Source organism: Paraburkholderia phymatum (genome assembly GCF_038900715.1).
In the GTDB taxonomy this organism is placed as follows: domain Bacteria; phylum Pseudomonadota; class Gammaproteobacteria; order Burkholderiales; family Burkholderiaceae; genus Paraburkholderia; species Paraburkholderia phymatum_A.
The window spans coordinates 56,597-114,267 of sequence record NZ_JAYMRZ010000027.1 but is presented as its reverse complement, the minus strand read 5'-3'; the positions used below and the strand labels follow the sequence as shown (position 1 = coordinate 114,267).

The 57,671-nt window shown below is 59.1% G+C and carries 46 protein-coding genes and 1 pseudogene (2 of these 47 running past the window's edge); 25 read left to right on the top strand and 22 right to left on the bottom strand.

The window, feature by feature from the left end; translation table 11 throughout:
- The 4 genes from VSR68_RS35410 to VSR68_RS35395 form a co-directional block, all read left to right on the top strand.
- On the top strand, positions 1 to 24 hold the end of the coding sequence (locus VSR68_RS35410; protein ID WP_342944208.1) for an NAD(P)-dependent alcohol dehydrogenase. Its footprint begins 984 nt before the window's first position; 24 of the gene's 1,008 nt are visible here — the last part of the coding sequence; the start codon falls outside the window, past its left edge; its stop codon occupies positions 22 to 24.
- A 197-nt stretch (positions 25 to 221) separates the two neighbouring features.
- On the top strand, positions 222 to 1,454 hold the full coding sequence (locus VSR68_RS35405; RefSeq protein ID WP_342944207.1) for a cytochrome P450: 1,233 nt from the start codon (positions 222 to 224) through the stop codon (positions 1,452 to 1,454).
- Between the two features lie 20 nt (positions 1,455 to 1,474).
- A complete protein-coding gene (locus VSR68_RS35400) occupies positions 1,475 to 1,792 on the top strand; it encodes a 2Fe-2S iron-sulfur cluster-binding protein (RefSeq protein WP_342944206.1) in 318 nt (105 codons plus the stop codon).
- A 103-nt stretch (positions 1,793 to 1,895) separates the two neighbouring features.
- The gene (locus VSR68_RS35395; protein ID WP_342944205.1) at positions 1,896 to 3,143 is read left to right on the top strand and encodes a cytochrome P450; all 1,248 of its coding nucleotides are present in this window, start codon (positions 1,896 to 1,898) and stop codon (positions 3,141 to 3,143) included.
- 137 nt (positions 3,144 to 3,280) lie between these two features.
- Here the strand turns inward: VSR68_RS35395 and VSR68_RS35390 are convergent, their stop codons facing one another.
- Positions 3,281 to 3,802 (bottom strand): hemerythrin domain-containing protein, encoded by a 522-nt coding sequence (locus VSR68_RS35390; RefSeq protein ID WP_342944204.1) that lies wholly within the window; start codon positions 3,800 to 3,802, stop codon positions 3,281 to 3,283.
- 611 nt (positions 3,803 to 4,413) lie between these two features.
- On the opposite strand from VSR68_RS35390, the gene folE2 reads away from it, so the two are divergent.
- From folE2 to VSR68_RS35370, 4 genes are all read left to right on the top strand, one after another.
- Positions 4,414 to 5,223 carry a GTP cyclohydrolase FolE2 gene (gene folE2 / locus VSR68_RS35385; protein ID WP_342944203.1) on the top strand — a complete coding sequence of 270 codons (810 nt, stop codon included), beginning with the start codon at positions 4,414 to 4,416 and terminating at the stop codon, positions 5,221 to 5,223.
- A gap of 7 nt (positions 5,224 to 5,230) precedes the next feature.
- Positions 5,231 to 5,551 (top strand): ArsR/SmtB family transcription factor, encoded by a 321-nt coding sequence (locus VSR68_RS35380; protein ID WP_342944202.1) that lies wholly within the window; start codon positions 5,231 to 5,233, stop codon positions 5,549 to 5,551.
- A 515-nt stretch (positions 5,552 to 6,066) separates the two neighbouring features.
- On the top strand, positions 6,067 to 7,260 hold the full coding sequence (locus tag VSR68_RS35375) for an amidohydrolase family protein (RefSeq protein WP_342944201.1): 1,194 nt from the start codon (positions 6,067 to 6,069) through the stop codon (positions 7,258 to 7,260).
- Between the two features lie 126 nt (positions 7,261 to 7,386).
- On the top strand, positions 7,387 to 8,151 hold the full coding sequence (locus VSR68_RS35370) for an SDR family oxidoreductase (protein WP_342944200.1): 765 nt from the start codon (positions 7,387 to 7,389) through the stop codon (positions 8,149 to 8,151).
- A gap of 57 nt (positions 8,152 to 8,208) precedes the next feature.
- Here the strand turns inward: VSR68_RS35370 and VSR68_RS35365 are convergent, their stop codons facing one another.
- From VSR68_RS35365 to VSR68_RS35335, 7 genes are all read right to left on the bottom strand, one after another.
- Positions 8,209 to 8,886 carry a TetR family transcriptional regulator gene (locus tag VSR68_RS35365; RefSeq protein ID WP_342944199.1) on the bottom strand — a complete coding sequence of 226 codons (678 nt, stop codon included), beginning with the start codon at positions 8,884 to 8,886 and terminating at the stop codon, positions 8,209 to 8,211.
- Positions 8,887 to 9,010: 124 nt separating this feature from the next.
- Complete coding sequence (locus VSR68_RS35360; RefSeq protein WP_342944198.1) at positions 9,011 to 9,865, bottom strand: MaoC/PaaZ C-terminal domain-containing protein; 855 nt, start codon at positions 9,863 to 9,865, stop codon at positions 9,011 to 9,013.
- Between the two features lie 20 nt (positions 9,866 to 9,885).
- Entirely contained in the window at positions 9,886 to 10,605 is a 720-nt protein-coding gene (locus tag VSR68_RS35355) for an SDR family NAD(P)-dependent oxidoreductase (RefSeq protein WP_342944197.1), read from the bottom strand.
- A 151-nt stretch (positions 10,606 to 10,756) separates the two neighbouring features.
- Positions 10,757 to 12,424: a DUF1302 domain-containing protein gene (locus tag VSR68_RS35350; RefSeq protein ID WP_342944196.1), complete on the bottom strand. Its 1,668-nt coding sequence runs from the start codon at positions 12,422 to 12,424 to the stop codon at positions 10,757 to 10,759.
- Positions 12,425 to 12,800: 376 nt separating this feature from the next.
- Positions 12,801 to 15,275, bottom strand: a complete 2,475-nt coding sequence (locus tag VSR68_RS35345) for an efflux RND transporter permease subunit (protein ID WP_342944195.1) — start codon at positions 15,273 to 15,275, stop codon at positions 12,801 to 12,803.
- 44 nt (positions 15,276 to 15,319) lie between these two features.
- Positions 15,320 to 16,390 (bottom strand): WD40/YVTN/BNR-like repeat-containing protein, encoded by a 1,071-nt coding sequence (locus VSR68_RS35340; RefSeq protein WP_342944194.1) that lies wholly within the window; start codon positions 16,388 to 16,390, stop codon positions 15,320 to 15,322.
- A 20-nt stretch (positions 16,391 to 16,410) separates the two neighbouring features.
- The gene (locus VSR68_RS35335) at positions 16,411 to 17,790 is read right to left on the bottom strand and encodes a DUF1329 domain-containing protein (protein ID WP_342944193.1); all 1,380 of its coding nucleotides are present in this window, start codon (positions 17,788 to 17,790) and stop codon (positions 16,411 to 16,413) included.
- Positions 17,791 to 18,682: 892 nt separating this feature from the next.
- Here VSR68_RS35335 and VSR68_RS35330 point away from each other — a divergent pair.
- Positions 18,683 to 19,456: a 2-oxo acid dehydrogenase subunit E2 gene (locus tag VSR68_RS35330; protein WP_342944192.1), complete on the top strand. Its 774-nt coding sequence runs from the start codon at positions 18,683 to 18,685 to the stop codon at positions 19,454 to 19,456.
- Positions 19,457 to 19,670: 214 nt separating this feature from the next.
- Here VSR68_RS35330 and VSR68_RS35325 read toward each other — a convergent pair whose 3' ends face one another.
- The gene (locus VSR68_RS35325; protein WP_342944191.1) at positions 19,671 to 21,245 is read right to left on the bottom strand and encodes an AMP-binding protein; all 1,575 of its coding nucleotides are present in this window, start codon (positions 21,243 to 21,245) and stop codon (positions 19,671 to 19,673) included.
- Positions 21,246 to 21,610: 365 nt separating this feature from the next.
- Between VSR68_RS35325 and VSR68_RS35320 the strand changes: the two genes are divergently transcribed.
- The 7 genes and pseudogenes from VSR68_RS35320 to VSR68_RS35290 all read left to right on the top strand — a co-directional run bounded on the left by VSR68_RS35320 (position 21,611) and on the right by VSR68_RS35290 (position 30,250).
- On the top strand, positions 21,611 to 22,459 hold the full coding sequence (locus VSR68_RS35320) for a metal-dependent hydrolase (RefSeq protein WP_342944190.1): 849 nt from the start codon (positions 21,611 to 21,613) through the stop codon (positions 22,457 to 22,459).
- Between the two features lie 782 nt (positions 22,460 to 23,241).
- A complete protein-coding gene (locus VSR68_RS35315; RefSeq protein ID WP_342944189.1) occupies positions 23,242 to 24,033 on the top strand; it encodes an enoyl-CoA hydratase-related protein in 792 nt (263 codons plus the stop codon).
- Between the two features lie 92 nt (positions 24,034 to 24,125).
- A pseudogene (locus tag VSR68_RS35310) lies at positions 24,126 to 24,476 on the top strand (acyl-CoA dehydrogenase family protein); the annotation flags it as partial.
- Between the two features lie 18 nt (positions 24,477 to 24,494).
- Positions 24,495 to 25,331, top strand: coding sequence for an acyl-CoA dehydrogenase family protein (locus VSR68_RS35305; RefSeq protein ID WP_342944221.1), 837 nt, complete (start codon positions 24,495 to 24,497; stop codon positions 25,329 to 25,331).
- Between the two features lie 2 nt (positions 25,332 to 25,333).
- The gene (locus VSR68_RS35300; RefSeq protein ID WP_342944188.1) at positions 25,334 to 26,464 is read left to right on the top strand and encodes an acyl-CoA dehydrogenase; all 1,131 of its coding nucleotides are present in this window, start codon (positions 25,334 to 25,336) and stop codon (positions 26,462 to 26,464) included.
- Positions 26,465 to 26,477: 13 nt separating this feature from the next.
- The gene (locus VSR68_RS35295) at positions 26,478 to 28,037 is read left to right on the top strand and encodes a class I adenylate-forming enzyme family protein (protein ID WP_342944187.1); all 1,560 of its coding nucleotides are present in this window, start codon (positions 26,478 to 26,480) and stop codon (positions 28,035 to 28,037) included.
- Complete coding sequence (locus VSR68_RS35290; protein ID WP_342944186.1) at positions 28,034 to 30,250, top strand: acyl-CoA dehydrogenase; 2,217 nt, start codon at positions 28,034 to 28,036, stop codon at positions 30,248 to 30,250. The genes VSR68_RS35295 and VSR68_RS35290 overlap by 4 nt, the downstream gene beginning before the upstream one ends.
- A 175-nt stretch (positions 30,251 to 30,425) precedes the next feature.
- On the opposite strand, the gene VSR68_RS35285 is transcribed toward VSR68_RS35290, so the two are convergent.
- From VSR68_RS35285 to cysD (VSR68_RS35275), 3 genes are all read right to left on the bottom strand, one after another.
- Positions 30,426 to 30,944 (bottom strand): VOC family protein, encoded by a 519-nt coding sequence (locus VSR68_RS35285; protein WP_342944185.1) that lies wholly within the window; start codon positions 30,942 to 30,944, stop codon positions 30,426 to 30,428.
- Positions 30,945 to 31,141: 197 nt separating this feature from the next.
- A complete protein-coding gene (cysC, locus tag VSR68_RS35280) occupies positions 31,142 to 33,043 on the bottom strand; it encodes an adenylyl-sulfate kinase (RefSeq protein ID WP_342944184.1) in 1,902 nt (633 codons plus the stop codon).
- Positions 33,043 to 33,945 (bottom strand): sulfate adenylyltransferase subunit CysD, encoded by a 903-nt coding sequence (gene cysD / locus VSR68_RS35275; RefSeq protein ID WP_342944220.1) that lies wholly within the window; start codon positions 33,943 to 33,945, stop codon positions 33,043 to 33,045. The genes cysC and cysD (VSR68_RS35275) overlap by 1 nt, the downstream gene beginning before the upstream one ends.
- Positions 33,946 to 35,071: 1,126 nt before the next feature.
- Here cysD (VSR68_RS35275) and cysQ point away from each other — a divergent pair.
- From cysQ to shc, 8 genes are all read left to right on the top strand, one after another.
- Complete coding sequence (gene cysQ / locus VSR68_RS35270) at positions 35,072 to 35,842, top strand: 3'(2'),5'-bisphosphate nucleotidase CysQ (RefSeq protein WP_342944183.1); 771 nt, start codon at positions 35,072 to 35,074, stop codon at positions 35,840 to 35,842.
- A gap of 16 nt (positions 35,843 to 35,858) precedes the next feature.
- Positions 35,859 to 36,755: a sulfate adenylyltransferase subunit CysD gene (gene cysD, locus VSR68_RS35265; RefSeq protein WP_342944182.1), complete on the top strand. Its 897-nt coding sequence runs from the start codon at positions 35,859 to 35,861 to the stop codon at positions 36,753 to 36,755.
- A complete protein-coding gene (gene cysN, locus VSR68_RS35260) occupies positions 36,755 to 38,680 on the top strand; it encodes a sulfate adenylyltransferase subunit CysN (protein ID WP_342944181.1) in 1,926 nt (641 codons plus the stop codon). Before cysD (VSR68_RS35265) ends, cysN begins: the two co-directional genes overlap by 1 nt.
- Before the next feature lie 128 nt (positions 38,681 to 38,808).
- Positions 38,809 to 39,582, top strand: a complete 774-nt coding sequence (locus VSR68_RS35255; RefSeq protein WP_342944180.1) for an SDR family oxidoreductase — start codon at positions 38,809 to 38,811, stop codon at positions 39,580 to 39,582.
- Between the two features lie 9 nt (positions 39,583 to 39,591).
- The gene (locus tag VSR68_RS35250) at positions 39,592 to 40,602 is read left to right on the top strand and encodes a zinc-dependent alcohol dehydrogenase (protein ID WP_342944179.1); all 1,011 of its coding nucleotides are present in this window, start codon (positions 39,592 to 39,594) and stop codon (positions 40,600 to 40,602) included.
- Positions 40,599 to 41,906, top strand: coding sequence for a sulfotransferase family protein (locus VSR68_RS35245; RefSeq protein WP_342944178.1), 1,308 nt, complete (start codon positions 40,599 to 40,601; stop codon positions 41,904 to 41,906). The genes VSR68_RS35250 and VSR68_RS35245 overlap by 4 nt, the downstream gene beginning before the upstream one ends.
- 17 nt (positions 41,907 to 41,923) lie before the next feature.
- Complete coding sequence (locus tag VSR68_RS35240) at positions 41,924 to 43,183, top strand: MBL fold metallo-hydrolase (protein WP_342944177.1); 1,260 nt, start codon at positions 41,924 to 41,926, stop codon at positions 43,181 to 43,183.
- A gap of 82 nt (positions 43,184 to 43,265) precedes the next feature.
- Positions 43,266 to 45,296 (top strand): squalene--hopene cyclase, encoded by a 2,031-nt coding sequence (gene shc, locus VSR68_RS35235; RefSeq protein WP_342944176.1) that lies wholly within the window; start codon positions 43,266 to 43,268, stop codon positions 45,294 to 45,296.
- Between the two features lie 107 nt (positions 45,297 to 45,403).
- Here shc and VSR68_RS35230 read toward each other — a convergent pair whose 3' ends face one another.
- The 10 genes from VSR68_RS35230 to VSR68_RS35185 all read right to left on the bottom strand — a co-directional run bounded on the left by VSR68_RS35230 (position 45,404) and on the right by VSR68_RS35185 (position 57,468).
- Positions 45,404 to 46,201, bottom strand: a complete 798-nt coding sequence (locus VSR68_RS35230; RefSeq protein ID WP_342944175.1) for a crotonase/enoyl-CoA hydratase family protein — start codon at positions 46,199 to 46,201, stop codon at positions 45,404 to 45,406.
- A 27-nt stretch (positions 46,202 to 46,228) separates the two neighbouring features.
- A complete protein-coding gene (locus VSR68_RS35225; protein ID WP_342944174.1) occupies positions 46,229 to 47,233 on the bottom strand; it encodes an acyl-CoA dehydrogenase family protein in 1,005 nt (334 codons plus the stop codon).
- 10 nt (positions 47,234 to 47,243) lie between these two features.
- Positions 47,244 to 48,395 (bottom strand): acyl-CoA dehydrogenase family protein, encoded by a 1,152-nt coding sequence (locus tag VSR68_RS35220; RefSeq protein ID WP_342944173.1) that lies wholly within the window; start codon positions 48,393 to 48,395, stop codon positions 47,244 to 47,246.
- A complete protein-coding gene (locus VSR68_RS35215) occupies positions 48,392 to 49,660 on the bottom strand; it encodes an acetyl-CoA hydrolase/transferase family protein (RefSeq protein ID WP_342944172.1) in 1,269 nt (422 codons plus the stop codon). Before VSR68_RS35215 ends, VSR68_RS35220 begins: the two co-directional genes overlap by 4 nt.
- A 6-nt stretch (positions 49,661 to 49,666) precedes the next feature.
- Positions 49,667 to 50,863 carry a thiolase family protein gene (locus VSR68_RS35210; protein WP_342944171.1) on the bottom strand — a complete coding sequence of 399 codons (1,197 nt, stop codon included), beginning with the start codon at positions 50,861 to 50,863 and terminating at the stop codon, positions 49,667 to 49,669.
- A gap of 175 nt (positions 50,864 to 51,038) precedes the next feature.
- Positions 51,039 to 52,223, bottom strand: a complete 1,185-nt coding sequence (locus VSR68_RS35205) for an acetyl-CoA C-acyltransferase (RefSeq protein WP_342944170.1) — start codon at positions 52,221 to 52,223, stop codon at positions 51,039 to 51,041.
- Between the two features lie 22 nt (positions 52,224 to 52,245).
- Positions 52,246 to 53,445, bottom strand: a complete 1,200-nt coding sequence (locus VSR68_RS35200) for an acyl-CoA dehydrogenase family protein (RefSeq protein ID WP_342944169.1) — start codon at positions 53,443 to 53,445, stop codon at positions 52,246 to 52,248.
- Positions 53,438 to 54,556 carry an acyl-CoA dehydrogenase family protein gene (locus tag VSR68_RS35195; protein WP_342944168.1) on the bottom strand — a complete coding sequence of 373 codons (1,119 nt, stop codon included), beginning with the start codon at positions 54,554 to 54,556 and terminating at the stop codon, positions 53,438 to 53,440. The genes VSR68_RS35200 and VSR68_RS35195 overlap by 8 nt, the downstream gene beginning before the upstream one ends.
- A 3-nt stretch (positions 54,557 to 54,559) precedes the next feature.
- Entirely contained in the window at positions 54,560 to 55,333 is a 774-nt protein-coding gene (locus VSR68_RS35190; RefSeq protein ID WP_342944167.1) for an SDR family NAD(P)-dependent oxidoreductase, read from the bottom strand.
- A 98-nt stretch (positions 55,334 to 55,431) separates the two neighbouring features.
- Positions 55,432 to 57,468, bottom strand: a complete 2,037-nt coding sequence (locus VSR68_RS35185; RefSeq protein WP_342944166.1) for an FAD-dependent oxidoreductase — start codon at positions 57,466 to 57,468, stop codon at positions 55,432 to 55,434.
- A gap of 168 nt (positions 57,469 to 57,636) precedes the next feature.
- Between VSR68_RS35185 and VSR68_RS35180 the strand changes: the two genes are divergently transcribed.
- Positions 57,637 to 57,671, top strand: the 5' end (the start) of a protein-coding gene (locus VSR68_RS35180) for a TetR/AcrR family transcriptional regulator (RefSeq protein WP_342944165.1). Its footprint extends 778 nt past the window's final position; 35 of the gene's 813 nt are visible here — the first part of the coding sequence; it begins with the start codon at positions 57,637 to 57,639; its stop codon lies off the right edge, out of view.

Here is a 57,671-nt window from a genome sequence, read left to right as displayed (position 1 = left end):
AAAATTACGATCCGCCACGCATAACGGTGCAATCTGGCGCACCCGAGACCTTAGGCAGCCAGCATTCCTAGCGGTTGCCTGTCGTTGACAACCACAGCACTCGGGGCATAAACTGATTGATAGTCAGTTATAGAAAAAGCGCACCCGCCTACTTACTACCGGTACCGCTGGTGCATGCGCCAGCAATGAACGGCCGGCATATTCACGGCAAAGGAGACAAAATGGTCAAGACTTCTGGCCCGGTCACGCTGGAAACGCTGCCTCGTCATGTCTCCAAGGAGTTGGTGCGCCCTTTCCCGTTTCCTTTGGGGCGCGCAACGACCGATAACCCATATCGAACGCTCATCCCGGAACTGATTGACGGCCCGGCAGCTTTCTACACGCTTGACGGCTACCACGGCATGGGACCGCTATGGGTGTTTCGTCGCCTCCAGGACATCGAGGCGATCTACCTCGATACCGAGCATTTCTCGAACCGGGACTTCGCCCCGTTCGCGGAACTCGAAGGGGGCAACTGGAACCTCGTGCCAGCCGAGAGCGACCCGCCACTGCATACGTTCCATCGTTCCATGATGAATCCGCTGTTCACGCCCAAACGCATGGCGGCAGTCGACGCAAGCATACGCAAGATGGCGCGCGACGTCATCGAAGATTTCAAGGACAAGGGCGAGTGCGACTTCGTTCGCGACATGGCATTGCGCTACCCGATCGCGGTGTTCCTAGGGCTGATGGATCTTCCGATGAGCCGAATCGACCAATTCCTCGATTGGGAGTTCAAGCTCATTCACCCGAAGAGTATCGCCGAAGCGCGTGAGGCGACAATCGCTGTAGTGGCCTTTCTGCGCGAGCTAATCGGGCAACGGCGTCTGCAACCGGGAGACGATCTGGTGAGCTATGCGATCTCCGCCGATGTACAGGGTCGTGGACTGGATGAAAACGAGTTGCTGGGCTTTTGCTTCAACCTTTTTATTGGCGGCCTTGACACCGTCTCCACCAACCTCGGTTGGCAGGTACGGCATCTCGCCGAACACCCGAAACACCAAGCTGCGCTCCGGCAAAACCCGGCGCAGATTCCGGACGCCATCGAGGAGCTGCTGCGCGCGTATGCCGCAGTGACCACCAACCGCCGTTGCATCAAGGAAACGACTATCAACGGCATCAAGCTGATGCCCGGCGACATGATCGCCCTGCCGACCCCGCTGGCAAACAACGACCCGGAAGCATTCGACGAGCCGCAGACAGTGAAGCTGGATCGCAAACCTCGTCACCTGAGCTTTGGCGGCGGCGTGCATCGCTGCCTGGGTGCCGCGCTCGCCCGCCGAGAACTCGTCATTGGGCTGACGGAACTGCTCGCCGCACTGCCGCCGTTCCGTGTTGCGGACGGTGCCGTTATCACCTCTCACATCGCCTTTATCATCCAGTTGGAAAACCTGCCGCTGGTTTGGAGCCACTGACACCGCATATTGGAGTTTTCATGATTCAAGTTACCTTCATCCACAAACAGAACGCCTATACGGTGCAGGGCGAGCAGGGCCAATCCGTGATGCAACTTGCGCTGGCTCAGCAAGTGCCGGGCATCCTTGCCGATTGCGGTGGATGCCTCACCTGCGGCACCTGCCAGGCATATATCGAGGCGCCATGGTCCGAAAGGCTTCCTGCGCCCTCCGAGGACGAGGCAATGATGATCGACGGCCTTCTCAATACGGCGCCGACGAGCCGGCTTGCCTGCCAAATCGTACTACGCTCCGAGCTTGATGGATTGGTCGTGCATCTCCCGGACTCGCAACTCTGACAGCTCTGCGGAAAACGTCGGACACCGCCGCCATCGAACATCGGTGCGTGATCAGCGGTGAGCCACAGCTTGATCATTGAGCCTTTGTCTATCACGGAACCCTATGAGCACACTGCCGCGTATCCAGGACTTTGACGATCCGAGCTACAACCCGTTTGAAGCGTTCGACGGCGCTCAGGGGCTCGACATCGCCGACGTCTACGGCCCCATCAGTCAATGGCAGCGGCAGGCGCTGGTCCATCCTATCGAGTACAAGTGCCTCTTTGGATTGCCGCCCGATGTCACTACAGCGGACATGCGGCATTTCACCGTGTTCGGCTACGATCTGGCCCAATACGTCTACAGCCACCCGGAAATTTTCAGCAATAAGATTTTCGAACGGATGCTGGGCCCCGGCTTCGGTCGCACCGTTACGACGATGGATGCGCCTGAACATACGCAATTCCGTCGCATTTTCCAACGCGCATTCATGCCCGGCGTGGTCGCGCAATGGGGGGATTCATTCGTGCAGCCCGTGGTCGATGATCTGATGAAGCCGTTCGTCGACAAAGGCAAGGCTGACTTGGTCGTAGATTTCACCTCTCTCTTTCCGTTCCACATCATCTACCGGCAGTTGGGGCTTCCCAGTGACGACATACGAGTCTTCCACAAGCTCGCGGTAGCGCTAACCGTAGCCGGCGTCGATGTCGCTAGAGCGATGGAAGCCAGTGCCAAGCTTGGCGCCTATTACGAAGCGCTGACAGAAGCACGCTATGCTCAACCGGGGGGCGATCTCGTCAGCGCGCTGACACAGGTAGAGGTAGACGGTGAGCGCCTGCCGAAGGATGTGCTGATCTCGTTTATGCGTCAGTTGATCAACGCTGCGGGAGATACCACCTATCGCGGCACCAGCAATCTTCTCGTCGGGTTGCTGACCCATCCCGACCAGCTAGATGCCTTGCGCCGCGACCGGTCGCTCCTGCCCGCCGCCATCGAGGAGGGGCTACGCTGGGAAGGCCCGGTGATGATCGGCTTCCGAACGACTACCCGCGACACCGAACTCGGCGGCATGGCAATTCCCAAAGGGGCGGCGATCCATGTAGTCAACGGGTCCGCCAGTCGCGACTCGAGCCGATATGAGGATCCTGAAAAATTCGATATCTTTCGCAAGCCCGGCGCCCGTCATATGACATTCGCGTACGGCGCCCATGTCTGCATCGGCCAACACCTGGCCCGACTTGAAATGACGCGAGCGCTCAATGCGCTGCTCGATAGCCTACCGAACTTGCGTCTGGACCCCGGCATGCCGCCGCCACAAATTCGTGGCTGCAACATGCGGCATCCACAGCATCTCCATGTCCGCTTCGATTGACGCATGATGGGAGCCAAGCATGCTCGACGACGCCCGCACATCCGAGAGCGAAGGCATTAGCCAAATGCTTGCAACACTTTGCGGAGCGCGACGCCCAGTTGCAATATCGAAAACATAACCCGGAGAAGCCCGATTTTTTAGCCTCCTTCCTCGCTACGCGCCGAACCCGGGCTGATTGATGGCAGTTGTCGCCGCAGGACAACTGGTATGCCGCCAAAAGTTCGTTTGCTGATCCAGTGCGACAATGCTGCGTCCATATAGGTTGCATGGCCCGGGAACCAATCGGCTAGCGCCAGGGCGACGCTTGCCACCCTTGAATGCGCCCCCCCCTTCGCGATGAATTGAAGGGCGGCTCGCAGGGAGCGAAGAACAGCCTCGTGTTCGTCCATGTGGCATTGAGCCGCCGGAAACTCCGTCGTGCGCATCCATTGAGCCTCTTGGTCGAAATGCTGCTCACAATGCGTGACCATATCTTGCAATCGCCCAAAGAACTCGGTTTCGGAGGCATCGCGCAGAGCCACAACGCAACAGACAAAGTCCCGATGTGTGTCATCCATCGCTGGATACCCGAGGAGGAACTCGTCCGACCACGCTAGCTCGCCGTGCGTGGAATGCCCTTCCCGCGAGATTTCGACCGGAATTCGTTTCGATACGGCCATGATTTAGGTACCCAAAAAGTAGAAAAAGTATCGCAGGCAGACGACCGTTCTTCAAGTGCCAGCCGCAACTCCCGCCGCTGATGCGCGACAGCCATGCGCCACCGCGGCCAGAGCGGTGATACGGTGCCTGCTGGAATTTTCGCCGCTGCACGGATGGCTCCCCCAAGACACCCTTCGCGCTGCGGCATAACGTGAAGGTGTCCTGGCCCGGTCCAGAACGGGCCAAGCGGAGACTCACGAGAACCGGGCCTCCCAATAACGAACACATTGTCAGTTTATCGTGCGAATGCTAGACTCGCTCCAGATCGGGCTATATCGATCCGCTCGACTGTCCGCCTGATATGAGTGTTACGGAATGCTCTGGTGCCGTCAACGACGCAGCTTTTCCGGGAGATCTACTAGTGCGACCCCGTGCGCCTCACTGGACCACTGGCAACGTCGTGCGCAACAAGCTCGCAGGACAGCAGCTTGGCGAGTTCACCTCACTGAAGAGCAACCTGCCGCTGCCAAACGGCCCGTAAGGCACGAAAACGCAACTGAAGGGGGCGCGATATCTGTTGTCATCGCCGTCCTGCGAACCGTCGGTATATTCGGAGCAGTGAGAGTCTCAGATGGATCAGAAAGTCAACCAAGACGTTATCCCCGACGTACAGAGTGCGCCCGATTCCCGCGAGATCGCAATCGATCGGGTCGGGGTCAAGTCGGTTCGACACCCAATTAAAGTTAAGGACAAGACCAGCGGTGTCCAGCATACGATCGCGACGTTCAACATGTACGTTCACCTGCCCCACCACTTCAAGGGTACGCACATGTCTCGCTTCATCGAGATATTGAACAGCGTCGAAAGAGAAATCTCGGTTGACTCATTCGGTTCGATGTTGGACGAAATGGTCGGCCGCTTGGAGGCCGCCACAGGACATATCGAAACGAGCTTTGCCTATTTTGTAGAAAAGATGGCACCGATCTCGGGGGTGAGGTCCCTGCTTGACTACGATGTCACCTTCACATGCGAGCTTCGCGACGGTGTCTTTGTTCACCAAACGCGCGTCGTAGTACCCGTCACGAGCCTATGCCCATGCTCCAAGGAGATATCCCGATACGGTGCGCACAATCAGCGTTCTCATATCACAATGACCGTGGAGACGAACGACATTGTATGGATCGAGGATCTGGTGGATATCGCAGAAAAGCAGGCTTCTTGCGAGATCTTCGGCCTACTCAAAAGGCCGGACGAAAAGTTCGTTACGGAGCGTGCGTACGAAAACCCTAGGTTTGTCGAGGATCTAGTGCGGGATGTCGCGCAAGTCCTGAACGATGACCCTCGCATCGAGGCGTACACCGTCGAGTCGGAAAACTTCGAATCGATTCACAATCATTCTGCTTATGCCCGCATCGAATGCGATAAACGCCTCAAGTCCTGAATAGACCATGCGGTCCGCCCGGCTGTCACATCTCGACATCGACGCGATTCACAAAGCGCTAGCGAACCCGGTCCGCCGTCAAATTCTCGCGTGGCTCCGCGAACCTTCGGCTCATTTCTCGGCTCAGGAGCTACCACTGACTTGCGGCGTTTCTGCCGGAATGATCAATGCGCGCTGTGCCTTGTCGCAGTCCACCGTATCGGCACACCTTGCCGCGTTGCATCGCGCGGGTCTTGTCTCGTCAGTGCGGATCGGACAATGGGTGTTTTTTAAACGAGAAGAGACAGCAATCCAGAAATTCATCGAACGAATGAAATCAGAGCTCTGACGCGAAGAAGGGCATGCACCATCGCAGATGGCGGCCGGTGCGGCCATCGCCGGCAACGTGGAGGAGCCGCCCCCATTGGCGCTCTCCTGGTTCGCATAGCAACCCGTCAGTCAGCACGGTACGAGCATCTCGGTTGTCGGCCAGTTCCTCGCCTCTCTCCTCGAGGACTTGGGTCGTCTGATACATCGGAAATCGCCAAGACGTTCCGCCAACGCGATCGACGCCGTTCGCGCGATATACGATGAAAAAGTTCTGCCCAGCGAGTCTTGTGCCGATGACAGGGGGCAACGGTGCCTGAGCACACTCGAGTGTCCAGTATCGCGATCTTTCAAGCTGGGACAAAGTGAGGTGGGGACCTTCTGACCCAACGCTTGCGCACGGCGAGACCGTTCACAGGCGCATCGGAAATTCAAGAAATTCTAATCTGCATTCAGCCTTGGCAACCCACCACGCAACTGATACTCTGTCAGTTATCAGATCGCTACAGTTACCCGCCTCTACCGGAAGCCACTCACATGCAAACCACACTGCCCTACCCCGTCTTCGATTGCGACAATCATTTCTACGAGCCACCCGAAGCTCTGCTCAGGCATCTGCCGAAGGAGTATGAGCAGCTGATCCAATACGTCCAAGTGAACGGCCGCACCAAGCTGGCGATCGACGGAAAGATCTCCGATTACATCCCGAATCCCACGTTCGAAGTGGTTGCCGCACCGGGTTGCCATGTCGACTACTATCGGGGAAACAACCCAGAGGGCAAATCGTTCCGGGAATTCAATGTGGTGGAGAAAGGTATTCCCGAGTACGCCTACAAAACGCCGCGACGCTACGAAATGCTGCAGGAGCACGGCCTGGTAGGTGCCATGGTGTATCCAACGCTCGCTTCCGTGATCGAGGGTCATATGGGACACAACCCTGCGTTCTGCCACGCCGCCATCCACTCGCTCAACCAGTGGATAAAGGAAGAGTGGGGATTCGGGCAGGACGGTAAATTCTATGGCATGCCAGTCATCACGATGATGAAACCGGATCTGGCGCTCGAGGAAGCGCAGTGGATCATCGACAATGGCGCGCGCACCGTTCTCATCCGGCCGACCTACGTGCCGGACGGTCACGGCTCTCGCTCGATGGGCTCGCCCGAGTTTGATTCGGTCTGGGCGCTGCTGGCCAAGCATCAGATCTTCGTCACCTTCCACATCTCGGATAACGGCTACAACGACGTTTACGCCCGCCACCGTATCGGTGGCCGTTCCGAGTTTCTGCCGTTTGACAAGCAGGACCCACTTGAGATCGTGATGGACGTGAATGCCACTGCAGTGCAGCATCATCTTGCATCGCTGATCTGCCATGGCGTGTTCGACCGACATCCGACACTCAAGGTCGGCTACGTCGAATGCGGCGCCTACTGGTTGTTCCCGCTGATCGAGCGGATGCATCACGTGTACAAGATGCAACCGAAGATGTTCAAGCAAGACCCGCTGGAGACCATCCGCGAACACGTATACATTCACCCCAACTATGAAGACGACATCAAGCGGCTAGCCGAACTCATCGGGGTGGAAAATGTGCTGTTCGGTAGCGACTGGCCCCATCCTGAAGGCTACGCCGTACCGCTTGATTGGCTGAACGACATCGAGGCGTTCTCAGAAACGGATAAGGCCAAGATCATGGGCGGGAACATCATGAGACTGTTGCGACTGGCCGCGTGACGTGTCACCGGAGGCACTGCGGGTCTATGCGGTGCCGGCATCCAATCGATGCATCACCGAGCGCATAGGCTTGGTCCGTTTTCAAATTTCTAATGCATCACATCCATCGCAAAGGATTTCGAGCACATGAGCAATTTCAACGCGAACCTAACAGGTCAAGTGGCTATCGTAACCGGGGCTGGTGGCGGCCTTGGTAGCGTCTTCTGCGAGGCACTCGCGAAAGCGGGCGCCCATGTCGTGGCAGCGGATTACAACGGTACTGCTGCTGAGGCAACCGCATCCCGCCTCAAAGAGCAGGGCTTTCCGATTTGCAGCTTCAAAGTGGATGTCACATCCCCCGAAGAAACGGAGGCCCTGGCTGCATTCGCACGCGAGGCATTCGAACGCGTCGATATCCTGGTCAATACCGCGGCGTTCATGGAGCCGGTGCTGCAACCGCTGCTGCAGTACCCGATGGACCTGTGGCGCCGCACGCTGGATGTCAATCTCACCGGCCCGCTCAATTGCATCCGCGCCGTTGCGCCAATCATGTCCGCGCGCACCTACGGCCGGATTATAAACATCAGCTCTGGTGGCGCCTACTCCGCTGCTCACGCTTATGGTGTATCGAAACTCGCGCTACAGGGCCTGACCAGTTGGCTCGCCACCGAACTCGGCTCCAGCGGTATCACGGTCAACGCGATTGCGCCGGGGGCACTGAACACTGCACAGGGCGATAAAGCGCGCCCGCCGCAGTATGTCGAAATGCTTCGCGCCGTTACGCCGCTTAAGCCTCTCGGCGAACCGGACGACTTGATTGGCGCGCTGTTGTTCCTCGCTTCGGATGCCTCGTCGTGGACAACGGGGCAAACCGTGCGGGTGGACGGCGGCTGGATCAAGAGCGTGCTCTGACACGGAGCACAAACGCAGTGAGCGCCCCCACGCTCGAAGCGTCGGGGCGGTTCTGGATCAAGCGTGGCTCAGGTGAGCCGCGACGTCTTGCCTCAAGGCATGCCATGCGGTCAGGCATGCATGGCTGTGGCGCAGGACATCGAGCCAAGTCTCCACAATGCGCTCCGCGTCCCGGTCCAACTCGATAACTGATGAATCAAGAAGCGACTCTCGCAGCACCCCCGCCCACAACGCCTGAAGCAGTGTCGATGCGTATTCGACGTCCAGTGCCGAGGGTAACTGGCCCTTCAACATTGCTTCGTGCAAAGCTACCTTCAGCCGCGCCCTCAGTTCGACTGCGGCAGTTCGACAGCGCAACAGCATCGCGCCGGAATCGTCCGTAAGCTCGCATTTCGTGAAGATCACGTTAAGCACACGCCATGTGCGCGGATTGCACGCGGCATCGCGTAGCGAGGCAATCAAGACTGCTCGCATGCGGCCCAGCGGATCCGACTCGCATACGCGCTCGATCGAAGCGACAAAGCTTTCGGTTGGCAGCATGATGCGCTCAACCATCGAGGAAAAAAGGTCGCTCTTGTTTTCGAAGTGCCAATAGATGGCACCGCGCGAAACGTGAGCGCTGCTAGCGACTTGCGCCAACGTCGTGGCAGCGACGCCTCGCTCGAGAAACACGTGTTCCGCGGCGTCGAGTATCTGATTGCGCGTTTCCCAGGACGCCTCCTTTGTTCGCCTCATATTTACCGGTGCCCGCAGTTGGCTTCCCCGCGTCGGTAGGCCCGCGTCGATAGGGACGTGGCGACTCACCGCCGATTGGTTTCAATAGCTATGATTTGAGAGAAAATCCGGCGAGGTCGAGCCGTTAGACCTCGAAGGCCAGATGGCAGTGATGCAAGATCGGCGTGTCTCGTTCGATAGCATGCATGCGAAACGCCGCCTGCCCCTCGCCTGTATGCCATAACTCGACGCGCATCGTCTCGTCCGTCAGCATGGCCCCTGCATAGCGGACAGATAGGCGCCGCAGGCGCATTCCCTGATTGCCACATGCGAGCTTGAGCACTGCCCTCCCCGCAAGTCCGAACGCACACATGCCGCGCAAGATACGTTGCGTTGGCGCGGCACCGAGCACGCTCGCGGTAACATCAAATTCGCTGGACAATGCGAACAACGGCGCCTCGGCGGTGGGCGTGACGAGTTCGATCGTTTCATCTGGCGGGCAATCGCCGGGGACAGGGCGCGGACGCGGCGCACCTTCACCGCTCCCGCCGAACCCACCATCGCCGCGCAATACCGTGAGAACGTCGACGCTGACGATCGCTACCCCACATTCATCCCTGAGCAATTGCTGCTCATGCACCAAAGCACCCTTGCCTACCCCTCGATCGAATATTTCAACCACGCGACGCTCTACGATCACGGTCCCTTCTAGCGGCAAAGGGCGATGCATGGTAATTGCCTCTTCGGCATGAACGATCTGTTTCCAGTTCAGGCCCGCGCGAGGATCGCGCTGCCAAAACTCACCGTCCGCCAGTGCCACCGCAACCATCGGCAAGGCCTCTGTGCAGCCTTCGCCGATGTAGCGCATATCTTCGGCCTGCAAGGGGCCGGGCAGCCCCGCGCCAAACCCCATGGCAAAGCGCATCAGTTCCTCGCAGGTGTATTGGCGCACATAGGGTTCGAAGGGCCAGTTTTTGACAGTTCGATAGTCGAGGGCCATGGTTCAGGGACACTCCACGTCTAGATTCCACATGCTGTATAGCCGCCGTCAACCGGCATCACAATGCCGGTTACGAAAGAAGCCGCAGGTGAACAGAGGAAAGTGACGACCGCGGCAATCTCCTCGGGTTCGCCCCAACGGCCCATCGGAGTCCGCGCAAGCACGCGCGCGTTGCGCTCCTTATCTCCCCGCATGCTCTTTGTCATCGGCGTATTGATCCAGCCCGGCGCAACCCCGTTGACGCGAATGTTATCTTTCGCCCAAGCAAGAGCCAGGCTGCGGCTGAACTGCGCAACACCTCCCTTGCTCGCGGCGTAGGCCGGCGCGGTCGGAGAACCGAGAAAGCTCATGATCGAGCCGAAATTTACGATACTTCCACCACGAGCCAGCAACGCCGGCTTCGCGGCATAACAGGCTCGCATCGTTCCGGAGAGGTTGATATCGAGGGTCGCGAGAAAGCCCTCTTCCGTAAACTCGCTTGCGCCGCGGCCAATCCCAGCCGCATTCACGAGCGCATCTATCTGAGCAAAACGTCGAAAGAAGGCTTCTACGGCAGCAGCGTCCCTTACGTCAAGCACATCGAGCTCGACGCTAGCAAACCCCGGATCGGATCGGCACGCGTCAAGCTCCCCCGCCAATACCCCCGTGGCGGCGACCCGGAATCCGGCAGCGCATAAAGCCCTTGCACACGCTGCCCCAATCCCGCTCGTACCGCCAATCACAACTGCCATCTTCTGCATAGCCTCCTCTCTCCTTCTCTCTCGTGATTCGATCGATGGGCAGTCGCGTCGAAGCGCGGCTTTCGGGCCCTCTTGCGAATACGCCGGTGGCGGTGATTCGTTGTCTGTTTCCAATGTCCGGCAACCGTCGCCACCTCAAAGCAATCGCGCTCTAGAACGTGGTCTTAAATGATGCGAAAACGACCGCATGGCCGTTCAAGACTGACGGACCGTCCGTCGAGTTAAACAGCGGATTCGCGACGTTAGATGCATTGGTCGAATAGCGGGCGTACGAATCGGAAAACAACAAGGAGAAAATATAGCGATTGCGCAGCGTTGCCTTTACTCCGATCGAGCCCGTAATCACACCTTGGTTGCCACCGCCCAACGCTGCCCCGTTACCGTAAATCTGGTAGCCGACAACGATCGGCAGATTAACATCCCAACCCGGGAAAACTTGATCCCATTCTGGAGTAAACGCCACGGTCGTTGCGACAGAGTCACGCGTCGAGCATCCATCCCACTTAGATTTTCCAGCAGGGCAGGCGTAGCCAACCCCGAAATACAGGTTGGGATTCGCCGTAACGCTCATAAGATGGCTATAGGTGAGCTCAGCCGTGAACGTGCCGCTCTCGAACAACGGAGTGTGTGGCAATAGCCAGATACCATTTACAAGCGCATGCATCGTATTGCCGCGTGCCCCTTCAGCCTGATTGTAGGACGCATCTCCTGTCGTCAATACCACATACCCCGGTACCGAGTTCAATGCCGCATTTTTTCGGAATGACAGTTCCGATCCAACACTCACTGGCCCCAAATTCTTTGTAAGACTTAGACCGAAGAGCTGCGTGTATCGTGCGTAGTTGAGGCGCTCGGTTGCTGCACCTGTGAGTACGTTAACTTGCGTGAATGACCACGGCAGCATTTCGTTGAACCGCCGATAGTAAAGGCCAACTGTCCCACTCAGCCAATCTGGGCTCCAGCGAGTATTAATGCCGAATTGCCCGCTGTCTCTCGGCTCAAGGTCCGATCCCCATGGCACGCCAGGGCTTGCAAAATCGGCACGCGTTGCATCGGCTGTTGCAAAGTATGTCCCACCCGGGACCAAACGATATGGCCTCCAATCAAAATAATACTGTGCGGCGACGGACAAATGTTCATTAACCTGAAGTTGAGCCGATATCTGATTGAGAGGCAGGAAAAGTTCTTTCGCCTCAGCTCCCGGGTCTGTCGCGGCTTTAATGGTATCGATCGGGCCCTGTGAGTATGCAATGCTGTTAGTAGTCGAATAAATCGACTCACCCCAATACACGTTGTGTTGGCCGACCTTCAGATTGAGCGTAGTTCCACCGAGATCAAACTTGCCGAATACGAACGCATCGAGCAATTCTCCAGACGGTCCAAGGATGTATCGCGACGCATAGCTGTTGTACTTGTTGTTTCGATAGTTTCCTGAGCCCGGCAGGTTCGGGTTGGGGTAAGTGTGATCAGTGTACGCAGGATCGTACCAGGCGGACGCGCTTACGCGAAAACCGTAGCGCTCCTTATACTTCATATCGAATTCAGAAAGAAAATCGAACCGACTCGTCACGACGTTACCGGGAGTGAAACGACCTTCCGTTTCATCAAAACCTCCGTTGTTATAAAACGGCATGCTTCGATATCCGGCATCAACACCGCCCGTATACGAAATCGTATTATCCCAACGAAGATCGATATCCGGGTTTCCTGTGTCGATCGAAAAAGCGTGCGCACCGCCGCTCGCGCCCAACATGCAAAGCACCACACCAGCCAGCGCCGGTATCGAACAGCCCCGTCGCATTCCTATTTCCTTTTCCATCGCGTCTCCTTTTAATAAAATTATGATAAACCTTATTTCGCCCGGTCCCGCACGGATAACAGGAATAGGATCGACCCAGCACATTCAATTCAGTCGCTCTATAAATCAACTCCTTCAAACACCAACACCAACGATAAACATACTCATCGATCATGTTAATTTGATCACCTATCGTCCGTCACAAGAAGCGATTTGGCAATTTCATTAGTATTCCGAACTAACTCTGCCTGCACTCCGTTCTCGATAAGCACAGTTCCTAAAACTATTTTTTCGCGCCGGTTCGTGCGTTGAACGTTCTCAGCGAAGGCGCGACGTTCGATTCAAGCCGGGAAAATCCCGCAGGACTTCGTGCGCGACGTCACTGCCTTTCCGACGACTATTGCCCCCTCGACGCCGGGCTGAGTTCGCGTAAAGGAGGCGCGACAACGCTGTGAAACTCCTGCGAAGCGGGCGGGGCCTTGTCGACCGCTCCACCTAAGAGAAAGTGCGAGAGTGCAGGAATCAACACCAGAGCACCGATCATGTTCCAGAGGAACATGAATGTGAGCAGCAAGCCCATATCCGCTTGGAACTTGATCGGGGACCATGCCCACGTGACGACGCCAGCTGCCATTGTCATGCCGACCAGACCAACAATGCGTCCCGTAAAGTCCAACGACTGCCCATACGCCGACGCCAATCTCTCGCCCCGCCGCTGCAATGCTAGCTGGATGCTGAGTAAGTACAATGCATAATCCACTCCCACGCCGACACCGACGGCTATGACTGGCAGTGTGGCCACCTTGATACCGATGCCTAGCACCACCATCAGCGCCTCGCAAAGCAGCGACGTAATGAGTAACGGAATCAATGCAACCACTACGGCACGCCAACTTCGGAATGTGATAAAGCAGAGCAACGTCACAGCTCCATAAAGCACGAAGTGCATTGTCCAGAAGCTGTGCCGAACCACGATGTTCGTTGTCGCCTCGATCCCTGCGCTGCCGGCGGCAAGCTGGAATTCACGTTGAGGCACGGAATGGACGGCGGAGAACGCCTGCACAGTCTTCACTATCCGATCGAGCGTTCGGGCCTTATGGTCCGACAGATACGCGATGATGGGCGTAACCGCACAGGTCCTGTCTGCGAGCTCGGGTCTGTCACTCGTGAAGCTATTGAATGCTTGTGACAGATTGCTGCTATTTCTGGGAATGGCGAACCATTTAGGATTGCCCTCGAACATCCCTGCTGTTGCAAGACGAATTCCATCAGGAGTGGAAAACGTTTTTAGAACCCCTGGCAGCTGCGCAAGCTCCCCCTCCAGACGGTCCGCTTCTATTAGAGTCGCATAGCGGATGCACTCGCCGGGCGGCGTCTTCAACATCACGACAAATTGATCGCTCGATAGACCGTAGTTCGCATTGATGTATGCATCGTCGAGATTGTAGCGAGAATCAGGACGCAACTCTGGAGCCCCCTGGTCTAGATCGCCAAACTGAATGCCCTCCCGCACGACTAGCGAGCCGCCGACCGCTAGCGCGGCAAAGCAAATCGCCACGATCGCCCGGCGCCGCTCTGTGAAACGAATCAGTTGCATCCGGATAGCAGCACCCATTCCCCGCTTGGCGCCGGGGCTCCCCGCATCGCGAAGACTGCGCAGCGCCGCCCTTTTGCTTACGCCGATATAGGACAGCATTACCGGGATCAATACCAGCTTAGTAAAGATGAGCACGGTGACGCCGATACTCGTCGTGAGCGCCATGTCCCGGATCACCGGGATATCGATGATGATCATCACCGCAAAGCCAACCACGTTAGTCAACAACGCGGTGAGTCCCGCGAGAAAGAGGCGACGGAACGTATATCGCGCCGCCACGTATTTGTGGGTTCCGCGACCGACGTCCTGCATGATGCCGTTCATCTTTTGCGCCCCGTGCGATAGGCCAATCGCGTACACGAGGAAGGGCACGAGAATCAGGTACGGATCCAGCACATATCCCAACAGTTGCATCAGGCCGAGGAGCCATATCACACCCAGTTGCGCCGCAACCACAAGTAGCACGGTGCTGCGTACACATCGCGTATAGAGAAAAACGAATAGTGCTGCGATCAGCGCTGACGTAAAGAAAAACCAGACTATTGTATGAAGACCGTCGATAAGGTCGCCAACGAGCTTCGCAAAACCGACGATATGCACCCGAACGTTATCCGTGGCTTGCGCTCGCACTTTGGTCTCAAGCTCGTGCGAAAACTCTGCATAGTCGAGCGGTTTCATTGTCACCGGGTTCCAGTCCATGAGCGGAACCACGATCATCGACGACTTCAGGTCGCTGGATACGTAGCTCCCCACAATTCCGGCGCGCGCAATATTACTGCGCAGTTTGTTCATCGCGGCAGGCGAGCCATCCCATGGATCGGGCATGACCGGCCCACCGCGATAACCTTCTTCAGTAACTTCTGTCCAACGCAGACTCGTGGTCCATAGCCCGCGCATCCAAGCGCGATCGACTCCCGGAAGCAAATAGACTGCATCGTTGATTTTCTGCAGGGTTCGGAGATAGTCCTTGTCGAAGATAGTTCCATGCATAGCTTCGACCGCGATTCGTACGCTATTTCCGGTGCTAGGAAGTGCCTCCCGGTTTTTGAAGTAATTGACGATATAAGGATGCGACTTCGGAATCATCTTCTCGAAGCTCGCGTTGACTTGGAGCCTCGTTGCGTGCCATCCCAAAAATGCCGTGATCAGTGCGCTGAGCACGAGGAACGCCAGGCGATGATTGAAGATGATGCGTTCAAGCCAACTGCCGCTGGCACGGTCGAAATCGTCCACCTCGCGAATTATCGGCATTTCGTGAGTCAGTCCAACAGCCATGTTCATTCTCTCGATCGAAACGGCAGGCGACGGGGCCGGCCCAGCTATTCGAGGCCGGCGAGCTGCAGCCCGTCGGAACCCACCACCACCACCACGGAAGAAGCGCCGACTTGGACAATGTCCTGGAAAAGGGAGCGCGAGCGCACCGCGACCGGCCTGAAATGCCGACCATCGTCCGCGCTTATCAGGATCTGTCCGTCCTGAGTGACAAGCGCGATGCGCCCATCAGACAGAACCGTCCCGCCATCGATCGTAGACCGTACGCCGGTATCGATACGCTGCCACGTTGCACCGGCGTCTGCGGTCCGGTAGGCGGTACCCTGGAGGCCGTACGCTACCACTGTATTGCCCTGCCCCACCAGCCCGAAGAAGCTGCCCCCGTACCCCGTGCTAGTCGGCACGAACCGTTGCTTGTTGCGATCCAGGCGGAACACGGTACCGTGTTCCGATGCCAAGTAGATATTGCCGCCAATCCCTCGGACGGCGTTCAGGTGCAAGAGATCGTCGCTGTCGACCCGCTCCATCCACGACTCCCAAGTTTTCCCGCCGTCATGAGTTGACAGGAGCGTGCCGAACGAACCAGCCACGAAACCGTTTCGCTCGTCCTCGAACCATACGCCGAGCAGCGCCTGCTCCGGCCCGTCCTGATAGTTCAGGTCGACACCGTTTAGGTAGGCTCTCGCTCGTGAATCGCCCGCTGCAGCTTTAGCCGAGAAATGCGCCTTCAGAAGCTTGGCGGCAATACGGCCATCGAGCTGCTTGACCCATGTCTTGCCACCATCTTCAGAATGCAGAACCACGCCTCCATGCCCTACTGCCCAACCGATTTCAGGCGTCACGAACTGCACCGCCACCAGTTCCTCGCTTACCGGCACGCGTGCCTGACTCCAGTGCTTGCCCTCATCATCGGAGTAGATCACCAGGCCACGGATGCCGACCGCCACCAAGCGGTTGCCCGCACGCGTAACCGCCGCGAGCTGCATGCGGGCGCCGAGGGCCGTCGCCGGAGCGGCCAAATCTAGCGGGTCCTTGAAAGACGGCACGCTCGGCGCCGCAGCGCCTGCGGCACCCGCAAAGGCCAGTGCGGCAAGCGTCAAAATGGCGATGCGATTCAACCTCTGCCTCCCCGCTTGATTCAACGCAATCCCGAACCAGCCATTTCTTCCGGCGCAAAGTGGTTCGAGCCGAATGGCTTGACCTTATAGAAGCCGGTCTGCTTGAAGTCCGGATTACCCTGTTGCGACCCGCTAGCCCAGGCGCCCTTGTTGAAGTCATACAGGATATAGTTACCGTTCCACGGCGACGGCTTTTCATATTCCTGCCACAGTGGCAATTGCATGTAGTGGTACACCTTGCCCGCCTGGTCCAGCCCGTAGTACGCAAGAATGTTCCAGCTATCCTCGTCGATATAGAAAACTTTTCGCTTTTCTACGTGCCGCTGGCCGGGCTTGAGATCAGCCTGTACAACCCAAACGCGATGCAGTTCCCAGCGGGCGTAGTCGGGATTTTCGAAGTTCTTCGTGCCGAGCTGCTCTGCAGTTGCCATCTCCGTGCGATACGCGTTGTACTGCACATACATGTCCTTCCGACCCATCAATTTGAAGTCGTATTTATCCATCTCACCGTAGAAGCCGTTGATCTCGTCATAGAGCAGCATGCCTCCCGAATTCGATGACACAGTGTCGTACTTGAACTCCGGAGCCAAGCGTACGCGGCGCTGCCCCGGTATATAGCTCCACGCGATGTTGTCTTTGATGTCCGGACGCATGTAAAGCGCCATGAGGCTCGCAGTACCGACTTCCGCCGCAGGTTGCGTGTTGGTGGATTTCAGAATCCAATAATACTGGTCACTCTTGAGCGCAGCCGACTTCTCGTCCCAGTACGGCAGGTACTCTTCGGTCTTCTCCACGTTCAAGACAGTGCGATTGCCGGCCGAGTCGACCAGTAGAAAAGAAAGGTCTCCTTGGATCCATGGGTACGTATACTTCATGTTGGCGTTCCACATCGCCTCGTAACCGTCTTTCGGAATCGGGAACGGCACCTGGGCGTGCGCCCCCTCAAGGCCGAGACCACCCGACACCGTCTTCGGATTCATCACGTTCTTGATCGTGTTTTCGTATACCCAGTCGGGCATGCACGCAGAACGATGGGTCGGGTATACATCCATGCGGTAATTCGGATAACGCTTGAACAGTACCTTGACGCCCTCATCGAGCTCGTCGCCATATTTCTCCATATTCTGCGCGGTGATACTAAAAAGCGGCTTCTCGTTTGCGTATGGATCGACATACGGGAAACCACCGATGCCATTGCGCGGTTTGTAGCCCGCAGGCGGCGTACAAATTCCACCGTCCCACGCGGGAATCGTGCCATTTGCATTGCCGGCCTTGATTGCCCCAACCGGTGTCAGCGTTTTGCCCAATTGCGCAGCCTCTTCCTGCGTGGGCGACGCGATGGCGGCACCCGCTACTGCCGCTGCCAGTGCGGTTGCAGCGATGAATACCCCAAATTTCATTTTCCTGTCTCCTGTTAGCCGATACTAGATCGACGAAATTTTATGATCATCGGTCCGAGTTCAGCAGTATCGAACTTGGTGGCACTTCTGTCTTCTAGGCTACCTTGCTTCGGATCGTGCGCGCAATAACTAACATATCATCAGTTTACATCAGGGGCTGCAGCAGCCTGACTGTTTGGCAAGCTGGACGGAAACAACAATCAACTTTCTTCCGCTTTCTAGCGGAGCGGGGCTCTCTCAATTCCGCCTTGCCAGGAAACAACAGCAGACCGTCGTTGCAGCCGGCTCATCCGACGGCGAACGTCAATCGCTTCGTCGAAGGAGGAAAGACGCGCCATGAGCCATCAACATGACGAAAGAAGATGATCGTAACCTTACCTCCCTCTCCTGCGCTCTCGACGCGAACGTAACGGCATTCAGCTGTAGGTGCATTTCGCGACAGCGTCAGGCACGCGACGTCGCCCCGCTTGGGAGCGAACCATTTATCGATAAGCCAACGCAACGATTGGGTAGCCCTGCTTCCCGTCTCGTCATGATTCCAGTCGGAGTTCATATTCGTCCCACGATTTCAGATTTCGAGGCGCGCGGCCAAAAGCTGACTACATGTCATTTTTCAGCACACTAGCATGCGGTCGGCAGCGTGGCAAGCATGGATTGCCCGAGGCAAGTGGACAAAGAGTGAGGTGGCAACGGCACTCATCTGTCGCCTCGAATCTAAGCGACGGCGAGCCAAAATAACTGACGCACAGTCAGTAATTTCGCGATATGATTTTTTGCGAAGCCCGCGACCATTCGACACTGTCATGGACCGGGCACGTTTCATGTCCGGCCTTCGATCGGACGCCCTGGTGGGTCCCCGGGACTCGCCTCACGCCAAATCCGGAGACGCATTATGACTTCTGCTCCCGTTGACCAGTTACCTGCTGCCCCCGCCCTTGATCTCGCCCCATGGCCGGACGTCGATTTTGCAGCGTTCGGCCCGGTGGAGATGAAACCCATTTCGCGAACCCAGAAGATGGTCGCTCGCTTCCTGACTCGCAACTGGGTCACGATCCCCCACGTCACGCATCACGATGCGGCCGACATTACGGATCTCGAGGCGACGCGCAAACGGCTGTCGATTGAGCATGGCATCAAGATCACGCCGCTCGCCTTTCTCGTGAAAGCCGCTGTCGTCGCACTCAGGGACCACCCCAAGTTCAACGCGTCGATCCACGCCGACGGCAAGCATCTCGTCTACAAGCAATACTTCCATGTCGGATTCGCGGTCGACACGCCGGCGGGACTGCTGGTACCGGTAATTCGCGATGCTGATCAGAAGCCAGTGGTTGAGATTGCCCGAGAGATTGCTCTGGTGTCCCAGATGGCTCGCGACCGAGGTCTACCGATGGAGCGGATGTCCGGCGGAAGTCTGTCGATCAGCTCGCTGGGCTCGATAGGCGGCACAGCCTTTACACCCATCATCAACGCCCCGGAGTTGGCGATCATGGGAATATCCAAGAGCTACGATAAACCGGTCAACGTCGACGGCGAGCTTGCCTGGCGCCACATGTTGCCGCTCTCTCTTAGCTACGATCATCGTGTCATCAACGGCGCAGAGGCGGCGCGGTTTTGCGTTGCTTTCGGCCGCGCGTTGAGCGATGCCGAGCAGCTGGTCACGATGTAGACCGCGGGGGATACGGGGTGTGACGGCCTGCGACGGGCAAGACTGGAGGCCCTCGATCTCCTTTGGGCGGACAGAGTGACGACGGGCCGCCCGCATGCGAGGAGGGCATCGGTCCGTGAGCGCCCCACGCTTGCGGCGCTCACGGACATGCCCCCGCCCACTTGCCGCCATGGCGGTGAACGCCTTTATCATTCGAGCTGGCCGTGGTAAACCATCATGCCGGCTTTGCGAACTGCTCGCGCAGCTTGTGCTTGAGCACCTTATTGAAGGTTTCGTTGCGCGGCAATCGCTCGACCACCTCGAGCTGTTCGGGAATTTTCTGCATCATCAGCCCGGTGCTCTTCAAAAAAGAAACCATCTCCTCGAACCGCAGCGGATCTCTTCCAGCTTTCGCTTCAACCACGGCGCAAACTCGTTCTCCTCGTTCTGCATCTGGCAGCCCAATCACCGCCACTGCCCCAACACTTGGGTGGGTGATCAATAAGTCTTCGAGCTCTTTTGCAGCGACGTTCTCGCCTTTGCGAATGATGACGTCCTTGAGGCGCCCCGTAAGGCTAATGTGGCCATCAGTCCGCAGAACGCCGAGATCTCCGGTCCGGAAGAAGCCCTCCCGATCAAAAGCAACAACGTTCAACGCCTCGTCAGTATAGCCATGACAGACCGTCGCACCCCGTACGTACACTTCTCCCTCCTCTCCCGCGCGCGCGACAGTGCCATCCCGCTTGACGATCTTCACTTCGACGCCGTCCACCACCCGGCCCTCCGTATAGGTCAGTTGCTCTTCGCTGTCGCCCGGCGAGCCTTGGGCGATCAACGGTACCTCGGTCATTCCATACGCATGCGCGATAATGCAACCGAGTTCGTCCTTCACTTGCCGAAATAGCGCCGGCGGCTTCGGCGCGCCCCCCCCCGTCAGCATGCGCAACCTGGGCAGCAATTGTTCGTCAGGTGCCTTGCGTTGCTCGTCGAGATAGGCCTGATAGTGTGTCGTGCTGCCACCCGACTGTGTGACACCGAGGCGCCTGAATAGCGCCGCCGCTTGCGCCGGCACAAAGTTCTCGATCATCACGGCAGACATGCCGTTTGCGAGCATCATCGCGAGATACATCGGACCGCCGATATGCGCGAACGGATAAGCAATTGTCCCCACGTCCGAGTTGTTCATCGCGAGCGCATGGCCAAGCGCATATCCGGCTGCCATGATCGTGCTGTCTGTATGACGAACGCCCTTGGGAGCTGAAGTGGTGCCGGACGTGTAGACCACCCAGCGAACGGCATCGCATGATACAGGCGGCGGTAAGCTCGCCGGGTCGCCATCCGGCAGCTCGCCATCGAACACCAGGAGATTGGGCGGCGTGGGCAACGCGGCCAGAATTTCCCTCGCAAATGCTTCGAAATCCCGGCCGCCAAATCGGCTTGGCACGATAAACCATGCAGAGCGGCTTTCCCTCAGCACCGCGCTTGTCTCTCGCTCTCGATACAGGTGGATGATTGGATTCTGCACCGCGCCGAGCCTGCTTAGGGCTGCGACCAAAAGCGCCGTCGTGATTCGAGTCGGGAGTTGCCAGGTGACCGGCGTTCCGGGCCCAATACCAACCTTGAGCAACCCTGCCGCCAAGCGCTCGGCGGCAGTTGCGAATTCGGCATAGGTGATGCGCCCACCCGTCGCGTCCAACAACATCGGCGCATCGGGCGTTGCAGCCGCTCGCCTACTCACGAGGCCCCAAAAGGTCCCGGCGCGAAGCATTGCTGCCGATGCAGGTCCGTCCACAACAGTCTCCTGTTCCATTCTTCCTCCAAGTTGCGAATTGCACGTCCCAAGGGGACCTCACCCTTCGTTGGGGATAGCGCTTTCCGATACTAGCAAATCCATATTGCACGTAGGCACCAACTGGCGTATGGTAAGCAAATATGACACATCATCAGTTTTCATTATGAGGGTCGCTAACCGACAACGCAACATGCGGCGATCAGCTCGAAGAGATACGCATGCCCCATGCAAACTACGCTGGCGTAGGTTGCGGCCGCGCCCGTGGATACGTCTGGCGGCTCGCCGGGCGGATCCGATATTGGCCCCGCCATGCGATCCACATCGCTAGAAACCTCGTTACCACGCCCAGCTTGCTCTCATCACACTTAATCGAGCTACACGCTATGGAAGTCCGCTTTCCAACCTTCGATTTTTCACGGTTTCGCGCTCATTGGGCTCGCAATCGCGAGTTTGCGCAGGCATACAACGCCTTCTCCATCGTGCCAGCGCACATTGAGCCATACTTGATAAAAGTGATGATGTGGGCCCGCAAGGAACTCGATCCCGCACATGCCCAACTGCATGCTGAAATGGGGGTGTTCATCCGGCAGGAGACCCAGCACTGTAAGCAACATGTCGCCTTCAACAAGTTCATGCATGATGGCGGCTACGCGGGCATGTTGCCTATCGAGGAGGAATACAAAGCGGACTATCAACGCTTCCTGACGGCCAAATCGCTCAGGTTCAACCTCGCCTACTGCGAGGGCTTCGAAGCGTTGGGCTGTGCGTCCGCAGAGGTTTGGTTCAGTGGCGCCATTGATATGTTGCTGGAGGGTGCGGATCCATACGCGGTTCAACTATGGAAATGGCATCTTGCGGAGGAGTTCGAACATCGGACAGTATGTTTCGATGCCTTTAAAACGCTTTGTGCAAAGGGACCATGGAAATCCGTTGTCTATGGCTATTTTTACCGCATATACGGTTTCATTCGAGCGGCTCGGCATATCAACGGTTACACGGAGCGGTGTACCGCGTATCTTCTGGCAACCGACCGTGCCGAGCTCGACGAAACCGAAATACAGCAATCCAAGCTGCGCGAAAGGGCGATGCGTAAGGCTGTAAACAAAGCGACGCTGCCGATCTTGATCAAGGTTTTCTCACCCTTTTACAACCCGCGCCGCAAACGCATGCCTCGTGAAATGAGCGAGCTGTTGGCGCACTACGCCCAGCCCGCGGAATCCGCGAGTCGATGAGCAAATTGGACGGACCACATCGCAACGGGACGATCACCGACCTGCTGAACTTTGACGTAGATACCTTCATGTTTCCAAGAAGTCGATCCAGAACGGAGGAGGTATGAAACGATATAAGTGGTTGCTCCTCGTATTCATCGGTGCCGCTTTGGTTGGGGGATGGTTCGCCATTGGACGATCTGAGGAATCACCGCCGATAAAAACATGCAATTACGAAGGCGGCTACTGCCTTTCCGCCGCAAGCTACTTTCCTCCGGCGGGCTACTCCCTGCACCCTTAACGCAGCGGGTATCTAACCAATTGGGGATCACATGGTTGGCGGAAGTTATCGGGCCGCGGCCGCCATTCAAGAACGACAAAGTGTCGCCGACTGCTCGGGCACACGACTCCGACCTCTCAGTTCCGCGACTCTCGACGGATAGTTTGGCACGCTCCGCGACAAGTGGATGGCCCGACACGCAGGCGTCATCGGATCATCGCGAGGTGCCCAGCTCGCTGCCTCATGCGCCGCTACCGCGGCGATCCCGAATCCAACTTCTCCTAGCCTCGCCGCACACGATTATCCGGCAATACGGTGCTGCACATTTCATCCGATCCGGCGCCTCGGTGCAACAGCTTTACGCCGTTCCTCTTGCACGAGAAGTCGCGGACAGGTATTCTTTAAAACATGACACGTCGTCAGTTTTTCGGATCAGGAAGCCTGCGCGGCGAGCTTCGATTTACGCGACCGCCGTTTATCGTCGGCGTGCCAGCTCTTCATCATGAGCTTACTAGAGGAACCCATGAGTGACGTACGCGTAGAAATCTCGGATCGCATCGCCACGGTGACGCTCGAGCGCCCGCCTGTAAATGCATTGACCGGCGATATGTTCCGTCGAATCGCCGAGGTGTTTCGCGGATTCGGGAAGACCCGCGACGCCAATGTGGCGATCCTCACGGCCCCCGGCGAGCGCGTCTTTTGTGCGGGTGTGGATTTCGACGATTCGTTGCGCCGGCACGCTCGAGATCTGAACTCGAACGAAACCATCGCCGATATGGTCGATTCCGGGCTCGCCCCGCGGGACTGTTTTAACGCGATCATGGATTGCCCGCTGCCGGTGATCGGCGCGATCAACGGTGCAGCCGTCGGTGCGGGCGCAGTCATCGCTGCATGTTGCGATATTTTGATTGCCTCCAATACCGCACGGTTCAGCGTGCCCGAGATCAAAGCCGGAGTGCTAGGTGGCGGGCGACATCTTCAGCGCCTCGTCGGCCCATACAAGGCTCGCAAGATGTTCTTCACGGGCGAATTCGTCGATGCGCATGAATTCTATCGCTTGGGCGCAGTGGAAGCAGTGGTCGATCCCGCCGATCTGGTCCCGGCAGCGCATGCACTCGCTGCGCAGATCGCCGCGATGAGCCCTCTCGGCTTGCGATTGGGCAAGGAATCTCTGAATCGCGTAGAAGACCTTCCCGTCCGTGACGGTTACCGGATCGAACAGAGCTACACAGCGCAAGTCACGCGCTTTAATGATTCGAAAGAGGCCCGTAGCGCTCAGCGTGAAAAGCGGCCGCCGGAATGGACATGGACATGACAGAGCCCATCCCCTCCGTCGCGCACCATAACCGATAGTTGATCACTTCTTGAGGCCACTTCTGCTGAAGGGTGGCATGAGAGACCAAGCCAATGAAATTGCAGCTTGCCCCCTCGGACGAATCATTTCGCGCAGAAATACGCGCATTCTTACACGACGCACTGCCAGACGACGTGCGGCGACGCTCGCGGATAGGCATGCATCCGCCCAACGACACAGACCGGCGTTGGTGGAACCGCGTGCTCCACGAGAAGGGCTGGTCGGCGCCCCATTGGCCTCAGCGATACGGTGGGCCGGGTTGGTCTCGAATGCAGGCTCATCTATTCGACTACGAATGCCGTATTGCAGGCGCGCCGGAACTGCGATGGCAGGGTCTTCGGCTTATCGGGCCAGTCATATACACGTTTGGTACTACTGAGCAAAAGGAGCGATTCCTACCAGGGATACTGAACGGCAGCACGATGTGGGCTCAAGGTTTTTCCGAACCGGGAGCCGGGTCGGATCTCGCCTCGCTGCGCACCAGCGCGACACTCGATGGCGATCATTATCTCGTCAACGGCCAGAAAATCTGGACGACCGAAGCAGGCCAATCAGACTGGGGCTTCTTTCTCGTGCGTACGGACAATACGGCGAAGCCGCAACGCGGCATATCGATGATCGTGCTCGATCTGAAGTCACCCGGGGTCACCGTGCGCGCAATTCCGACAATAAACGGCGAGTGCTCGACTTGGGAAGTGTTCCTCGAGGACGTGCACGTGCCCAAAGGTCAGATGATCGGCGCACCCGGCAGCGGGTGGGACCAAGGCAAATTCCTGCTAAGCAATGAGCGCACCGCCAGCTCCGATATCGAAAAATCGTGGGGAGACTTAAAACGGATTCGGGAAATCGCATCACAACAGCGACGCAACGGCCGCAGTGTGCTCGACGATCCCGTATTTGCCGCGCGACTGCAGGAAGCGGAACTGATGGTGCAAGCCCTCGAATGGTCTGTGCTGCGCGTGTTGCTCGAGGCGCCAAGCGAACACCCCGTCGCAGCGCGAGCGTCCGTGCTCAAGGTGCGGGGTTCAGAACTTCAGCAGCGCTTGAACGAACTCATGGTGCAAGCCCTAGGTGCCCGTAGCTTGCGTGTTTATCGCCGCGACGAAGCATTCGGCGACGGCTTTCATGCAAATTCATTGTGGCCAGACTACGTACCAGGCGTGACTGCCGACCTACTTTATCAACGCGCGTTGACAATTTATGGCGGTGCTCGCGAAGTGCAAAAGAACATCATCGCCAAACTGGCGTTCGGGCTCTGACTATGGACTTCAATCTTTCCGATGAACAGCAAATGCTGACGGACAGTGCCAGGCGCTACGTCAGCGATCGCTTGGTAACAGAAAAACGCCGTGCGGCGTCGGTTTCTGAAGATGGCCACTCGCGCCAGCACTGGAGCGCATTCGCCGAGATGGGCTGGTTAGCGCTTGCAGTACCGGAAGACGCAGGCGGCGTGGGCTGCAGCGATGCCGAAATCGCTATTCTTATGGAAGAACTCGGTCGCGGCTTGAATACCCAGCCATATGCCGATACAGCTGTGCTGGGTGCCACGTTGATTGCTGCGGCGGATGATGCAGACACCCGTCAATCATTGCTTAATTCGATCGCGTCCGGCAAATGCATCTCTTCCTTGGCTCACGTCGAGCCCCAAGGCGTCAGCGAATACGAGACGCCGACCTTGTGCCGAGCGCTGCATACCGAAAACGGCTGGACGATCAACGGCACGAAAGCACGCGTCGTGCATGCTGGTGACGCGAGTCATTGGCTGGTGAGCGCCTGCGTCGACGATTCGTCGGGTCCGAGCATGTTTGTGGTCGATCGCGGCGCGTCTGGCGCTGCAATGGCACGTTATGAATTGGTGGACGGCACTTGGGCCGCCGATATTGTTTTCGTCGAAACTCCTGCCCGAGCGCTGATCGTCGACCCGGACCGCGCAGCAGCCGCGCTAGAGCTCGCGCTGGACCGAACGATTGTCGCATTCACTGCAGCGGTTGTGGGCTCAATGGAAGCAGTGATGGTTCTTACCGCGGACTATCTGAAGCAGCGCACTCAATTCGGTCAGCCATTGGCGAAATTCCAGGCGCTTCAACATCGGATGGCCGAAATGTTCATCGAAACTGACCAAGCGCGATCGATGCTATTGCAAGCGATCGCTGCACTGGAAAGTGGCGATGCATCGCGTCGGCGGCGCGCCGCGTCGGGCGCCAAAGCACTTGTGACGCGGGCTGCGTATTTCGTCACGGGGCAAGGCATTCAGCTTCACGGCGGCATGGGAATCACCGATGAATATGCGGTCAGTCACCACTACAAGTCAACTCTCAGCTTCGACCAACGCTTCGGTGATCGCGACTTCCACGTCGCACGTTCTGCGGGTCTGGCCGTCGGGCCTATTTGAGGAAAGCAAATCCATGCACAGCCAGCTACCGCTCTCGTTCGCCGACGATCTGGAAACGAACGCCCGTTGGTACGCCGATGACCTCGCCTATGCGCAAGACGATCGCCGTATCACCCACGCAGAGTTGCTCTCACGGGCCAAACGCCTAGGCTCCGCGCTGCACCGAGCCGGCGCACGAAGGCAAGACCGCATTGGCATACTTTCGATGAACTCGATCGAGTTCGGCGAAACGATGGCGGCAACGCAATGGAGCGGCTTCGTTCTTTCCACGGTCAACTTTCGCCTCGCACCGCCCGAGATCGAGTACATCATCAAGGACGGTGCGCCGAAAATTTTCATTTTCGAGGCACAGTATCTTCCGATCATCGAGTCGCTTCGCTGCAAACTGACGTCCGTCGAGACTTACGTATGCATCGGTGGGGAAACAGATTGGGCGACGAACTACGATGCCTTCGTCGCCGGCGGCGATCCAGCAGGCCCGCCGTTGCGCGCGCGCGAGGAAGATATCTGGTGCTTGATCTACACGAGTGGCACGACCGGGCGCCCAAAGGGTTGCGTCTGGGGCCACCGGGAAATGCGTCAGCTCGTACAGGTCGATGCATGGCTGTGCGATATGCAGCATCCCGATCGAACGCTGATTGTGATGCCGATGTTCCATCTGGGTGGACTGGTCATCAGCTTATCGCAGCATGTGCGAGGCGGCTGCGCATATCTCTACCGGCAATTCGACCCTGTCGAGACAATGAAGGCGATCGAGCGCGATCGCCTCACTATCCTTTTGCTGGCGCCAACAATGGTGCAGATGCTGCTCGACGCACCAGGAATCGAGCGAGCTGATCTTTCCAGCGTACGGACTCTGATCTACTCGGCGGCGCCGATGCCCTCTCCTACTCTCAGGAAGGCAATCGAGCTGTTCGGCAGATGCAATTTCGTCAACCTCTTCGGACAGACTGAGATTTGTATGTTTTGCCTGTCGCCGCTCCAGCACCGTCCGGACGGTACGGAGCGCGAACGGAAATGGTTGACCTCGGTCGGCAAACCCTATCCGAATCTGCATGCGCGCATCGTCGACGAGGACGGCAACGAATGCCCGCCGAACGTGGCGGGTGAAATCGTCGCACGCAGCGGTGCGATGTTCCGCGGCTACTGGAATAACAGCATCGCCACGTTAGAGACGCTGCGTGACGGGTGGTGTCATACCGGCGATATGGGACGCATAGATGAAGACGGTTTTTTGTACCTCGTCGATCGTAAGAAGGACATGATCATCACCGGTGGAGAGAACGTCTATTCGCGCGAGGTTGAAGAAGCCGTGTTGCAACATCCGGCCGTGTCCGAGTGCGCGGTAATCGGGTTGCCGGATCCAAAATGGGGGGAAAACGTATGTGCAATTGTGACGTTGCGCAGAGACGGCATCGCGAGCGAAGGAGAAATCATCGAGCACACACGCCTATTGATCGCCAGCTATAAGAAGCCAAAAAAAGTAATTTTCGCCGACAATCTCCCGAAGTTAGTGACCGGAAAAGTCAACAAGGTCGAACTACGTCGTCTTTACGGATCTGCAACTCGATGAATCTAACTCTTAACAGCGATCGTCAAATATTGCGCGATGCTGCCGAAAAACTGTTTCGCAGCGAATCGACGCCTACTCGCATTCGCGCCGCCGAAGCGAGTGGTTTCGACGCCGCCCTATGGAGGCGACTCGTCGACTCTGGCATGCATTTGTTGCGCACTCCCGAATCTGCACAAGGGCTCGGATTGGGACTGCTCGACGCCGTTTTGGTAGCGGAGCAAGCGGGGCGCTACCTGGCGTCGGTTCCATTCGCAGAAGTGATTGCGGCCAACAGCTTGCTCGGTCATCTAGCCGGCGAAGCTGCCGCAGATGCGCTCCAACGGGCTTTGGATGGCGCGCTATTTACGCTCTTGCCGCACGAAGTGTCGCCGGATACAGCGCATCTCGTGCATGCAGCGTCGGCCGCAGGCGTTCTTGCATTGGATGGCGAAGACGTCGTCCTGGTCGAAGCGCTGGCTGGACAGCCAGAACCGAATCTCGGCTCTGCAGCACTACGACGCATCGTGCTGAAAGGCCAAAACGCGCAGGGACATCGCGCGGTACTAGCGAGCGGCCCCGACGCACGAATGCGATTCCTCGCCGCCGTCGAGGAACTGAAGTTACTGCAGGCCGCGATGCTCGTCGGCTTGTCCCGGCGAGCACTTGAGATGGCTGCAGAGTACTCTTGCGAGCGACAGCAGTTCGGGCGGCCGATCGGTGGCTTTCAGGGAATTGCTCATCCTCTCGCTGACTCCCTGACAAATGTCGAAGGTGCGCAATTGCTGATATGGCGGGCAGTCTGGGCAATAGCCACAGAACGCCCCGAAGCGGGTGCCAACCTCGCAATGGCTCGGTGGTGGGCATGCCAAACCGCCACGAGCGCAGTGACTCGTGCGCTCCGCACGTTCGGCGGCTACGGCGTGTCACTCGAGTACGATATCCAGCTCTACTATCGGCGCGGCAAGGCGTGGGGGTTACTCGCAGGCGCTCCGAATTGCGAGCTTGAAATCATTGCCGGTCGACTATGGGATGGCCGTAGCGCCTCCCTGCCGAGCGCCGGGACCGTCGACCTTGAGTTCGGCGTCGGAGCGAAAGCCGAAGCCTTCGCCGAACAGGTCCGCGAATTCTTTCGTCAGAACATCACGGACGAGATCAAGGCGATTCGACATCACTCGGTGGCAGGCTATCATGCCGGCTTTGCGGCAAAGCTGGCGCAGGCTGGGCTTCTATTCCCTCACTGGCCACCGGAGTATGGCGGTCTTGGACGCGACGCCTTCGACAATGCGGCAATGGCCGAAGTGTACGAGGAATTCGGTATGCAGCGCATCACGGGGCCGGTCACCAACCAGGTTGCCCAAATCGTGATGCGTCTGGGCCAGCCTGAATGCAAGGCGGAGGCGTTGCCGCGGTTCGTCGTTGGTGATGCCCTCGGCTGCCTTGGCTTTAGCGAACCTTCGACAGGCTCCGATGTCTTTGCCGCGCGGACACGCGCGATCCGAGACGGCGATGACTGGGTCATCAACGGACAAAAGATGTTCACGACCGCCGGAAATCTCGCGCACTACTGCTTTCTGCTCGCGCGTACTGACGCCGATGTGCCCAAGCACAAGGGCCTGACGGTCTTCCTGGTACCAATGGACCTCAAGGGTATCGAAGTTCAAGCAGTCCATACGATCCAGGACGAACGGACCAACATCACCTATTTCACCGACGTCCGCGTGCCCGATAAGTATCGTATCGGTGAAGTAAACGGTGGCCTTGCCGTCATGACCGCCGCCTTGGAACTCGAGCACAGCGGCGGTGACCAGTATCGAATCAGCTATGACAAGATGTTCCATCGCGCAGTGGCGTATGCACGAAAAGCGTTTGTCGATGGCCTGCCGCTTATCGAGCGCCCCGAAGTCCGAACCTGCCTTGCCCGCGTGTCCGTGCATACCACCATTGCCAAGTTGCTATGCTACCGAGGCATTTGGGCTGTCACTAACCAAATACCGGGGCGCGCCTCGTTTGGTCCAATGTCCAAACTATTCTCGACGGAAATGTATCAGAAGGACGCTTGCGATCTAATGGACGTATTCGCTCCGTTTTCGGTATTGCGAGACGATGAAGATTTAGCTGACATTGAACTGGGTTACCGTCAGTCGGTCGGCATGACGATCTACGGCGGTACGAGCGAGATTCATCGTAGCCTCATTGCCGAGCAAGGGCTTGGCATGCCGCGCTCGCGAACGTGAATACGGCGTAATCCCTCGGTTCGCGCCATCCTCAATCGTCCGGCGCATCGCTGTGCCGAATCTGTCGACCAATTCCGGCATGGAACAACGATAAGGCCGCCCCTGCGCTCGAACGGGCGGCCTCAATCGCACTAAGCCGCCCTGGCAGGTACGCGAAGGACTAAGGCGCAAGCTTTTACGACGGGACACTCGTTCGATATCTCGGCACCGCCTCGTACATTGCCTTTTCGATCTCTCGTCCAAACCACACATGTTCCACGTAATGCCCGAGCAAAGATCGGTCGTCGGTATAGCAAAACGCCGCACCTGGACCCACGTCGCCCATATAGTGAATCTGCCGGCTGGGATGCAGCGCGGCGAGGTGGCGCTCCCAATCCTCCGCACTGCCGCAGACTTTTATGCAGATGTGATGGAATACGTTGGCGAAGCTGCCATCTTTGGGCAGAACCTCGCGATAGATCGCGTTCAGGCCAGGGCCGACTGGCTCGATCAGTTCGAATTCGACGCCGTCGACATTGGCCAGCGCGAAGCGCAGCCTCATCTCACCGTGAGAGTTGCCAACCCGCGCATTGAAGCACTGATCCTGGACGAAGAACGAAGGAATGCCATAGACTTCGCGAAACTGCGCCATGCTGCGCTCGAGGTCAGGAGTGACCCAAGCGACCTGGTGAAATTTTCCAAAAACCGGCGTCATTTAGAGCGCTCCTCCGACGTTAGTCACGTCATTAAATAACATTCAATCACTTCATCGCGTCACCCGGGTCCCGGTGACAACCCCAATTTCCCGTGGACCTTCGCGTTCCTGCTGCCTGTGTCTTTTGCCAGCAGTCCCTGGAATACGCCCCTGGCGCGCGGCGGCGTCGATACCCTCTTCCCCGGTCGGACGCTGCATCAGCCGACGTTTGAGACGTTATGCGGCACGATAGCTTGCCGCTCGCACAGCACCGCGACGATCGATTCGACCGCGCCCGCAGCATCAAGCTGATTGGTATCGATATGCACGTCCGGGGCGAGCGGTGGCTCGTAATCGAGACTGATGCCTGCGAAGTTCTTCAATTCACCCGAGCGCGCCCGTCGGTAAAGACCGCGCGGATCACGCCGCTCGGCAACCTCGAGCGGCGTATCGACAAAGACTTCGATGAATTCGTCGTGCGCGACCAACTTGCGCGCTCGTTCGCGCTCCGCCCGGAAGGGTGAAACAAACGCAGCGATCACAATCAGGCCGGCGTCCACCATCAGCCGAGCCACCTCCGCCGCGCGCCGCACGTTTTCGACTCGTGCGGCCGGATCGAAGCCGAGATCTTTGCTCAGTCCGTGACGAACGTTTTCGCCGTCGAGCAGGTAGGTGTGGTATCCCATAGAGACGAGGCGTTTCTCAAGCGCATTGGCGATCGTCGACTTTCCTGAACCGGAATAGCCCGTCAGCCATACAACGCAAGCGCGCTGATGCTTGAGCGCACTGCGCGCGCCCTTATCGACGTCGAACAGCCGAGTTTGCAACGTACGCGAGCGATGAAGCGCAAAGTGCAACATGCCGGCAGCGACTGTACGATGACTGACACGATCGATGAGCACGAACGCCCCTAGCGCCCTGTTGTCGCGATACGGTTCGAACGGGACGCGCTGGTCCAAGGCGATGTTGCATACCGCCAGTGAGTTTGCCGCGAGTTGTCTGGCGGCGAGGTGGCTTCCGCCAATGACATCGATCTCGTACTTGATGTCCGTGATCTGCGCATTGACTGTGTTCGTCGCCAGCTTGAGCAGATAGTCTCGCCCCGGCAGGCCGGCGCCGTCATCCATCCACACCAATTCGCATTCGAACTGGTCCGCACAGGACACGGGATGGCTAGCCGAGGAGAAGACACTGCCACGCGATACATCGATCTCGTCGCGCAGTGTGAGCTGAACCGCCTGGCCCGAGACGGCCTGCTCGATATCGCCATCAGCAGTGACGATGCGCGCGACGGTGCTCGCTCGGCCGGACGGTGCGATATGCACGGCGTCGCCCACTCGTACGGCCCCCGAGCAAACGGTGCCGGCGTACCCACGAAAATCTCGCCCCGGCCGGCACACCCATTGCACGGGCAAACGCAAAGGCCGTTCGTTCCGGCGGTCCTGACAAGTGTCGGCGGATTCGAGAACGTCTAGGAACGTCGGGCCGCGATACCAGGGCATGCGCGTACTCGACGTGGTCACGTTGTCGCCATACGCGGCACTCACTGGCAGGCATGTCATGTGCTCGAAACGGAGAGGCGCCACAAAAGTGCTCAGCTCCGCGCAGATGTCGCGGAACGTATGTTCCCCGTACCCAACCAAGTCCATTTTGTTTACCACGGCTACCACTTGGCGGACCCCGAGCATCGACACTAGATGACTGTGTCGGCGAGTCTGCGGCAGCGTGCCGCGGCGCGCATCGATCACCAGCACCGCGATATCGACATCCGACGCGCCAGTGACCATGTTGCGCGTGTACTGAGGATGCCCGGGCGCATCGAGTACCGTGAAGCGGCGGCGACCGCTTGTAAAGCACCGGTATGCGACATCAATCGTAATGCCCTGCTCACGCTCAGCCGTCAGCCCATCGAGTATCCATGCGAAGTTGGGCGGATCCGCTTCCGCCACCGGTTGTCCACCGCCCTGTTCGAGCTTCGTTGCCACCTCTTCCGTCAACAGTCCCATGTCGTACAGGAGTCGACCGATTAGGCTGCTCTTGCCATCGTCCACTGCGCCGCATGTGACGACGCGCACGTGGGCAAATTCGTGCGTGCCATGAATACCCGTTTCCGCTCCCATCAGAAGTATCCCTCCAGTTTCTTGCGCTCCATGGCCGAATGACCGTCGTGGTCGATGACGCGGCCGTCGCGTTCGGGACGCTTCGAAGTGGAGATTTCTGCGATGATCGCTTCAAGCGTATCAGCCTGAGACGGTATGGCTGCGGTGAGCGGATAGCAGCCCAGCGTGCGAAACCGAACCCGGCGAATCACCGGCACCTCACCTGCCCGCAGTGGCATTCGCTCGTCATCGACAACGATCAATCGACCGTCGCGCTCGACCACCGGTCGCCGTCGTGCGAAATACAGAGACGGCAACGCGATTTGCTGTTGCAGGATGTACCGCCAGATGTCAACCTCGGTCCAGTTCGAGAGCGGAAAGACACGCAGGCTTTCTCCAGGATGCAAGTGCGTGTTCAGCAGTTGCCACGGCTCGGGGCGCTGGTCCCTCGGATCCCACCGATGACTCGGCGAGCGCAGCGAGCAAATGCGTTCTTTGGCACGGGATGTTTCTTCATCACGCCGTCCGCCGCCAAAGGCGGCGTCGAATCGGTGCCGCGCCATAGCCTGTTTGAGCGCATCGGTCTTCATAATGCTCGTATAGATCGACGCGCCGTTAGTAAACGGGTTGATGCCTTTCGCTAGTCCTTCATAGTTGGTATGCACGATCAGTTCGAGCGCCATCTCCTGGGCCACCTGATCTCGATACGCATACAGCTCGCGGAACTTCCATGTCGTATCGATGTGTAGCAACGGAAACGGCGGGAGCGCTGGGTAGAACGCTTTGCGGGCCAGATGCAGCATGACAGCCGAGTCTTTGCCTCCAGAGTAGAGCAACACCGGCCGTTCGCATTCGGCGATCACCTCGCGGAAGATGTGAATGCTCTCCGCTTCTAGACGATCGAGGTCGCTGGACGAGCCGATCTTGGACAGTGACGAGGCAGCGCTGCCCTCGGCCGACGTGGCGCAAAGCAGAGCACGCAGTTGCTGCGCAAAGGGATCTGGCGCCGGCTCGGGGGCATTGGCAGTGAGTATCGTTTCAGCCGGTGAGGATGGCATTTTGGACACCGCAGTATCGGTTGGCGCATGGAAGGTAAACAGTCGGTCGGCGTGCTGCGCGATCCAAGCACTCAACACGGCCGCGCGATGCCATTGCATGCCGTCAAACACCACGAAAGCCTTACCGTCGCAGCAGCACAGCAGTCGGTCGAAGAAATCGGTCAGCGTGCGCTCCTGCAGCGCGCGTCCGTGGCCTAGCCAGTAAAGCTTGCCTCGCAGGTTGACCGCTCGAATCACGCGCGAAGCCGGTACGTCCGAACCTAAGCCCGGCGACGGCAATAAGCGCTCGTCCACCCAGTACACTTGCCCACCCTCGCGCTGCGCGCGCGAAAGCAGACCTCGATATACAGTGCCTCGCCACCGCTCCAACACAGCCCCCCCTGACTCCAGCCGGTCGAGCGGGCGTGCCGCAGCCAGTTGCCACCGCGACAGGTAATTCGCCGCAGTACGCGCCGACATTGCCGGCTGCCCATACAACGTGGGCAATGCCTGAACGGCCGCGGTAGTCCACAGCCGATCGGGCATACCGAATTCCTCGGGTCTGCCGTTCGTGACCGCCTGGAACAACGTCTGGGACAACGTATCGTCGAGCCGGCGCCCCTCGCCCTCGCGACGACCTCGCGGCCGTCCGGCCACGCTCTGCCATCCGCCCTTGAGGAACCGTTTGTGGGCCGCACTAATCGTGGGCGTGCTCAAGCCCGTGGCTCGGCTGACCTCTTGCAGAGTCTGACCTGCCAACCGCAAGCGCACCGCCTCGACATGCGGTTCGCCCGCCAACGGGGAGTCGGGGGCGCCGCGTGGGTTCGTCGTCATATCGGAAACTGACAAACACTCAATTATCGAATTATGCGTGCTCGCCCACGCAATGGCTATACAGGAACACCCGCAGTTCGAACATAAAACTGACAAGTTTTAATTTCTCGATCGCACCAGCCTCGCTCACGCGCAGGATGGGGACTAAACAAGCCCTATCCACTACTAGGAGACTAGATTGCAAGACGCTTTGTTCGCGTCCGTGCTCACTGCCGCTCGCGAGGCTGGCGCGGTGATCATGGAAATCTATGAAACCGACTTCAAGGTGCGCGGCAAGGCAGACGCCTCGCCGGTGACCGCCGCCGACGAGGCTGCCGAAAACGTGATCCTCGCCGCTCTTGCCCGCCATGCATCGGACATCCCTGCCATTTCGGAAGAACAAGCCTCGAAAGGACGGATCCCCGAGGCGGGCCAGCGCTTTTGGCTCGTCGACCCGCTGGACGGTACGAAGGAGTTCATCAGCCGAAACGGCGAGTTCACCGTCAACATTGCCCTGATCGAGCGGGGTCGCCCGGTGGCCGGCGTTGTCTTCGCACCCGCTCTGAACCGCTTATACGCCGGGCGAGAGCTGCGAGACGGCAGCCGCGAGGCTTTCATGGACGCAAATGGAACCCGCCATTCGCTTCGGTGCCGCACGGTTCCGGACGAGGGCCTCACGGTCGTATCGAGCCGCTCGCATGGCGACGCCCAAGCGCTCGATGCGTTTTTGGCGGGACGCCGCGTTGCCGCGTCGGTGAACGCAGGCTCCTCGTTGAAGCTGTGCCTCGTGGCCGCGGGAGATGCGGATCTCTATCCGCGTCTGGGCCGCACGATGGAATGGGACATCGCCGCCGGTCATGCCGTGCTGAATGCAGCTGGCGGTTCCGTACGCACATTGGACGGCTCCCCGCTGCTTTATGGCAAGCCAGGCCTCGACAACCCCCACTTCGTTGCCAGCGGCGACGCCTGATTCTTTGGAGGAACCGATGTCCCTCACACACCTCGAACGGCTCGAAGCCGAAAGCATCCACATTCTTCGCGAGGTGGTCGCCGAATGCGAGCGGCCTGTCATGCTGTATTCGGTCGGCAAGGATTCCGCCGTCATGCTGCACTTGGCACGCAAGGCCTTCTATCCGAGCCCACCGCCTTTCCCGTTGCTGCACGTGGACACCACGTGGAAGTTCAAGGCGATGTACGAGTTGCGCGATCGCATGGCGCGCGAAAGCGGCATGGAGCTTCTGATTTATCAGAATCCCGAAGCCAAGGCCCGCGGCATCAACCCCTTCGATCATGGCCCAGTTCATACTGACTTATGGAAAACCGAGGGCCTCAAACAGGCACTAGATTTGCATAAGTTCGACGCCGCATTCGGTGGTGCGCGCCGCGACGAAGAAAAATCACGCGCGAAGGAGCGCATCTTCTCCTTTCGCTCCGTCAATCACCGCTGGGATCCAAAGAGTCAGCGCCCGGAGCTTTGGCGACTCTACAATTCCCGCAAGGCCAAGGGCGAAAGCGTTCGCGTGTTTCCGATCTCTAATTGGACCGAGTTGGACATCTGGCAGTACATCCAAATAAATGACATCCCGATCGTGCCGCTGTACTTCGCGGCACAACGCCCCACGGTTCGGCGCGATGGGTTGCTGCTGATGGTGGACGACGATCGCTTTCCACTGCGACCGGGCGAGGTACCCCAAATGAAATCGATCCGCTTCCGTACCCTAGGCTGTTACCCCCTTACGGGCGCCATCGAAAGCGAGGCATCGACCTTGTCCGAAGTCATCCAAGAAATGCTGCTGACTACCACGTCCGAACGTCAGGGCCGCGCGATCGACCACGATCAGGCGGCTTCGATGGAAAAGAAAAAGCAAGAGGGCTATTTCTAATGAACGCTATCAGCTTCCCTTCGTCGACTGACTATCGTTATCAGGCCGACGAGCTCATTGCCGAGAACATCGACGAATATTTGGAGCAGCAGAGACGAAAATCCATGCTGCGCTTTATCACTTGCGGATCGGTGGACGACGGCAAGTCGACGCTAATCGGTCGGCTGCTTTATGACTCGAAGATGATCTTCGAAGATCAACTCGCCGCGCTTGAGGCCGACAGCCGCAGGATCGGTACACAAGGCCGAGAGATCGACTTCGCGCTGCTCGTCGATGGGCTCGCAGCAGAACGTGAGCAAGGCATCACGATCGACGTCGCGTATCGATTCTTTTCAACCGAGAATCGTAAGTTCATTGCCGCGGACACACCGGGCCACGAACAATACACGCGCAACATGGTGACGGGCGCCTCGACGGCGGACCTCGCCGTAATCCTCGTGGATGCGCGCAAGGGCATACTGGTGCAAACGCGCCGCCACAGCCACTTGTGCCATTTGATCGGCATCAAGCACATCGTGATGGCCATCAATAAAATGGACTTGGTGGAATTTAGTCAAGCGCGCTTCGACGAAATTGTAGCCGATTACCGCCAGTTCGCTGAAACGCTCGGCATAGACAATTTCGCTGCCATTCCGATCTCCGGTTTCAAGGGCGATAATATCACCCGCCGCTCGCCCAACACACCTTGGTACGCCGGGCCCGCGTTAATCGAACATCTCGAGTCGGTGCAGGTGGATCAGGACCGCCTCACGGACGGTCCCCTGCGCATGGCCGTGCAATGGGTCAATCGGCCAAACCTCGACTTCCGCGGTTTCTCGGGCTTCATCAACGGTGGTCGCGTACGGGTAGGCGACCCGGTGCGCGTGGTGCCATCGGGCAAGACATCCACTGTCAGCCGGATCGTGCTGCTCGACGAAGATATGCAGGAAGCCGTAGCCGGCCAATCGGTGACGCTGTGCCTGGCCGACGAGATCGACTGCTCGCGCGGCGACGTGATCACCGCTGCGGATGCTCCGGTGGAAGTGGCTGACCAGTTCGAGGCCACGCTAGTTTGGATGGCGGACGAGCCAATGTTGCCAGGCCGGACCTACCTCGCGAAAATCGGCACCAATACGGTAGCGGCGACAATCACGGAGCACAAATACGAAGTCAACGTCAACACGCTCGAGCATCTGGCTAGCAAGAAGCTCGAGCTGAACGGAATCGGCGTATGTAACCTTGCATTCGACAAGCCCGTGCCTTTCACGACTTACGCCGAGAACCATGATCTCGGGGGCTTCATTTTGATTGACCGAATGACGTCCGCGACAGTCGGCGCCGGGATGCTCAACTTTTCGCTGCGAAGGGCTCACAACATCCATTGGCAGACGCTGGAAATCGACCGCACCGCACATGCACGGCAAAAAGGCCAGAAGCCTTGTATCGTTTGGCTAACCGGTTTATCGGGTGCCGGCAAGTCGACGGTTGCCAATATGGTATCGAAGCGGCTATATGCGCTGGGCAAGCACTCGTTCCTGCTCGATGGCGACAACGTGCGCCACGGGCTGAACAAAGACCTTGGGTTTACCGATGCGGACCGCGTCGAGAACATACGTCGCGTGGGCGAAGTAGCAAGGCTCATGACAGATGCCGGCCTTATTGTAATTGCCGCCTTTATCAGTCCGTTCCGCGCCGAACGCGACATGGTCCGCAACATGGCCACCGGGGGCGAGTTCATAGAAGTGCATGTTGACACCCCCCTCGCCGTGGCCGAAGAGCGGGACGTCAAGGGACTGTACCGCAAGGCGCGCACAGGTCAATTGAAGAACTTCACCGGCATCGACAGCCCATACGAGGCGCCGCTCGCACCGGACCTGCGCATCGATACGCTTGCCATGACGGCAGAAGAAGCCGCCGAGGCGATCGTGCAGCGCGTCCTTCGCTAACGGCGGAGGCAGCGAGTCGATCACTTGACCGTACGCGCGAGCAGAACGGGCGCACTTCGCTTCGCCCGCATCCGGTATCGCGGATCGCTAAGATGTAGGGCGCATAACACAACTTCAGGAGACTTCGAATGAGCTCATTCTCCGCCGCTATCGGTGCCGTCATTTATGACTACACCGGAGCCCGAGTTCTCGTAACGGGTGGCACGAGCGGGATTGGTGCCGCAACGGCTCACGCCTACGCAAAGGCCGGCGCGCATGTGACTATCACTGGAACGCGCGGCAGCAGCAAGGACTACGACGCTGACTTGAGCGGCTACGACTACCGACAGTTGGATGTCACAGACAACGCACAGATCGATGCATTGGCAGAATCGCTCAATGTGGTCGATGTCATCGTTCATAGTGGCGGCGTGGGCCTAGCCTCTCTGGGCCTCGACGAATATGAGCCCGATAACTTCGAATTGGCCGTGCGCATGCATCTCACCTCCGTTTATCGGCTCACTCATGGCTGTCTGGACAAGCTGTCGAGCAGCAAGCTCGCCGGTGGCGGCTGCGTGATAGGGATCGCGTCGATGACCACCTACTTCGGCAATGAGGTCGTGCCCGGCTACGGAGCCGCGAAAGGAGCGCTCGCGCAGATGATGAAGACTATGGCGGTGGCCTGGTCAAAACGCAATGTTCGCGCCAATGCGGTCGCGGCGGGGATGATCAAGACACGTCAAACGAAAGCGGCCGTGGAAAGCGCTGAATATGCCGCTGGCTTCCTGGCGCGCACGCCGATGAAGCGTTTCGGCGAGCCGAGCGAAATCGCCGATGCCATCCTGTTTTTGACCAGCGCAGGCGCCACCTACCTTACAGGGCAGACGATCAGTGTCTGCGGTGGCTTCTCAGTCCAAGGGTGAGGATCTAACATGCATACAGCCGTTATTCACGGACCCGGCGATATACGACTGGACCCGACACAAGTGCCTGTACCCGGTCCGCACGACGTCGTCATCAAGGTCGCCGCATGCGGCATCTGCGGCAGCGACGTCACCTACGCCAAACTGGGCGGCGTCGCCGGGCCGGCCGGCCCGATGCCGTTGGGACACGAGCTTGCGGGAACGATTTCGAGCGTCGGCGCGCAGGTTGCAGGTTTCCGGGAAGGGCAGCGGGTCATCGTCAATCCCTACGCGAACATGATCGGCAACGGCGGTCCGGAAGGCGCGTTTACCGACTACCTGCTGGTGCGCGACGCCCTGGCCCAGCCGGACACACTTTTCGCCGTTCCCGACAACGTCTCGATGGAGCATGCGGCATTGGCCGAGCCTCTTGCTGTGGCCTTGCACGGGGTGAATCGCGCCGAGCCACAGCCCGGCCAAAAGGTGGTAGTTTTCGGCGCGGGGCCGATTGGGCTTGGCGCAGTGCTTGGCCTGCGCCGCCGCGGCGTCGAAGACATCGTTTCAGTCGATTACTCGTCGTTCCGGCTGGAGTGTGCCCGGCGCTTAGGTGCACGCGCAACGATCAACGCCGCCGAGCAAAACGTTCGGGAAAGATTGGGCGAGCTGCATGGCACGCAGCACGATTTCGTCACCGGCAGCGATGCCGTCAGCACCGATACATACATCGATATGGCGGGTGCCCCGCCCCTGATCCCGAGCATCCTCGAAATGTGCCGCATGGGCGCGCGCATCGTCGTGACTGCCGTGTATAGCGCTCCCGTGGCGATAGATCTACGGCTGATGCTCGCCAAGGAAGCCACGCTGACGACGGCAATCGGCTACCCGATCGAGTTTCGCGAGATCGTGGCGATGCTTGAAGAGGGCCGCGTGGATCTGGAACCCATGATCAGCCATCGCTTTTCCTTTGCTGATTTCAACAACGCATTCGAGACGGCGCGCGATGCGCAACGCTCGGCCAAGGTAATGGTGACCTTCCCATGAGCTGGAACATCGGACAACAAGTCAACTCGGCCCCCACGGGGTCCACGGAAAATCCGGACAAAATCGATATCGCCGATCTCGCAGAGCCGGTGCTGACCGATCTACAAAAGCAAACGATGGCGTGGGCCGACGCCAACCCCGTATCGTTGACAGAGAAAGCGCTACTCGAAGCCGCGCGCCAAGCCACCGGTCTTTCCGATTTCGGGGACCAAGGCTTTCGCCAGCACATGGCCAAGTGGATCGAATCCACCGATGCAGACACCGAACTGTCTGCCCTCGGCCGTATCGGCGTGTTCGGTGCCATGCTGCGCAATCTGACCGTGCGCCTACGCATCGAAGACATGGTGCGACGTTTCCCCGAGATCCTCGACATCGAGATCGATCGCCCCATCATCATTGCCGGCTTGCCTCGCTCGGGCACCACCTATTTGCAGAATTTTCTCGGCGCCGATCCGCGCCTGCGAGCCTTGCCGTACTGGGAAGCGATTCGTCCCGTCCCCGGGCCTGAAGAGCGTTGTATGTACGGCGAAGAAGATCCGCGACGCGCTCGATGCGCCGCCGACTGGGCTCAGCAAGACGCACTACTGCCTTATGTGAAAGCAATTCACGAGTTCGCGCCTGACCACATCTCGGAAGACATTGAACTACAGACTCCCGAATTCGGCTCCTATCACCTCGATTGGTTGACGCATGCCGTCGTCTGGCGCGACCATTATTTTCAGATGGATCATCGGCCGGTGTACCGCTACTTGAGGAAATGCCTGCAAGTACTCACGTTTCTGACTGGGCGAAAACGTTGGCTGCTGAAGTGTCCTCAGCATATGGAGCAGTTATCTGTAGTCAACGAGATATTCCCGGACGCGACGATCGTCATCAACCATCGCGACCCGGTGGCTTCCATTCAGTCGGCCATCACCGGCGTCGCTTATTCGTCTCGGGTCACCCGCACTCGCGTGCGCCCCGACCGCATCGCGGAATACTGGATCGATCGCTATGAGCGCTTGCTGCGCGCCTGCGTGCGCGATCGCGATGCGCTCGATCCCGCGCGCACGGTAGATGTTTACTTCCATGAGTTGATGCAATTCCCGATGGAGATCGTCGGCGACATCTATGCGAAGGCAGATCTGCCACTAGGCGACGGCATGCGCCAATGGATGACGGATGCCCTGACGCACCACCCGCGCGGCAAAAACGGCCAGATCGTCTATGACCTCAGGCGCGATTTCAAGCTCGAACCCGACGATATCCGCCGGCGATTCGGTTTTTACTTCGAACGCTTCGGCGTCAAAGCAGAAGTCAAATGATTCGGAAAGGACTCGCCATGGCCCGTTTCTCGACGCAAGAGCACCCCATCCTCAAAAGCATCGCCTGGGAACCCGAACGCCCTGCCGAACGCATCAACGACTATATCGTGATGTCGCGCAGCACCTCGAATGCGTACGTCGTGACGCATCCCGAAGGCGACGTCGTTATCAATACCGGGACGCCGTACCAGGGCGTGCGCACGCGCGAGCGCTTCGAGCAACTGCTCGAACGCAAGCTCGATGTCCGCAAGATCGTCTTCACGCAAAGCCACCCGGACCATATCGGCGGCTGGGCGGCATTCGCTGGCGAGCAGACGGAAACCGTGGCGCAGCGTGAATTCGTGCGGATCAGTGACGAGCGCAAGCTCATGGCACGCTACTTCCAGCCCCGCGCTGCCCGCGTACTGAAGTCCATGACTCCTCAGAAGGAACACTCGGACGCGTGGTACAGCGGCACGCGCGACCCCGCGCCACTCACGCTGTTCGCCGACCGGCACGAGTTCACCGTGGGGGGACGGCGCTTCGAACTTATCTCCGCGCCCTCCGGCGAGACACTGGACTCTCTGCATGTCTGGTTGCCAGGCGAGCGCGTGCTTTTTCTAGGAAATTGGGCAGGCGCAATCCAAGGGGGGCTGCCTAACTTCTATACGGCACGCGGCGATCGCGACCGCAGCGTGGTCGGCTGGTTGCGGGAAGTGGACATCGTCATTTCGCTACGTCCGGAATTGGTGGTCACCGGACACGACGAGCCTTTGACGGGGGCAGACTACATTGCAGCCTACTTTACGAAGATCCGTGATGCAGTGCGCTACATCCACGACGAAACGGTCAAGGGCATGAACGCTCATAAGGACTTGTGGACGCTCATGACTGAGATCCGGCTGCCGTTCGAGCTCGAGCCCGCGTTCGGCCGTAGCCCTCTACGGTGGTTCGTGCGTGCCGTTTGGGAGGAGTACACCGGTTGGTTCAGAGCCGAGGCCACGACCGAGCTCTACGCCGTTCCCGCGAGTGCCGTTTGGCCAGAACTGGTACAGATGGCCGGGGGCGCGTCCGAGTTGGTGGAACGCGCGCGGCGCCGACTCGCGGACGGACAGCCTGTCGAGGCTCTGCACTTGCTGGAAATGGTGCTGGCCGTTGCCCCCAAAAACCGGGCCGCGCGCGAAGCTGAGATTGCTGTTCTCGAGGCGCTCATCGATGCAAATGGCGGCCGATACTTCGACGAGTTGGGGTGGCTCGAGAACGCGATCCTCGAGGCTCGTGCCGCGCTCGAAACGTGAAGCGCGGGACCTGCCATAAGAATCGAAACGACGCCCTGCGGCTCACCGGTGTCCCGGGGCGTCACCCTTGCGCGTCTCGTGCATGAATCGCTTTGCCGCAATGACCAACATTGACGACCTTCCTAGCCCGTCGCTCGACGCCGCCCTCGCGCGCGGGCGCGACGCACTTGTGCGCCTGCAGCAGCCCGACGGCAGTTGGTGCTTCGAACTCGAATCGGATGCGACAATAACGGCCGAATACATTCTCATGATGCACTTCATGGGGAAGATCGACGATGTCAGACAGGAGAAAATGGCGCGCTATTTACGCTCCATCCAGCGGCTCGGCACGCACGGCGCGTGGGATCTCTATGTCGATGGCGCACCGGACGTTTCGTGCAGCGTAAAAGCATACTTTGCCTTGAAGTGCGCGGGCGATGCCGAGCACGCCCCGCACATGATACGCGCCCGCGAGACGATCCTGGAGCTGGGCGGTGCGGCAAAATCCAACGTGTTCACGCGCATTCTCCTTGCCACCTTCGGAGAAGTGCCGTGGCGAGCGACGCCGTTCATGCCCGTCGAGTTCGTGTTATTCCCGAAGTGGATACCGCTGTCGATGTACAAGGTTGCTTACTGGGCGCGGACAACGATGGTGCCGCTCATGGTGCTGTGCTCATTGAAGGTTCGCGCACGCAATCCACGCAACGTCTCGGTCGCCGAACTGTTTGTTACGCCAGCCGAAAAGGTGCGCGATTACTTTCCTCCATCGAAGGGCGTTGGCAAGCTATTTCTCCTTGCAGACCGAGTGATGCGCCGCTTCGAACCTTTGCTTCCGCGGCGGCTCCGCATGCGGGCAATCCGATATGCGGAAGCATGGTGCGCCGAGCGTATGAACGGCGAAGACGGTTTGGGTGGCATTTTTCCTCCAATCGTCTACAGCTACCAGATGATGGAGGTCTTGGGCTATCTCGACAATCACCCGCTACGACGCGATTGTGAAGCGGCCTTGGACAAGCTGCTCGTAGAGCGCAACGATGGCAGCATGTACTGTCAGCCATGCCTGTCCCCGGTGTGGGATACCGCATGGAGTACCATCGCACTCGAACAAGCGCGCGCACCATCCGACACGACCCTCGACATGCGAATCGCGCGTGCCTATGAGTGGCTTGCTACACGGCAAGTCGGCAATCTGAGGGGCGACTGGATCGAGAATGTCGAGGCCCATATCCCGCCAGGCGGCTGGGCTTTCCAGTACGCGAATCCCTACTATCCAGACGTCGACGACAGTGCTGTGGTCGCCGCAATGTTGCATCGTCGTGGCCAAATTCTGGCCAAAGAGCACGGCACGGATCTATATGCCGGACGCGTGTCCCTTGCACTTGACTGGATTGTCGGGTTGCAGTCTCGAAATGGCGGGTTTGCCGCATTCGATGCCGATTGTGATCGCTATTACCTGAACGCCATTCCTTTTGCCGACCACGGGGCCTTGTTGGATCCGCCCACTGAAGATGTATCCGGACGCGTCCTCCTATGTCTGGGAATTACCGGGCGAACAGAAGACATACCGGCACTCGAGCGCTGTATCGACTACCTGAAGCGCACCCAACAACCTGACGGCAGTTGGTGGGGCCGCTGGGGCACAAACTACCTCTACGGCACGTGGAGCGTGCTGGCGGGACTGGCGCTTGCCGGAGTCCAACCCACTGAACCCTATGTTGCGCGCGCGCTCGCGTGGTTGCGCGAACGACAGCACGCGGATGGCGGCTGGGGCGAAACCAACGACAGTTATCTCGATCCGAGGCTGGCCGGGACGAACGGCGGAGAGAGCACCTCGAACTGCACGGCATGGGCTCTGCTTGCGCAAATGGCATTCGGCGACTGGAATTGCGAATCGGTGCAACGCGGCATCGCGTATCTGATATCCGCACAGCAAGCAGATGGGTTCTGGTGGCATCGATCGCATAATGCCCCCGGCTTTCCCCGCATCTACTATTTGAAATACCACGGCTATACAGCCTATTTTCCGCTATGGGCCTTGGCGCGCTATAGCAGGCTGGCCAGGCCCGCGGCCACCTTAACGACATCATACGTCGCCGAGCGCCAATGTGCCGATGTTTATGCCCTGCGAGACTGACAAAGCACACGGATGCCGCGAATGCGTTAAAGGCCGTCGAACGACGATCTGTGCTGCGGGTACGCCTTGTCCCTCAAATACCTCCATAAGAGGATGCCGAAGCCGCGCTAAAGCTGATCGAATCTCGGCGGTCGCTTTTCGACAAAGGCCGAGACCGCTTCCGTATGCTCGGGTGTCTTGTGCGCAAGCGCCTGAAAACCCGCGGATAACTCGAGCAGAGAGTCGAGACGCAGATGTTCGCCTTCACGCAGCAGACGCTTGGTTAGCCGCAGTGTGGGCCCCGGATTGGCGGCGATCCTCAGCGCCAGTTTGTGCGCCTCGTCGAGCAACTGTTCGGACGGCACGACGCGACTGACGAGACTACATTCCAGAGCCTGCTGCGCATCGAGCATGTCCCCGGTGAATGACAATTCCGCAGCCCTCGAGCGACCAATCACGCGCGGCAGCAGCCACGCACCGCCATCCCCCGGCACGATGCCGACCTTGATGAAGCTCTCGGCAAATTTTGCGTTTTCGGATGCAATTCGGATGTCGCACATGCAGGCGAGGTCGCAACCGGCGCCGATCGCCGCACCGTTGACGGCCGCAATGGTCGGCACCTCGAGATAGTACAAGGCCAACGGTAGGCGCTGGATACCACGCCGATACTCTTCGCGGATGCTGATTGGCGTGAGGCTCGGGTCCGCATATTTCCGCATGTCCTTCACATTGCCGCCGGAGCAGAATGCGCTTCCCGCGCCCGTGACGATCACTGCCCGTACGCTCATGTCGGCGGAGATTTCCTGACACGCGGCCAGGAAATCCGGCACCGCACTGTTTCCCGTCAACGGATTGCGCGCCTCCGGCTGGTTCATCGTCAGTGTAACGACCGGACCGTCACGCTCAAGCTTGAGAAAATCTCCCATGGAACTCCCCTAATCGAATAAAAGCGCTCAAGCGTCGGGCGCAATGCGCGTACGCACAAACTCCAGCGGGGTCTGCCGCTCGGCGAGCAGCGCACTGCCCAACCGAGCGTTCCAAAAGCCCTCGCTACCGTAGTCACGGCGCCAGTCGTGCAGGCGCCGCGTAAACAGCTGAAGATCGTATTCCTCGGTGACGCCGATCGCGCCATGGACAGCGTGACTCACTGCGGCCACCGTGACTGCCGCTTCGCTAGCGCGGCTTTTAGCTGTCGCTGCTCGTAGCGAATCGATGGTGTGATCAGCCGATGTCAGACCGATCAGTGCCGCCGTGCGCGCGGCATACATTTGTTCGCACAGCACACTCAGTTGTTGCTGAATCGCCTGCAGCTTGCCGATGGCTTTGCCGAACTGAATCCGCTCGTTCGCGTAGCCGATTGTCAGCTCTCCCGCGCGCTCCATCGCTCCTGCGAGCAGGGCCGCTGTAATCGCGGCTCCTGCCGCTCGCAGGTCGCACGTACCGGTGAACCGCAAGCCCGTTGCCGGAAAGCGCTTCCAATGAAGATCTGCGCTTAGGCTGCCGTTTCCGCCGCTACGTTGACGCTCCGCGTCTGCCGTCGGCAACAAGCAGTCGGTGCCGTCAACCTTGCTCCAGACCCATGACGATGTCTGACCGAACTGCACTGCACTCGCTGAAATCGCCCCGCCCGGTCCGATACGTACACGATCCGCAATCGTAATGGGACCCGTTGGAATCTCAGCGTTGGCACACGCTAGCGCCGCGCGCGCAAGGAGCGTGTGTGCCGCGGGCAACGGCACCGCATAGCGCCCGCACAACAGCACCAGGCCCGTGGCGTCCCGCCAGCCGAGCCCCGCCCCATCACGTTCGACAGGCACCAGCGCATCGATGAAACCGGACTCGTGAATATCTTTCCACAAAGCGACCGGCGCCTCGCCGTCCTCGATGCGACGTACTGTCTGCGGCCCGCAACGGTCCGCCAAGAACTGCTCGAAAGCATCCGTTAGTAGCTGATCCATGGTGCGCCCGTTATCTCAAGCCAAGGCCACGCGCAATCATTCCGCGCAGGATTTCGCGCGTGCCGCCGCGCAGCGACCACGACGGCGCAATTTGCTGCGCGTAGACCAATGTGCGGGTCAGCGCAGCGTCTTCCGCCGCGTCAGGAAACGCAGCCAGCGCATCGGCAAGCAGCGTGGGAATCGACTGTTCGAACTCGGTGCCCAGATCCTTTACGAGCGCAGCTTCGACAACCGGGCTTTCCCCCATGCAAAGTTTGTGCGTAACGGATATGGACATCTCGCGCAGTACAGCGAGATGTGCGGTGAAGCGTCCAAGCAACGCAATGCAGTTCGCCTCGCGGCTGGCGGCCCCGCGCAGATAGTTCAACCACGTTTCCAGCAGCACGATGCTTGAATAAATGCGCTCGGGCCCGCTGCGTTCAAAGGCTAACTCCGCCGTCACTTGGTCCCAGCCCTGCCCTTCGGTACCGACCAAGGCGTCGTCTGAAAGCAACACGTCGTCGAAGAAAATTTCGGAGAAGTGCGCATCTCCAGCCAAATCGTGGATCGGGCGGACAGTCACACCAGGCGACGAAAGATCCACGATGAATTGCGACAGGCCGGCGTGCCGATCCGCCGCGGAGCCTGAAGTTCTGACGAGTGCAATGATGTAGTGACAATGCGGCGCGTTCGTCGTCCAGATTTTGCGGCCCGACAACACCCACCCGTCGCCCCGGCGCTGCGCTCGCGAGCCCACGCTCGCAAGGTCTGATCCCGAGTTAGGCTCGCTCATTCCGATGCAGAAGAATGCCTGCGCATTACAGATCTTCGGCAAATAAAAGCGTTTCTGCGTTTCGGTACCGTATTTGGCGATTAACGGACCACTTTGACGATCGGCGATCCAATGCGCTGATACGGGCGCCCCAGCAGCAAGCAGCTCTTCGACGACGACAAAGCGAGCAAAATGGCTTTCGCCACCTCCGCCATACGCCTTGGGGAGCGTCATGCCCACCCAGCCCCGCTCCGCGAGCTGATGGCTGAACGCAGGATCGAATCCCATCCACGAGCGAGCGCGTATCTCAGGCGGCACTGTCCGCATGGCTTCACGCACAAATGCAGTGACTTGTTCTCGCCTCGCCTCGCAGTTGGGCGGGATAGCAGCTAGAGGCAATGGACTGATCATGTAACGGTCCCTAAACTAAGTACGCGCTGCAATTCGGCTTGATCCGCCGGGTGCGCGACTGAGATGAACGCTTCGGCGCGGGCGATCGGCGAGCAGCCACGCAGCGCCGCCACGCCGAACTCGGTCACGACGAAGTCGACGTCATCGGCTTCGATGGTGACAGGCACATCGCTCGGGAGACGCGGCAAAATATTGCTGCTCTCCTTGTAGCGGGATCGCAGCGCGAGGATGCTGCGCCCGCGCGGCGCACGCCGCGCTCCACGCGAAAAGTCGGGCAGACCGCCGGGCGCTGCGACAATGCGGCCGCCGACCGCCTCCGCATTCACTCGTCCGGCCAAATCGATCTGTAATGCGCTGTTGATAGCGGTCAGCCCGTCGATGGCCGCCAGCACGCTCGCGCCATGGGTGATCGAGCACGAATGCAGCTCGATCAACGGATTGTCGTCAATAAAGTCGTAGAAGGCTTGCGTGCCTGCCGCCATCGTGGCCACGCTGATTCCACGAAAGAACGATTTCGTGCTGTTGTCGAGCACTCTCGATTCGATAAGCGGCTGTGCCGCCTCGGTGATGATTCCACTGTGCAGACCGAGATGCCGGCGATCCGTCAAGCAGCCAAGTACCTGATCAGGCAACGAGCCGATGCCCACTTGCAGCACCGCGCCATCGTCAATCAGCGCGGCAACATTCCGTGCGATACAGCGATCGATCGCGTCTCCTGTCGCGCGCGGCACCGTTTGGGGCGGCGACGTCGCATCGATGAAATAATCGATGAGCCCGGCATCGATCGCGGCGTCACCGCAGGTGCGCGGCAACTGCGGATTGATCTCGGCGATCACCAGCGGTTTCTGCAACAACACCGCCTGCATGTAGTCCACCGATAGACCGAGCGAGACGCGATTGCGCGCATCCGGAGGCGATACTTGCAGAAGCAAGGCATCAGCCTTGAATTCGTTGCGTTCGAACAGGCCCGGGATGTCCGACAGCGAATATCGCAATGCCTCCGCACGCCTTGCGGTCGCCGCCGAGCGCAGTCCCTTGCCGGGGAAAAACGTCATAACCGACAGGTGGTCCGTTGCTGGCGGATCGCCATATGGCGCTGCCCCCATCGGCATTAGACTGAGAACCCGAGCGCCCTTGAAAGCCGCTGCCTCGCGCGCAAGCATCCCTGCAAGCACGATCGGTTCAGAACACGCCGAATGCAGCACGAGCGTTGGACGCTGCGGCAGCAGGCCGGCAATCTGCGCGAGGCTGCGAATCCGTCTCATATGCACTCAGTTTTCACGCCGGATGACCATGGCCGTCGTCACGCCGCCGCCGCCGCAGATCGCGGCCACGCCGAACTCCTTGTCGTGGCGCCTCAGAACATTGTTGAGCGTGATGGGCAAGCGCGCACCGGAAACGCCCGTGGGATGGCCCAACGCAATCGCACCGCCGAATACGTTCACCTTTTCGCGATTCCAATTCAGTGCTCGTTCGTTGGCCAGTATCTGGGCGGCAAACGCCTCGTTCACCTCGATAAAATCCATATCCGCGAGCGTCAAGTTCGCGCGCTCGAGCGCGAGAGGAATCGATAACGATGGACCATCGCCCATCAGCGCTGGCTCGACAGCCGTTTCCGCGAACGCAAGAATCGAGAACATCGGCTTCAACCCCGCCTCCATCGCTCGAGCGCGTGTCGTGAGTACGAGCGCACAAGCAGCGTCGCCCATCGTGCAGGCGTTACCTGCGGTAACTGTCCCATCGGGCTTGAACACGGGCTTGAGCAGGGCTAGCCTCTGCAACGAAGAGTCGGGGCGCCCGCCTTCGTCGACGCCGAACTCCGCGCCATCAGGATTTTTCCGTGACGGCTCCAATTTCACGGGGACAATCTCGTCAGCAAACAGCTTTTCCTTTAGCGCGGCAGCGGCACGCCGCTGCGACAGCAGCGCGAACTCGTCCTGCGCTTCGCGAGAGATGCCATGTTTCTCCGCCTGATTTTCGGCGGTAATACCCATCCCGTAGCCGCAGAGCGGATCGACGGTATCACTCCAAGAGTCTTTCAATACCTTGTCGCCCGACTTGAACCCTTCCCATCGCGCGTTGTGGAGCAGATAAGGCATCGTGCTCATCGACTCCATACCGCCGGCCACGACAAACTGCGCGTCGCCGGAAGCAAGCTCGCGGGCTGCGAGCATCAAGGACTTCATCCCCGAAGGGCAGGCCATGTTCACCGTGAAGACGGGCACCGACAGAGCAATTCCGCCTCGAACCGCAGCCGTGCGAGCCGGATTCGGGCCGTTACCGGCCTGCCGGCAGTTCGCGTAGATCACCTTGTCGATCCGCGCCGCTTCGATGCCGGCACGCGCCACGGCAGCCCGAATCGCCAGCGCACCCAGGTCATAGGCAGGAACCTCGCGCAAGCTGCCCCCAAAGCTCCCAATCGGAGTACGAACACCACTTATAACGACAATATCGGTTGCACTACTCATCAATCTCTCCACGGATAGGATGGGAGGCTACGAGCGATTCTTGGTGATGCTGAGGGCATCGACAATCGCGCCGAAGGTTATAACGGGCATATCGTCAGTTTTTGTTCATTCGTGCGGCGTCGCTGAGCTTTGACGTACACAAAAAACGAGAAATAGTGGTTGCCGCACAAGGGGCTCAGCAGACCTCGAAGAGACCCGCCGCGCCCATACCGCCGCCCACGCACATCGATACCACGACGTATCTGGCGCCCCGCCGCCGTCCTTCGATCAGGGCATGCCCCACGAGCCGCGCCCCTGTCATGCCATAGGGGTGCCCCAGCGGAATCGCCCCACCGTTGACATTCAGAAGCGCCGGATCGATGCCAAGCCGGTCACGGCAGTACATCGCTTGACAGGCAAAAGCTTCGTTGAGCTCCCACAGCCCGATGTCCTCGAGCTTCAGCCCGCTCTTTCGCAACAACTTCGGGATGGCGAGCACTGGCCCGATGCCCATTTCCTCGGGGACGCATCCGACGGTGACGAAGCCGCGGTAGATTCCGAGCGGCTCGAGCCCACGGCGCTGCGCCAGCCGGCCTTCCATCAGGACGCAGGCGCACGCCCCGTCCGATAGTTGGCTCGCATTGCCCGCCGTGACGCAGCCGCCGTCGATGACCGGCTTGAGCGCCGCCAGCCCCGCTGCTGAAGTGTCTGCACGCGGCCCTTCGTCACGCACGACGGTCACCGCTTCGTAGCTCACTTCCTGTGTGGCTTTATCGATTCGCTTCATGACCACGTCGATAGGCGCGATCTCGCTTTCGAAGCGCCCTTCGGCAAGCGCCGCCGCCACGCGCCGTTGAGACTCGAGCGCAAACGCATCTTGCATCTCACGCGTGATGCCGTACTTGCGCGCGACGAATTCCGCCGTCTCGAGCATCTGCATATAAGCAGTCGGCACACGTTCGACGAGGCCAGGGTCCTTTTCGCGTAGTGACCATTCCCCGTAGGCCGGCGACGTGGCGCTGACATTTTCTGACCCTCCGCCGACAGCAATATCAATGCCGTCAACGATGATTTCCTTTGCTGCAATCGCGATCGCCATCAGCCCCGACGCGCACTGACGATCGACTGTGCTGCCGCCGGTTGCAACGTCGAGCCCCGCTGCCAGCGCCGCCGCACGCGCCAAGTTACGCCCTTGTGTGCCGGCCGTTTGCGCACAGCCGATGATGACGTCCTCGACTTCGCCCAATGGGAGGCCTGCTCGCTCGACGGCGTGGGCGATAGCATGGGCGGTCAATGTCGGCGACTTGATGTTATTGAGTGCTCCGCGATGCGCCTTGCCGATTGGCGTGCGTGCGGTAGAAACGACAACGGCTTCACGCATGAATGTTCCCTCTCGCTCAGTTTCACGATTCCGGCATGTGCAGCACAGCCTTCGCGAGGATGTCGCGTTGAACTTCGTTGCAGCCGGCGAATATCGTCACCGGCCGCGCCATCATCAATTGCCAATGCAGATCCGTGAGCGTATCGCCAACCTCTACATCGCCTACGACCCCACCATACTCTCCGGCCACTTCGGCGTTAAATTCCGTGATGCGCTGTTGCAACTCGGAGATATAGATCTTGAGCATCGATACTTCGGGGCCCGGCTGGGTATCGTCTATTGCGATCTCGTCGCAAACCTGTGCGTACAGCAACTTGTAGTCGTGCAGATCGGCGGTAAGTTGAGCCAACCGGTCCATCACACCGGTGTCTTCTTGCTGCCCTGTCTCGAGAACCATCAGATGCGCAAGCTTTAACGCCCGCGCCGCCATAGCCGCGCTGCCGAGCCAGACGCGCTCATGGCCGAGCAACGCCTTCGCAACATCCCAGCCTCGATCGATCTCGCCGACGATGTTGGTCGCCGGTACGCGCACGCCGTCGAAGAAAACCTCGCACAATTCGCTTTCGCCGGCGATCGTGACGATGGGCCTGATCGTTATGCCGGGCAGACTCAAGTCAATCAGCACAAAGCTGATACCTTGTTGCTTTTTCGCATACTGGCCCGGCGCGCCAGTACGCACAAGCGTGAAGATATGGGTACATTCCTGCGCGTGCGTGGTCCAGATCTTTTGACCGTCGACGACAAAGCCATCGCCATCACGCACTGCGCGCGTACGGAGACTGGCCAGGTCCGAACCGGCGTTGGGCTCGGAATATCCTTGCGCCCACACCTGCTCTCCGCTGAGGATTTTGGGCAGATATTCGCGCCTTTGGGCTTCGCTGCCGCAGTGGATCAACGTCGGTCCGAGCTGCGTTTCCCCATTGTCGATCATACGTGCCGCACCGATACGCTCCATTTCCTGCTGATAGACCATCTGCTTGCGAAAACTCAAGCCCATGCCGCCCGCCTCGCGAGGCCAGGCGGGTGCGCGCCAGCCGGCTTCATACAGCATCCTGACCCACCGGCGATGATCCTCACCGCGCAATCTGCGAAACGGGCGACGATGATCTTGACAAAACTCCGGTGGATAGTGCGTATCCAGCCAGTGCCCGAATTGTCGACGGAATTCTTCGTCGGGCAGCGCGTTGCAGTCCTGACCGTCGGAACGACCTGGGTCACGCATGAAAGACCTCCTCCGACTCGGCATTCAGTGCGACGAAGCGTCGGCGCTGCACCATTGGCATGCCAAGCCACGCACGACCATGTAGTGCGGCTCGCAAATAGGCGCCGACGCCCCCCTCTTCGGTGAAACCCATTGCACCGTGCATCTGGATTGCCTTCACGCTCGTCTGCACTGCCACGTCCCCGCAGCGCGCCTTGGCCGCACTGACGGCCATCGCCGCCAGCCTTGTATCGGCAGCGGCTTCGACCGTTCGCAGCGCGTGACTCCAACTCGCAGATGCAAGCCGCACATCGACGTGAAGATCCACGCAACGATGCCGAATAGATTGAAAACCCGAAATCGGTCGGCCGAACTGAACACGCGTGCCGACATAAGCGAGTGTTTTTTCAAGCACGCCGGCCGCGAGCCCAGTCAATTGCGCGGAGAGCGCGACGCGCGCCGCCTGAAGCACGCTGACCAGTGCAAGCTCACTGTCGGGACCCGATGCCAAGGGCGCTCCGAATAGAATCGGCGCATGCTCGAAGCATATCGTCGCATCGCTGGCTAAGCCCGCTGCATACCGCTCTAGCATCACGCCCGTTGCGCTCGCGTCGACCGCTGCCAGCACCGGAAGGCCTTTGCTTTCAGCCGTTACCAGCAAAATGCCTTCAGGGCATGCGCCGACCACGAACCGTTTTCGGCCGGATATTCGCCCATCTCGAATTTGCGTAAGCGGCATCGCATCGTCGACCTGGCCGGCTGATTCCTGCCAGGCGATCGCAAACGGACGCTCGCCGCTCGTGAGCAGCGCAGCTAATTCGAGTATCCCCGAGTTGGGCGCACACTTCGCCATGAGCAAGCTCGGCAGCAAGCTCGCTGCGAGATACGGAATGGGCGAAGCGGCGCGTCCGAACTCCTCGCACAGCACTGCTGCCTCTCGCAGCCCCAGACCTTGACCGCCGAGCGACTCAGGCAATCCCACGCCTAGCCAGCCTAGTGCTTCGAGCTCCCGCCAGCCGACGGAATTGAAAGGCGATACGGAGCCGATAGCCGGTTTGTCGGCCACCCGCGCCTGAAGAAAATCAACCGCGCTTTGTCGCAGCAGCACGGCGATGTCGTCGCTATCATTCACGTTTCAGACCGCAATCGTATATCCGCCGTTGACGGAAAGAATTTGACCGGTGATGTATGACGCGCTGTCTGACAACAAGAAGAGCACCGGCATCGAAACCTCTTCCGGGGACGCGAAGCGGCTCAACGGAATTTGTTGGAGATACTGATCGCGAAAACGCTCGTCGTTCCGAATCGTTTCGGTCATCTGCGTTTCTACTGCTCCGAAGCACACCGCGTTGACTCGGATGCTGTACTTCGCCCATTCGCGCGCCGCACTCATCGTCATTCCGAACATGGCTGACTTGGCTGCCGAATAGTTGATCTGGCCGATGCTGCCGCGGCGGCCGGAATCCGAGGAAATATTGACGATCGCGCCCGGCGCACCCTCGCCGGCCTTCGCACGTGCAATCAAATGTCGGCCGACCGCTTGCGTGAAATAAAACGATCCGGCGGCATGCACGTCGATGACCTGTTGCCACTGGTCCGACGTCATTTTTTCGATCATCGCCGGGCGAATGATGCCTGCGTTATTGACCAGACCGTGGATCGCATCGTAGCGTTCGACGAGTTGCGCGACGGCATGTTGAGCGAACACTTGATCGGACACGCTGCCGATCAGCGGCGTGAAGCTGCTGCCCAGTTCATCCGCCGCCTTATTCAGACCGTCAGCGTTCAGATCAACCCCACCGACGTTTGCGCCGAGTTCGATCGCGAGTTTGCTCATCGCCAATCCGATCCCTTGACCTGCTCCGGTTATCAAAATCGTGCGATCTTTGAGCGATAGTAGGTTTTTCATGTGTGAGTCCGAAGTTGGCTGCAGCGAGCAGCACTAACGATTGTTGTGGCGCAGTAGCCCACATTAAAACTGACTCTGCGTCATTTTTCAAGTCGATACTAGTACGCAGGCCGTGTATCGCACGAGCCGGCGTCCATCGCAAGGTCGCAATGTGCAAGAACGGCCGCATAGGCACCGTGTACCGCGTCGCCGATCCGGCCACCTTGTCGCGCATCGCCGATAACCTCGAAAGGAATATCAGCCGCTTCCAGTTGGGCAACCAAGGTCAGATCCGGGCGACGTCCCTGTGCGATCAGCACGCGACTGACGGGCTCACGAGTCGATGTGCCATCCGCGGCCCGCAGTGTCACTTCGCCGTCGTTGATTGCCAGCAGGTGCGTCAGTTCGAGGATGCGGATGCGCGGATTCGCATCGATCCGCCGCAGCAGCACGCTGCGGTAAATCACTTCGGCAGACCGTGCGAGTTCGTTGTGCCTCGAGCGTGTCACAAGAATGACCTGGCAGCCACGCTCGGCCACATATTCGGCCGCCTCGCAACCCGTTTCGCCGCCCCCATAGACCAGCACCGGCGCGCTGGCAGGGGGAGGCAACCAATCCGCGTCGCCCATCAACACTTCGTAGGCGTCATGCACGATCGGCGTATCGATGCCGTCGATCGGCATCGCCAATGCTCGCGCGCCAGCCGCCAGAATCACGAAATCCGGCCGGGTCTGCTTCAGGTAGTCGATATCCACGCGGCAGTTGAGTTGAACCAGAACGCCGCTTGCGCTCAGACGACGCTCCAGGTATGCCAGGTACCAACCGAGCTTGTCCTTAAAGGGCGGAGCCGCTGAAGCGATCAACCCTCCCCCCAAGGCCCCGCGCGCTTCGAATAGCGTCGTCTCGAAGCCCGCTTGATCGAGTACCAGAGCGGCAACCATGCCGCCGGGGCCGGCACCGATTACCACTGCGCGCTGCCCGCGCGCGGCACCGACCAGTGGCAGCGCGTCAAGCTCGCGCCCGGTCCTGGGGTTTTCAGCGCAACCGATGACACCATGTTCGCCCGAGCTCAACGCGACGCAGTAATTGCACGAGGTGCATGGGCGAATCTCGTCGTCCGCGCCGCGTTTGGCCTTCTCGGCCCACGCCGGATCGGCCAAAAGCGGGCGACCGAGTGCGATCAGGTCGGCATCGCCGTTACGGATCGCTGCTTCTGCGGTAGCTGGCCAACGAATCTGACCTACGGCGATGACAGGCACCACTGCCGCTGCGCGGACTCGCCGCGCATACGGCAACCGCCACCCCTCCGGCATGGACATCGGTTCGACGATCTTGTCGAAGCTCGTCGAACCGTGACCGATCGACACATGCAAGGCATCCACGCCGGCTGCCGCCAGGCGAGGCGCGATTCGTTCCATATCTTCAAGCGCAATACCGTCCGGCGAAAACTCGTCCGCCGAGATCCGATAGATCAAAGGGCGCTCGCCGATCGCACGCTTGACGCGCTCGATGACTCGGCACGGAAAGCGCAGGCGGCGCTCTTCATCGCCGCCCCAAGCATCGTCGCGATGGTTTGTCATCGGCGAGAGGAAGGTGGTCAACAAATAGCCGTGAGCGGCATGCAACTCGAACGCCTGATAGCCCGCCTGAACCGCCAGTTCAGCTGTACGACCGAAGGACTCGATCAACTCTTCCAGCTCATTATCGGTGAGCGCCCGACAGGTCAGACGATCCGGGGTGCGCCTCGAACGGACGTCGCTGGGACCCACCGCTACACCGCCCTTGACCAACCCGCGTTTTGCGCCCGGTCCCCCGTGCTGAAGCTGAATGCAAGCAACCGCCCCCGCTTCACGAATGGATTCCACGAGCCGTCGATGCTGACCCACCTGTTCGATCGTCTCGAGCACCAGTTGGCGGTGTTCCGACCGGCCTGTCTCTCGATGCACGCAGCAAAACTCGACGATGATCATGCCGGTACCGCCGCGCGCGCGCTCTCGATAGAAGGCGATCTGCCGTTCGGACACATTCCCTTCGTCGTCAGCGAGCTGCGTCGACATGGGCGCCATGACGATTCGGTTCCGGAGCAACAGGCTACCGAGCAGGAAGGGGCTGAAGAGATGGGGATAGGCGACGTGCCGCGAAGCTTCCCGTTGCATCTGTATCTCCGTTCATTTTTTACTGCCGGCCGGCCGTGCCAACACGTTCGGATAGGCAAAAACCGGTCTCCTCTCGGGGACGTCGGCAGAAACTGATAAAATCACAGTTCAAAGTCACACGCATCGCAGATCGCGCCTTGCGGCCCAATTACACTCAGGAGTGGGATAGTGAAACCAGACGCACCGCACGAAGTTGCTTCTAC

Bases quoted from the DNA above. Each gene is read 5' to 3' on its own strand.
- VSR68_RS35405 (WP_342944207.1), top strand. From the start codon at position 222: ATGGTCAAGACTTCTGGCCCGGTCACGCTGGAAACGCTGCCTCGTCAT.
- VSR68_RS35400 (WP_342944206.1), top strand. From the start codon at position 1,475: ATGATTCAAGTTACCTTCATCCACAAACAGAACGCCTATACGGTGCAG.
- VSR68_RS35395 (WP_342944205.1), top strand. From the start codon at position 1,896: ATGAGCACACTGCCGCGTATCCAGGACTTTGACGATCCGAGCTACAAC.
- VSR68_RS35390 (WP_342944204.1), bottom strand. From the start codon at position 3,802: ATGGCCGTATCGAAACGAATTCCGGTCGAAATCTCGCGGGAAGGGCAT.
- folE2 (WP_342944203.1), top strand. From the start codon at position 4,414: ATGGATCAGAAAGTCAACCAAGACGTTATCCCCGACGTACAGAGTGCG.
- VSR68_RS35380 (WP_342944202.1), top strand. From the start codon at position 5,231: ATGCGGTCCGCCCGGCTGTCACATCTCGACATCGACGCGATTCACAAA.
- VSR68_RS35375 (WP_342944201.1), top strand. From the start codon at position 6,067: ATGCAAACCACACTGCCCTACCCCGTCTTCGATTGCGACAATCATTTC.
- VSR68_RS35370 (WP_342944200.1), top strand. From the start codon at position 7,387: ATGAGCAATTTCAACGCGAACCTAACAGGTCAAGTGGCTATCGTAACC.
- VSR68_RS35365 (WP_342944199.1), bottom strand. From the start codon at position 8,886: ATGAGGCGAACAAAGGAGGCGTCCTGGGAAACGCGCAATCAGATACTC.
- VSR68_RS35360 (WP_342944198.1), bottom strand. From the start codon at position 9,865: ATGGCCCTCGACTATCGAACTGTCAAAAACTGGCCCTTCGAACCCTAT.
- VSR68_RS35355 (WP_342944197.1), bottom strand. From the start codon at position 10,605: ATGCAGAAGATGGCAGTTGTGATTGGCGGTACGAGCGGGATTGGGGCA.
- VSR68_RS35350 (WP_342944196.1), bottom strand. From the start codon at position 12,424: ATGGAAAAGGAAATAGGAATGCGACGGGGCTGTTCGATACCGGCGCTG.
- VSR68_RS35345 (WP_342944195.1), bottom strand. From the start codon at position 15,275: ATGGCTGTTGGACTGACTCACGAAATGCCGATAATTCGCGAGGTGGAC.
- VSR68_RS35335 (WP_342944193.1), bottom strand. From the start codon at position 17,790: ATGAAATTTGGGGTATTCATCGCTGCAACCGCACTGGCAGCGGCAGTA.
- VSR68_RS35330 (WP_342944192.1), top strand. From the start codon at position 18,683: ATGACTTCTGCTCCCGTTGACCAGTTACCTGCTGCCCCCGCCCTTGAT.
- VSR68_RS35325 (WP_342944191.1), bottom strand. From the start codon at position 21,245: ATGGAACAGGAGACTGTTGTGGACGGACCTGCATCGGCAGCAATGCTT.
- VSR68_RS35320 (WP_342944190.1), top strand. From the start codon at position 21,611: ATGGAAGTCCGCTTTCCAACCTTCGATTTTTCACGGTTTCGCGCTCAT.
- VSR68_RS35315 (WP_342944189.1), top strand. From the start codon at position 23,242: ATGAGTGACGTACGCGTAGAAATCTCGGATCGCATCGCCACGGTGACG.
- VSR68_RS35305 (WP_342944221.1), top strand. From the start codon at position 24,495: ATGTGGGCTCAAGGTTTTTCCGAACCGGGAGCCGGGTCGGATCTCGCC.
- VSR68_RS35300 (WP_342944188.1), top strand. From the start codon at position 25,334: ATGGACTTCAATCTTTCCGATGAACAGCAAATGCTGACGGACAGTGCC.
- VSR68_RS35295 (WP_342944187.1), top strand. From the start codon at position 26,478: ATGCACAGCCAGCTACCGCTCTCGTTCGCCGACGATCTGGAAACGAAC.
- VSR68_RS35290 (WP_342944186.1), top strand. From the start codon at position 28,034: ATGAATCTAACTCTTAACAGCGATCGTCAAATATTGCGCGATGCTGCC.
- VSR68_RS35285 (WP_342944185.1), bottom strand. From the start codon at position 30,944: ATGACGCCGGTTTTTGGAAAATTTCACCAGGTCGCTTGGGTCACTCCT.
- cysC (WP_342944184.1), bottom strand. From the start codon at position 33,043: ATGGGAGCGGAAACGGGTATTCATGGCACGCACGAATTTGCCCACGTG.
- cysD (WP_342944182.1), top strand. From the start codon at position 35,859: ATGTCCCTCACACACCTCGAACGGCTCGAAGCCGAAAGCATCCACATT.
- cysN (WP_342944181.1), top strand. From the start codon at position 36,755: ATGAACGCTATCAGCTTCCCTTCGTCGACTGACTATCGTTATCAGGCC.
- VSR68_RS35255 (WP_342944180.1), top strand. From the start codon at position 38,809: ATGAGCTCATTCTCCGCCGCTATCGGTGCCGTCATTTATGACTACACC.
- VSR68_RS35250 (WP_342944179.1), top strand. From the start codon at position 39,592: ATGCATACAGCCGTTATTCACGGACCCGGCGATATACGACTGGACCCG.
- VSR68_RS35245 (WP_342944178.1), top strand. From the start codon at position 40,599: ATGAGCTGGAACATCGGACAACAAGTCAACTCGGCCCCCACGGGGTCC.
- VSR68_RS35240 (WP_342944177.1), top strand. From the start codon at position 41,924: ATGGCCCGTTTCTCGACGCAAGAGCACCCCATCCTCAAAAGCATCGCC.
- shc (WP_342944176.1), top strand. From the start codon at position 43,266: ATGAATCGCTTTGCCGCAATGACCAACATTGACGACCTTCCTAGCCCG.
- VSR68_RS35230 (WP_342944175.1), bottom strand. From the start codon at position 46,201: ATGGGAGATTTTCTCAAGCTTGAGCGTGACGGTCCGGTCGTTACACTG.
- VSR68_RS35225 (WP_342944174.1), bottom strand. From the start codon at position 47,233: ATGGATCAGCTACTAACGGATGCTTTCGAGCAGTTCTTGGCGGACCGT.
- VSR68_RS35220 (WP_342944173.1), bottom strand. From the start codon at position 48,395: ATGATCAGTCCATTGCCTCTAGCTGCTATCCCGCCCAACTGCGAGGCG.
- VSR68_RS35215 (WP_342944172.1), bottom strand. From the start codon at position 49,660: ATGAGACGGATTCGCAGCCTCGCGCAGATTGCCGGCCTGCTGCCGCAG.
- VSR68_RS35210 (WP_342944171.1), bottom strand. From the start codon at position 50,863: ATGAGTAGTGCAACCGATATTGTCGTTATAAGTGGTGTTCGTACTCCG.
- VSR68_RS35205 (WP_342944170.1), bottom strand. From the start codon at position 52,223: ATGCGTGAAGCCGTTGTCGTTTCTACCGCACGCACGCCAATCGGCAAG.
- VSR68_RS35200 (WP_342944169.1), bottom strand. From the start codon at position 53,445: ATGCGTGACCCAGGTCGTTCCGACGGTCAGGACTGCAACGCGCTGCCC.
- VSR68_RS35190 (WP_342944167.1), bottom strand. From the start codon at position 55,333: ATGAAAAACCTACTATCGCTCAAAGATCGCACGATTTTGATAACCGGA.
- VSR68_RS35185 (WP_342944166.1), bottom strand. From the start codon at position 57,468: ATGCAACGGGAAGCTTCGCGGCACGTCGCCTATCCCCATCTCTTCAGC.